This is a genomic window from Atribacter laminatus (assembly GCF_015775515.1).
Taxonomy (GTDB): domain Bacteria; phylum Atribacterota; class Atribacteria; order Atribacterales; family Atribacteraceae; genus Atribacter; species Atribacter laminatus.
Window position 1 is genome coordinate 1787816 of sequence record NZ_CP065383.1, and the last position, 57671, is coordinate 1845486.

50 protein-coding genes, 1 tRNA gene and 1 pseudogene (2 of these 52 running past the window's edge) are annotated in these 57671 nt (G+C 39.3%); 35 read left to right on the top strand and 17 right to left on the bottom strand.

All coding sequences use genetic code 11. From position 1 onward, the window contains the following. From tsaA to RT761_RS08205, 7 genes are all read left to right on the top strand, one after another. On the top strand, positions 1-258 hold the 3' portion of the coding sequence (gene tsaA / locus RT761_RS08175) for a tRNA (N6-threonylcarbamoyladenosine(37)-N6)-methyltransferase TrmO (protein WP_218110933.1). 240 nt of this gene lie to the left of the window's left edge; 258 of the gene's 498 nt are visible here — the last part of the coding sequence; its start codon lies beyond the left edge, outside the window; its stop codon occupies positions 256-258. 195 nt (positions 259-453) lie between these two features. Then, positions 454-972 (top strand): MGDG synthase family glycosyltransferase, encoded by a 519-nt coding sequence (locus RT761_RS08180; RefSeq protein WP_218110934.1) that lies wholly within the window; start codon positions 454-456, stop codon positions 970-972. Further along, positions 969-1577 carry a glycosyltransferase gene (locus RT761_RS08185; RefSeq protein ID WP_218110935.1) on the top strand — a complete coding sequence of 203 codons (609 nt, stop codon included), beginning with the start codon at positions 969-971 and terminating at the stop codon, positions 1575-1577. The genes RT761_RS08180 and RT761_RS08185 overlap by 4 nt, the downstream gene beginning before the upstream one ends. A gap of 80 nt (positions 1578-1657) precedes the next feature. Further along, entirely contained in the window at positions 1658-2554 is an 897-nt protein-coding gene (locus RT761_RS08190; RefSeq protein ID WP_218110936.1) for a 2-oxo acid dehydrogenase subunit E2, read from the top strand. Beyond that, positions 2547-4196 (top strand): class I adenylate-forming enzyme family protein, encoded by a 1650-nt coding sequence (locus RT761_RS08195; RefSeq protein ID WP_246465339.1) that lies wholly within the window; start codon positions 2547-2549, stop codon positions 4194-4196. Before RT761_RS08190 ends, RT761_RS08195 begins: the two co-directional genes overlap by 8 nt. Before the next feature lie 114 nt (positions 4197-4310). Next, positions 4311-5270, top strand: a complete 960-nt coding sequence (locus RT761_RS08200) for an FAD:protein FMN transferase (protein ID WP_218110938.1) — start codon at positions 4311-4313, stop codon at positions 5268-5270. A 32-nt stretch (positions 5271-5302) separates the two neighbouring features. Beyond that, complete coding sequence (locus RT761_RS08205) at positions 5303-5683, top strand: FMN-binding protein (RefSeq protein WP_218110939.1); 381 nt, start codon at positions 5303-5305, stop codon at positions 5681-5683. 311 nt (positions 5684-5994) lie between these two features. Here RT761_RS08205 and RT761_RS08210 read toward each other — a convergent pair whose 3' ends face one another. After that, positions 5995-6999 carry an IS110 family RNA-guided transposase gene (locus RT761_RS08210; RefSeq protein WP_218110940.1) on the bottom strand — a complete coding sequence of 335 codons (1005 nt, stop codon included), beginning with the start codon at positions 6997-6999 and terminating at the stop codon, positions 5995-5997. 1073 nt (positions 7000-8072) lie between these two features. On the opposite strand from RT761_RS08210, the gene RT761_RS08215 reads away from it, so the two are divergent. Further along, complete coding sequence (locus RT761_RS08215; protein ID WP_218110941.1) at positions 8073-9326, top strand: extracellular solute-binding protein; 1254 nt, start codon at positions 8073-8075, stop codon at positions 9324-9326. A gap of 68 nt (positions 9327-9394) precedes the next feature. Further along, positions 9395-9865, top strand: coding sequence for a carbohydrate ABC transporter permease (locus RT761_RS08220; protein WP_218110942.1), 471 nt, complete (start codon positions 9395-9397; stop codon positions 9863-9865). Positions 9866-10189: 324 nt separating this feature from the next. On the opposite strand, the gene istB is transcribed toward RT761_RS08220, so the two are convergent. Continuing rightward, positions 10190-10933 carry an IS21-like element helper ATPase IstB gene (gene istB, locus RT761_RS08225; RefSeq protein WP_218110943.1) on the bottom strand — a complete coding sequence of 248 codons (744 nt, stop codon included), beginning with the start codon at positions 10931-10933 and terminating at the stop codon, positions 10190-10192. After that, the gene (gene istA, locus RT761_RS08230) at positions 10926-12479 is read right to left on the bottom strand and encodes an IS21 family transposase (protein WP_218110944.1); all 1554 of its coding nucleotides are present in this window, start codon (positions 12477-12479) and stop codon (positions 10926-10928) included. The genes istB and istA overlap by 8 nt, the downstream gene beginning before the upstream one ends. Positions 12480-12595: 116 nt before the next feature. On the opposite strand from istA, the gene RT761_RS08235 reads away from it, so the two are divergent. Together RT761_RS08235 and RT761_RS08240 are read left to right on the top strand one after the other, a co-directional pair. After that, positions 12596-13105 (top strand): carbohydrate ABC transporter permease, encoded by a 510-nt coding sequence (locus tag RT761_RS08235; RefSeq protein WP_218110945.1) that lies wholly within the window; start codon positions 12596-12598, stop codon positions 13103-13105. Between the two features lie 54 nt (positions 13106-13159). Then, the gene (locus tag RT761_RS08240) at positions 13160-14011 is read left to right on the top strand and encodes a carbohydrate ABC transporter permease (protein ID WP_218110946.1); all 852 of its coding nucleotides are present in this window, start codon (positions 13160-13162) and stop codon (positions 14009-14011) included. 74 nt (positions 14012-14085) lie between these two features. Here the strand turns inward: RT761_RS08240 and RT761_RS08245 are convergent, their stop codons facing one another. From RT761_RS08245 to RT761_RS08255, 3 genes are all read right to left on the bottom strand, one after another. After that, the gene (locus RT761_RS08245) at positions 14086-14565 is read right to left on the bottom strand and encodes a hypothetical protein (protein ID WP_218110947.1); all 480 of its coding nucleotides are present in this window, start codon (positions 14563-14565) and stop codon (positions 14086-14088) included. A 97-nt stretch (positions 14566-14662) separates the two neighbouring features. Further along, positions 14663-15199: a hypothetical protein gene (locus tag RT761_RS08250; protein ID WP_218110948.1), complete on the bottom strand. Its 537-nt coding sequence runs from the start codon at positions 15197-15199 to the stop codon at positions 14663-14665. A gap of 726 nt (positions 15200-15925) precedes the next feature. Next, positions 15926-16579 carry a LexA family protein gene (locus RT761_RS08255; protein ID WP_218110949.1) on the bottom strand — a complete coding sequence of 218 codons (654 nt, stop codon included), beginning with the start codon at positions 16577-16579 and terminating at the stop codon, positions 15926-15928. 144 nt (positions 16580-16723) lie between these two features. Here RT761_RS08255 and RT761_RS08260 point away from each other — a divergent pair, with 144 nt between their 5' ends. Both RT761_RS08260 and RT761_RS08265 read left to right on the top strand, forming a co-directional pair. Beyond that, positions 16724-17050, top strand: coding sequence for a LexA family protein (locus RT761_RS08260; RefSeq protein WP_218110950.1), 327 nt, complete (start codon positions 16724-16726; stop codon positions 17048-17050). Between the two features lie 4 nt (positions 17051-17054). Further along, positions 17055-18314 carry a Y-family DNA polymerase gene (locus RT761_RS08265; RefSeq protein WP_218110951.1) on the top strand — a complete coding sequence of 420 codons (1260 nt, stop codon included), beginning with the start codon at positions 17055-17057 and terminating at the stop codon, positions 18312-18314. An 11-nt stretch (positions 18315-18325) separates the two neighbouring features. Here the strand turns inward: RT761_RS08265 and RT761_RS08270 are convergent, their stop codons facing one another. Genes RT761_RS08270 through RT761_RS08280 form a run of 3 tightly spaced genes read right to left on the bottom strand, consistent with a single transcriptional unit; the run spans position 18326 to position 21017 of the window. After that, entirely contained in the window at positions 18326-19426 is a 1101-nt protein-coding gene (locus RT761_RS08270; RefSeq protein WP_218110952.1) for an ABC transporter ATP-binding protein, read from the bottom strand. Positions 19427-19450: 24 nt separating this feature from the next. Then, positions 19451-20359: a glycine betaine ABC transporter substrate-binding protein gene (locus RT761_RS08275; RefSeq protein ID WP_218110953.1), complete on the bottom strand. Its 909-nt coding sequence runs from the start codon at positions 20357-20359 to the stop codon at positions 19451-19453. Between the two features lie 13 nt (positions 20360-20372). Then, the gene (locus RT761_RS08280) at positions 20373-21017 is read right to left on the bottom strand and encodes an ABC transporter permease (protein WP_246465121.1); all 645 of its coding nucleotides are present in this window, start codon (positions 21015-21017) and stop codon (positions 20373-20375) included. Positions 21018-21329: 312 nt separating this feature from the next. Between RT761_RS08280 and RT761_RS08285 the strand changes: the two genes are divergently transcribed. Further along, the gene (locus RT761_RS08285) at positions 21330-22022 is read left to right on the top strand and encodes a vitamin B12 dependent-methionine synthase activation domain-containing protein (protein ID WP_218110954.1); all 693 of its coding nucleotides are present in this window, start codon (positions 21330-21332) and stop codon (positions 22020-22022) included. Here RT761_RS08285 and RT761_RS08290 read toward each other — a convergent pair. Beyond that, positions 22009-23394, bottom strand: a complete 1386-nt coding sequence (locus RT761_RS08290; RefSeq protein WP_218110955.1) for a dipeptidase — start codon at positions 23392-23394, stop codon at positions 22009-22011. The two genes, RT761_RS08285 and RT761_RS08290, sit on opposite strands and share 14 nt — an antisense overlap. A gap of 550 nt (positions 23395-23944) precedes the next feature. Here RT761_RS08290 and RT761_RS08295 point away from each other — a divergent pair. Together RT761_RS08295 and RT761_RS08300 are read left to right on the top strand one after the other, a co-directional pair. Further along, a complete protein-coding gene (locus RT761_RS08295; RefSeq protein ID WP_218110956.1) occupies positions 23945-25795 on the top strand; it encodes a S9 family peptidase in 1851 nt (616 codons plus the stop codon). 45 nt (positions 25796-25840) lie between these two features. Then, on the top strand, positions 25841-26353 hold the full coding sequence (locus RT761_RS08300) for a peroxiredoxin family protein (protein ID WP_218110957.1): 513 nt from the start codon (positions 25841-25843) through the stop codon (positions 26351-26353). 304 nt (positions 26354-26657) lie between these two features. Here the strand turns inward: RT761_RS08300 and RT761_RS08305 are convergent, their stop codons facing one another. Together RT761_RS08305 and RT761_RS08310 are read right to left on the bottom strand one after the other, a co-directional pair. Next, entirely contained in the window at positions 26658-27461 is an 804-nt protein-coding gene (locus tag RT761_RS08305) for an ATP-binding protein (RefSeq protein WP_218110958.1), read from the bottom strand. A 153-nt stretch (positions 27462-27614) separates the two neighbouring features. Continuing rightward, complete coding sequence (locus tag RT761_RS08310) at positions 27615-28220, bottom strand: fasciclin domain-containing protein (RefSeq protein WP_218110959.1); 606 nt, start codon at positions 28218-28220, stop codon at positions 27615-27617. Between the two features lie 135 nt (positions 28221-28355). Between RT761_RS08310 and RT761_RS08315 the strand changes: the two genes are divergently transcribed. The 3 genes from RT761_RS08315 (at position 28356) to RT761_RS08325 (ending at position 32198) form a co-directional block, all read left to right on the top strand. Continuing rightward, positions 28356-30485, top strand: coding sequence for a Tex family protein (locus RT761_RS08315; protein ID WP_218110960.1), 2130 nt, complete (start codon positions 28356-28358; stop codon positions 30483-30485). A 58-nt stretch (positions 30486-30543) separates the two neighbouring features. Further along, complete coding sequence (locus RT761_RS08320) at positions 30544-31755, top strand: MFS transporter (protein ID WP_218110961.1); 1212 nt, start codon at positions 30544-30546, stop codon at positions 31753-31755. 242 nt (positions 31756-31997) lie between these two features. Continuing rightward, on the top strand, positions 31998-32198 hold the full coding sequence (locus RT761_RS08325) for a cold-shock protein (RefSeq protein WP_038961595.1): 201 nt from the start codon (positions 31998-32000) through the stop codon (positions 32196-32198). 236 nt (positions 32199-32434) lie between these two features. On the opposite strand, the gene xth is transcribed toward RT761_RS08325, so the two are convergent. After that, a complete protein-coding gene (xth, locus tag RT761_RS08330) occupies positions 32435-33223 on the bottom strand; it encodes an exodeoxyribonuclease III (protein WP_218110962.1) in 789 nt (262 codons plus the stop codon). 24 nt (positions 33224-33247) lie between these two features. Next, positions 33248-35200 carry an ABC-F family ATP-binding cassette domain-containing protein gene (locus RT761_RS08335; RefSeq protein ID WP_218110963.1) on the bottom strand — a complete coding sequence of 651 codons (1953 nt, stop codon included), beginning with the start codon at positions 35198-35200 and terminating at the stop codon, positions 33248-33250. 165 nt (positions 35201-35365) lie between these two features. Between RT761_RS08335 and RT761_RS08340 the strand changes: the two genes are divergently transcribed. After that, positions 35366-37168 (top strand): YgiQ family radical SAM protein, encoded by a 1803-nt coding sequence (locus RT761_RS08340; RefSeq protein ID WP_218110964.1) that lies wholly within the window; start codon positions 35366-35368, stop codon positions 37166-37168. A 985-nt stretch (positions 37169-38153) separates the two neighbouring features. Beyond that, positions 38154-39803, top strand: a pseudogene (locus tag RT761_RS08345) (AMP-binding protein); the annotation flags it as partial. 433 nt (positions 39804-40236) lie between these two features. On the opposite strand, the gene RT761_RS08350 reads toward RT761_RS08345, so the two are convergent. Continuing rightward, positions 40237-41220 carry an L-lactate dehydrogenase gene (locus RT761_RS08350; RefSeq protein ID WP_218110966.1) on the bottom strand — a complete coding sequence of 328 codons (984 nt, stop codon included), beginning with the start codon at positions 41218-41220 and terminating at the stop codon, positions 40237-40239. A 364-nt stretch (positions 41221-41584) separates the two neighbouring features. Between RT761_RS08350 and RT761_RS08355 the strand changes: the two genes are divergently transcribed. The 11 genes from RT761_RS08355 to RT761_RS08405 all read left to right on the top strand — a co-directional run bounded on the left by RT761_RS08355 (position 41585) and on the right by RT761_RS08405 (position 50770). Next, positions 41585-42124, top strand: coding sequence for a TspO/MBR family protein (locus RT761_RS08355; protein WP_218110967.1), 540 nt, complete (start codon positions 41585-41587; stop codon positions 42122-42124). Positions 42125-42282: 158 nt separating this feature from the next. Further along, on the top strand, positions 42283-43416 hold the full coding sequence (locus RT761_RS08360; RefSeq protein WP_218110968.1) for a uroporphyrinogen decarboxylase family protein: 1134 nt from the start codon (positions 42283-42285) through the stop codon (positions 43414-43416). 265 nt (positions 43417-43681) lie between these two features. Beyond that, positions 43682-44476 (top strand): SDR family NAD(P)-dependent oxidoreductase, encoded by a 795-nt coding sequence (locus tag RT761_RS08365; RefSeq protein WP_218110969.1) that lies wholly within the window; start codon positions 43682-43684, stop codon positions 44474-44476. A gap of 430 nt (positions 44477-44906) precedes the next feature. Continuing rightward, positions 44907-46274: a deoxyribodipyrimidine photo-lyase gene (locus RT761_RS08370; protein ID WP_218110970.1), complete on the top strand. Its 1368-nt coding sequence runs from the start codon at positions 44907-44909 to the stop codon at positions 46272-46274. Position 46275: 1 nt separating this feature from the next. Continuing rightward, positions 46276-47241, top strand: a complete 966-nt coding sequence (locus tag RT761_RS08375) for a YbgA family protein (RefSeq protein ID WP_218110971.1) — start codon at positions 46276-46278, stop codon at positions 47239-47241. A 14-nt stretch (positions 47242-47255) separates the two neighbouring features. Beyond that, on the top strand, positions 47256-47645 hold the full coding sequence (locus RT761_RS08380; protein ID WP_218110972.1) for a metallopeptidase family protein: 390 nt from the start codon (positions 47256-47258) through the stop codon (positions 47643-47645). 3 nt (positions 47646-47648) lie between these two features. Next, positions 47649-48143 carry an HD domain-containing protein gene (locus tag RT761_RS08385; RefSeq protein WP_218110973.1) on the top strand — a complete coding sequence of 165 codons (495 nt, stop codon included), beginning with the start codon at positions 47649-47651 and terminating at the stop codon, positions 48141-48143. A 114-nt stretch (positions 48144-48257) separates the two neighbouring features. Beyond that, complete coding sequence (locus tag RT761_RS08390; protein WP_218110974.1) at positions 48258-48440, top strand: ferredoxin; 183 nt, start codon at positions 48258-48260, stop codon at positions 48438-48440. A 130-nt stretch (positions 48441-48570) separates the two neighbouring features. After that, a tRNA-Glu gene (locus RT761_RS08395) sits at positions 48571-48647 on the top strand. A gap of 446 nt (positions 48648-49093) precedes the next feature. Further along, a complete protein-coding gene (locus RT761_RS08400; protein WP_218110975.1) occupies positions 49094-50173 on the top strand; it encodes a DUF933 domain-containing protein in 1080 nt (359 codons plus the stop codon). 63 nt (positions 50174-50236) lie between these two features. Further along, positions 50237-50770 (top strand): hypothetical protein, encoded by a 534-nt coding sequence (locus tag RT761_RS08405; RefSeq protein WP_218110976.1) that lies wholly within the window; start codon positions 50237-50239, stop codon positions 50768-50770. Between the two features lie 64 nt (positions 50771-50834). Here the strand turns inward: RT761_RS08405 and RT761_RS08410 are convergent, their stop codons facing one another. Both RT761_RS08410 and RT761_RS08415 read right to left on the bottom strand, forming a co-directional pair. Then, positions 50835-51350, bottom strand: a complete 516-nt coding sequence (locus tag RT761_RS08410; protein WP_218110977.1) for a fasciclin domain-containing protein — start codon at positions 51348-51350, stop codon at positions 50835-50837. 198 nt (positions 51351-51548) lie between these two features. Further along, positions 51549-52142 (bottom strand): fasciclin domain-containing protein, encoded by a 594-nt coding sequence (locus RT761_RS08415; protein WP_218110978.1) that lies wholly within the window; start codon positions 52140-52142, stop codon positions 51549-51551. Positions 52143-52491: 349 nt separating this feature from the next. Here RT761_RS08415 and RT761_RS08420 point away from each other — a divergent pair, with 349 nt between their 5' ends. The 3 genes in view from RT761_RS08420 to RT761_RS08430 are tightly spaced (at most 30 nt apart) and all read left to right on the top strand, a layout consistent with a single transcriptional unit that may run on beyond the window. Next, positions 52492-56079, top strand: coding sequence for a tetratricopeptide repeat protein (locus RT761_RS08420; RefSeq protein ID WP_218110979.1), 3588 nt, complete (start codon positions 52492-52494; stop codon positions 56077-56079). A gap of 30 nt (positions 56080-56109) precedes the next feature. Continuing rightward, entirely contained in the window at positions 56110-56946 is an 837-nt protein-coding gene (locus RT761_RS08425; RefSeq protein WP_218110980.1) for a hypothetical protein, read from the top strand. Between the two features lie 24 nt (positions 56947-56970). Then, positions 56971-57671 carry the 5' portion of a DUF4919 domain-containing protein gene (locus RT761_RS08430; RefSeq protein WP_218110981.1) on the top strand. The gene runs 1027 nt beyond the window's last position, so the window shows 701 of its 1728 coding nt (coding positions 1-701); it begins with the start codon at positions 56971-56973; its stop codon lies beyond the right edge, outside the window.

Consider the following 57671-nt stretch of genomic DNA (forward strand, 5'->3'; position numbering starts at 1 on the left):
GTAGGATTGTTTGCCAGCAGATCCCCAGTTCGACCGAATCCAATTGGAATAAGTATTGTTCGGATTAAAAAAATAAAAGAGAATGTGATTTTCACCAGCGGGTTGGATGTGATTGACAACACCCCATTGTTAGATATCAAACCGTATATAAAGGATTTAGATTCCAAGGATGATGCAAATTCAGGGTGGATCGACTCCCTTAAAAATAGCAAAAAGCACCTTCTCCTTCATATCCGAGGAATTCCACATGACTTTTAATTCATTCCTGCTTGTTCAATTCCTCTAAATTTACATTTTACTGCTTCGTAAATTCATCTCTTTATTTTACTCGAATCTACTTATTGACGGTAATTTTATGAATAAGTATGGTCGCTTGATTGAGGCTCGGAATGCATTATAATGGATTTAATTTTTAAGTATATGAAGAAAATAATGGGTATGCGGTGGGGGACGATGAAGAAAATATTAATTCTGATGATTGAAGTGGGGAGTGGTCACAAAATACCAGCCCTAGCTGTCAAAGATGCCATTGAGGAAATCGCTACTCATCGATTCCGGATTAAAGTGGTGGATTTCGCCAAAGAGTCAGGAGCAAATAAGGTAGATCACTTTCTTAAAAGCTCTTGGGACTTAGCCCTCGCCCATCCGGTTATGACCTTAGCCATTAACCGGGCCATTGATGTCTTTTATCCCATTACCACTAGTCGGAATCTCCTTTCTTCCCTTTTTCGGGATTTTGTACTCAAAGGGATGAACTACATCCGACAATTCAACCCCGATATTGTCTATTCCACTCACTTCTTTTGCAGTACGATTGCAGCGACGGCAAGAAAACGGCATCATCTTTCGTTTAAGGTGGTAACCACAATGACTGACCCATTATTGGTCATCACATGTGGATTGATAATCACCTCGATTGTATCCTGGCAGCCAACCCAATTGCTGCTGAATACCTCTTCAGAGGTGGAATGAAAAAGGATAGGGTGAGAATAGTCCCTTTCCCTATCCATACTCGTTTTTTTAAAGAAACTAAAAATAAAGAGGAAATCAAAGAACAATTTCGATTGAACGAAAATAAATTAACCCTTTTATTCAGTGCTGGTGGACAAGGAATAGGAAAAACTGAAGAGTATATCAAAGCCATTTACCGCCGTGATCTGCCGGTTAACATTATTGCCGTATGTGGAAAAAACCAGAACCTTTTCCAATCCTTGTCTTTTTTGAAGAATCAAGCGGATACTCACACCAATTTGACGGTGCTGGGGTATGTGGACTATATGAATGTTCTTTTATCCATCGCCGATTTATTTGTTTCTAAGGCAGGACCAGCTGCTGTTTTTGAATCTTTGGCTTGTGGTTGCCCAATAATTTTTACCCATTGGGTGGGGTATAACGAGAAGGGAAATTTGGATTTTTGCATAAAATGTGAGGTAGGGTGGTTCGCCCCCAACAGTGAAAAATTTCTCCAGCTTTTGGCAAAAATCATGGATCAAGAAGACTTACTCATTCGTTACCAAATGAATATCGAGAATTTAAAAGCAACACCGTTTATTGGTCAGCTTTCTGAAGGTGCATAACAAACAGCAGAGTTTGTCCTTTCTCGATTAGAAGATTCTGTGAATGGTGAAAAAAACTGGGAAAGAGAGGAGCAGAATTGGTGACTGAGAAAAAGAAAGAGAAGCGCTTTGTTACGAGAGGATACCGTCGTGATGGAAGATGGTTAAGAGATATCCACCCTCTACATCGTTTGGAACCATTCGTCATGCGGACCAGAAACGAATCCTGCATCTACTTTAGAGAGAAACTCGATATAACCCATACCCTGGATTACCTCCAAAAAAGAAACCAGGATGTATCTCCAAAAGAGAAAATCACCCTCTTTCATGTTCTCTTGGCAGCCATGGTGCGAACAGCCGTTTTAAAGCCTGGCTTGAACCGTTTTATTGCTGGTAAGCGTATTTACCAACGGAATGAGCTGCAAATATCCTATATGGTGAAACAGGAAAAAACTGAAGCCGCACCAATGTTAGCGATCAAAGAAACCTTTGAACCGACAGATACTTTGGATCGGGTTGTGGAAAAAGTCCAAGCATCCGTCGAGCGAGCCCGATTGGAGAAGAGTGCCGATAGTGAGAGTTTGGTTAAAACATTTTCCAAAATGCCCAGCTGGCTTATTTCATCCATTATCGCTGTTCTTCGTTGGTTGGATACCTTTGACCTTGTCCCAGAATCAATGACCCGCTCAGATCCCTTTTATGCCAGTGCTTTTGTAGCAAATATTGGGAGCATAGGGGTTAATGCTCCCTATCATCATTTATATGAGTGGGGGAACGTATCCCTCTTTGTTGTTTTAGGAAAGTATGCTGAAGAGTTGAAAATAAATTTAGAAGGTAAATTGAATAAAAAAACTTGTGTCGAAATCACCTTCACAGTTGATGAACGAATCAACGATGGGTTTTATTTAGCACGAGCTTTACAAACTTTCAAGCGACTTATGGAAAATCCGGAAAAATTGACAGAACCATTGGAAGGAGGAACCGAAAGTGATGCATGAAATTCATCAAAGCATGGTCGAGCGATTGTCGGTCACGGTTGAAAACTATCCTGATTTACCTGCTCTTGATTATTATGGGAGTAAGATATCTTACCGTCGATTATTTGAAACCATCAAGAGAATGGCAACGATCTGGAAAAATCTGGGAATCGAACCAGGTCATCGGGTCATCCTTTGTCTTCCCAATATTCCTGAAGTAGTTATCGCTCTCTATTCCTTAAACATGATTGGGGCAGTGGCTTGTATTGTACATCCTTTATCGACTTCAAAAGAAATGGCTTTTTACATAAAAGATACTCAGAGCAAATGGGTCATAACCCTAGACATGCTTTATGGTAACTTTAAAAAAGCAGTTGAGGAGAGTCGGGTTGAAAAAACCATTCTTACCACGGTTTCTGGGAAACTCCCTCCCTTACTTCGGCTCCTCTTTTTTTTCAGACAGGGACGTAAAAACCCTGTTTACCGGGGGAATCATTTGATTTATTGGAAAACCTTTGGGAAAAAACTCCCACCACCTGTTGAAGAATTTTACCACTTTTCTTCCGACCAACCCGCCGTCATCCTTTTTAGTGGTGGAACGACGGGAACACCAAAAGGAGTTCTCCTCTCGAACGGAAATATGAATGCCCTGGCAGACCAAGTAATCGCTCAGGTTGATCCTCATCCGGGGAGAGAATCAATTTTGTGCATCTTGCCCCTTTTTCACGGGTTTGGACTTGGTATTTGCTTACATTCTGTTCTAATCGGTGGAGGCCGGTGTGTTCTTATTCCTCGTTTTAGCAAAAAGGAATTTATCGATGGTGTCATTAAATATAAGCCTACTTATATTGCTGGAGTACCTACCCACTACGAAGCTTTAGTCAGCAGCGAAAAAACAAAAAGAATTCATTTTTCTTTTCTTAAAGGAGCATTTTGTGGGGGAGATAACGTTCCCCATCCTCTCATTCAACGGTTTAATAAATTTGTGCAAAGCCATGGAGGAACGGTCTGTTTGAGAGAGGGGTACGGCTTAACAGAGTGCGTAACCGCGTGCTCGATCATGCCAGAAAATCTCTATAAGAAGGGGAGTGTGGGTTTGCCTCTCCCTGGTAATCGCTTCAAGATTGTTCGGCCTCATAGCACGGAGGAGGTACCGGTGGGAGAAGAAGGAGAGATTTGCGTCAATGGACCAACGGTCATGCTCGGATACAATAACCGTCCCGAGGAGACTGCCCGAGTGTTATTAAAACATGATGATGGTCTTATCTGGCTTTCTACCGGAGATTTGGGAAAGCTCGATCAAGATGGGTTTTTATACTTCACAGGGAGAATGAAAAGAATTATCAAATGCTCAGGTTATGCTGTTTACCCGTCCCAAGTTGAGAATGTCATTAACAGCCATCCACAAGTTGCTGCATCATGCGTCATTGGTATTCCTGACGAGTACACAATGAGTCGAGTCAAGGCGTTTGTCGTTTTACGGGAGACAGTTCAATCCCGGGAGGCGTTGGCTGAAGAGATAAAACAGTATGTAGCTGAGCACCTTATTAAATGGTCAGTTCCTACTGAGATTGCCTTCCTAGATAAACTGCCAGTTACCCGAATGGGAAAACTAGACTATCGGACTTTAGAAGCCTTGGAACAAGGCGAAGCGATTATTTGATTTTTTTATCAAAGGATTTATTTTCCACCCATTGAAAAATTTATTAGAAGATGGGAATAGGTCAGGATGGAGATATTATATAACTTTTTCCTATAAGACGAGGATTTTTAAAAAATGAAATGTGTTGAGAAATTTGATTTCTGCATGGATACAGTTATTTATCAGAAAATATATGGAAAAAACTCAGAAGTGGCTATTGATGAAGCAACGAGGAAAATCCAATACTTAGAGTGTTTGCTTAGTTTTTTCCAAGAAGAAAGCGATATTTATCAAATAAATTCAAAGGCAGGGAAAGATTGGGTAAAAGTAAACCAAGATACCATAGAAATCTTGAAAATGGCAGTTAAAATATCGGAATTAAGTGCTGGTGTTTTTGATGTGACAACCGGAGTTTTGAATGATTATTGGCGCCATTTAAAAAAAAATCAAAGAAAACCAGATAAAAACCAAATTGATGATTTAATGAGGTTGATTAACTACCGTGATATTTTAATTAATCCAGAAGAAAAGTTAGTGAAGCTCTCACGGTTCAATCAAAAAATTGACCTAGGGGGAATAGGGAAAGGATATGCTGGGGAGAAGGTTATCGATGTTTATAAAGATTATTCAATCCAATCGGGATTTATTAATTTAGGAGGAAATGTAGTAACTATTGGGAAACCCCATTGGAATAGAAATTGGATTATTGGTATTCGTGATCCCTTTTCAGAGGATGGGGGGATATTTGGGAATCTAAAGGTAGAAGATCAAGCAGTCGTAACTTCAGGGGGATATGAGAGATATTATGAAATTAATGGTTTCAAGTATCACCATATTCTTGATCCTCGAAACGGTTTTCCCGCTCGGTTAGAATGGCAAAGCGTTACCGTGGTTGCAGAAAGTTCTTCCTTGGCAGATGCCCTTTCCACTGCTATTTTTATTATGAGTCAAAAAGAGCTCGTTGGTTTTTTAGAGAATTTTCCATCTTTAGGTGTGATTTTGGTTGCTCATCCTGGAGAAATAGTAGTCAGTAAAAATTTGAAAGAAATTTTTCAAAAAATCAATCAAAAAATGTCTATAATATATATTAATTGAGTATTTTATAAAATTAAGGAGGGAAAATCATCATGAGTATTTTAGCAATTGTTCTTATCATTGTGGCTGTCATTGTGGTAATTTTATTCATTTTTGCCTCAGCTGGTTTAAAAAAAGTCGGAAAGCTTAATATCGGAAAGATAGATCTTGCTAAATTGGATGATGGAGTCTATCCAGGTGGATTTAAGGGATATCGGTGGTCGAATCAGGTAGAGGTAACAGTGAAAAATCACCAAATTACCGGAATAAAAATTATCAAAGATGTTGTCTTTGGATCGGGAGATATTTCCAAAAAAATCTTCGATCAGATTATTCAAAAGCAATCATTGCAGATAGATACAGTATCAAGCGCAACAGTGACCAACAAAGCCTACCTTAAAGCAATAGAAAACGCATTAATGAAAGGGAAATAGTGGAGTTGGGAAATTGTAATTCTTAAATTCCTATTTGTAAAGGCTTAATTTATTTAATCCATTGCCATGTTGCTACACTAAATAAAGATCGGGTTCAATTAATTGCCACCCTTCAATTTTTAAAATCTTTTTGAGGGGCGTGATTTATCATGCCCATTCCAAATCCGTCATTGCGAGGAGGCTAACCGTTTTTTGGTTAGACGACGTGGCAATCTCATTTAGAAAAATGTTTTTAAAGAAAAAGATAAAGATTGATAGTGAGAGATTCTCACGTCGCATAATTCGCTCCTCAGAATGTTCTGTGTTAATTGTCAAGTCAAAACTACTTCAAGATTACTTTTTAGTTTTAGGTAATGAGGATCATAAGGACAACCACTTTTTAATACTGCAAAGGCCTGTCTTAAGAGCTTATTGGCGACTGCTATGAGAGCGACTTTCTTCGGTTTTCCTTTCGCAAGGAGTCGCTGATAGAGTTCCCGACATTGAGCATTAGACCGTGAAGCCGAAAGAGCCGCAAGATAGAGAAGCCTACGGAGATAGCCGTTCCCCTTTTTACTCAGCCAGGCTTTGCCTTTGTCTTTTCCAGATTGAGAGATCTGGGGAGCAAGGCCTAAGAAACTGGCCACTTCTTTCCCTCGAGAGAAGCGATCCATCTTTTGGAGGAGTCCTAAAAGAGCAGTCGCCGAGCATTTCCCGATTCCTTTGATACTCAGGAGCAGTTGGTATTCTTTCGGAGCATACTGGGAAACCAGTCGTTTTGCTTCGGCTTCGAGGGTTTTGATCGCTTTTTCGATCTCTTCCAGCTGTTTTTGATAGATATCCCTCACCACTGGGTTGATCTCGTTATGGCAGGTGAATGCTTCTCGGTAATTCTTCAAGTTGGTTCTTTCTTTTTTGAGTTGGTCTAGACCTTTTAAGACTTGAGTTATTTCTTCAGCCATGCTCTCTTTGGGAGCAAAGAGAGTGACCTCCTGATAAAAACCAAATTGGGCAATCAACCGAGCATCTTTCCTATCAGTCTTGGCTCTTTTTAAGAGCATCTCGGCATATTTTTTGATGATGAAGGGATTGACGACGGCAACGGAGTAACCTTTCTTATAGAGGGTAGTGGCGAGTTTGAGATGATACGCTCCAGTTGCTTCCATGACAAAAAGAGTGTGAGAGGGATCACTTTTTGGGATGCTTTTCTGAACCTCTTTCAGGAACGACTTTTCTTGGTTGGGAAAGGAAAAATCAAAAAAAGTTGTTCCATCAAAGCGACTGGCTTGCACTGAGTCTTTCGCAATATCCATGCCCACTACTTGTTGGTACTTCATGTTTTTTATCTCCCTTTTCTTTTGGTTGGTATTTTGATCTATTCTTCCTTGGACTTTCATCGTTTTTTTATTCAGGCTTTAGTTGCCTCATGTTCTGTAAAGTCTTGGGGAAGAGAAGAAGGTGGTGGACAACATTCTGAACGGTTTTTTAACCAATGACGAAAATGTCCTTTTTCCACCTTCTTTTTTCTTTTATAAAACATTTTAGTAATTATTTGGTATTTTTGGTATAGGAATCAATATACGATGACGAAGTGGAATTGCCCTCCTTGGAGGGGTGCCCGCTTTCGCGGCGGGGAGGGTGCCTTTCAATTTGTCATTATGAGGAGGTTGGTTGAATTTTACCAACCAACCTAAGAATCTCATTTTTTAATATATTTCATAAAAGACAAAAAGATGAAAAGATGAGATACTCACGCGGGAAGGCACCGCTCAGGATGACAGAATTTTTTAAATCCTTTGTAGGGGCTTGATTTATCATGCTCTTTGCTTTTCAGGATAGACACCCATGCTGCATAGCAGCACCAGATGAGGATGAAAATACCTATCTAAATCCGTCATTGCGAGGAGCGTCTTATGCGACGTGGCAATCTCTACCATCCACTTAGTCATTCTGAGGAGTCCGGTGTTTTTGCCGGACGACGTAAGAATCTCATCATTTAAAGTATTTATGAAGAAAAAACTTAAAAGATGAGATCCTCACGCCCTCAAAAAGCGAGGGCTCAGGATGACCGATTAAAGGCACACCCCCCTTTATCCCCCCTCAATGGGGGAATTTATAAGATGGTATTTTCAGGATAGACCTTCATGCTGTTTATTAGCACTAGATGAGGATAGAATTATACACGTTCCCTGATATACATCACTTGTCACAGTATTCAAAGAACGAAATGATTAAGCCTTCATGAGAAAGAAACTGCTTAAAATAATGATATTTTAACTCCAACACTAAAAATAACAGAATAATTCCTGTATTGATGGGTATAATTTATCAGTTAGAATAGGATGCCAATTATTTTCAACCAATTATGTTAAAATAATTTAAATAAGTATATAGGAGGGCTAAGTAAGTTATGAAACACAAAGGAATTTTTTTCATCACATTAATTTTATTGGTATTTTTGTGTTCGATTATGGTTGGTGCCAAGGTGACTCTAAGTGCTCTTTTTATGAAACAAGCTGGTTATCAAGAAAGTGAAATGATTGAAATGACGGAAGAATTTATGAAACGAAATCCAGACATAGAAATCAATTTAAATTTTGTATCCTACGAAGAACTCCACGATAAAATTGCGGTGGCTGCTGCGAGTGAATCAGGAGCATATGATGTTATTATTACCGACTGTGTTTGGCCGGCGGAATTTGCTGAGGCAGGTTGGATACTCGATGTAACTGATCGATTATCAGATGAAGATAGAGCTGATATTTTCCCAACTGTTTTGAGTTCGGTAACCTATAAAGGGAAATTATATGGAATGCCATGGCTCAATGATTGGGAATATTTCTTTTATAACAAGAAAATGTTGAATGAAGTAGGTGCTGCAGTCCCAACCATGTGGCCAGAAGTGGTTGAAACTTCCCAAAAAATGAAAAACAATGGAATAGTAGAATATCCAGTTATTGAGTTTTGGGGGCAGGGTGAGTCAGTCGCCATCAAATATCTAACTTATCTTCATGCCATGGGGGGGAATGTTTTTGACGAGAGCAGTATGCCGATTATGAACCAGGGGAAAGGCTTAGAGGCCTTGGAGTATATGGTTGATAATTTAAATGCCGGAATATATAATCCTGCTTCAATCGAAAGCTTTGCTGAAGAAGTACGTCGAGTATATTCAGCAGGCCAGGCGGCATTTGCTACTAATTGGATTTATATGTACAGTTTGTCCAACGATCCCCAAGAATCACAAATTGCCGGTGATTCGGAAATAGGATTAATTCCTGGTTTCCCCGATGGGAACAAAAGTGCTTCCTGTAACGGTGGGATGGGGTTAAGTATTGTGAATACGTGCCCGAATCCAGACGAAGCTTGGAACTACATAACTTTCATGTGCAGTCGAGAAATTCAAAAGAAATACAGTGCGAGTGCACTTCCTATCTGGATATCCTTGTATGATGATCCTGAATTGATTGCTCTTCAACCCAAAACTGTCCCCGTTGCAAAAGAACAAATACAATACGTGTATGATCGTCCACAAATTCCATGGTATTCCCAATTTTCCCAGTTGTTAGCTGAAGAATTACAGGCGGCTATAACTGGGGTCAAAACTCCTCAACAGGCTCTCGATGATGCCGTAGCTCGGACACAAGAAATTCAGGAAAGATATTAATCTATATAAAGCAATGTACGCAGTAGGGATTTTAACTCCTACTGCGTACATTGCAAACTGAGATAATCATGAAATCAAACCAATATAATCGAAGAGAAGTTCGATTTGCTTGGCTATTAATCATTCCCGCTTTTATTTTTATTGGAATTATCATTTTTTATCCAATGGTTATGGCTTTCTATACCAGCCTCCATCAGGTTGACTTAACTCGAAAAGCCCAGGGCACCCCTTTTATTGGTTTTAAAAATTATATTGATATATTGAAAAGCAGTGGTTTTTGGGCTTCAATCAACCGTACTGTATATTTCACCGTGGTATCTATTGCCATTGAAATGGTTATTGGTTTTTTAATCGCTCTTCTTCTAAACCAAAAATTTTGGGCAAGAGGTATTCTCCGCAGTTTATTGTTGATACCGTGGGCGCTTCCGATTACCGTTGATGCCATTATGTGGAAATGGATATTCAACGCCAACTACGGTGCATTTAATGCTTTCCTCTGTTTATTGTCTTATGATAAACCCAGTAGTATGATGTTTTAGACCCATCGAGTGCACCAAATAAATCCACTAGGTGCATACGTTAACTCCATAGCTATATATGACGGTTTAAATGAACCACAATAGCTATAAGCCCACTTTTCCGAATCATGAGTTTTACTGTTCTGAGAATAGTACTCTTTGATGGGTAGTTTGAAGGAACAAGATTAAGATTTCTATAGAACACCAGATGCCGAGGCTGTGGAGAGCGTGAACAACGTGTTTTGGTCGTCCACGAAGCGGAGGGTTGTCCACAAGAGGTCGGTACTATCCATCAGCCTCTTTAACCGGCAGACATAAATACACTCTTAATTACTTAGTTCTGGCTCAATTTTTAATCCCATGTCGTTCCCTCATTGACACTTTGCCGTCAATAAGGATGGTATAGGAATCATGGACAATACGATCAAGAATGGCATCTGCTAGTGTATCTTCGCCGATCTTTTCATGCCACCCACGTGGAGCAAATTGGGTGCAAAAAATAGTAGAAGCATTCTGATGTCTTGCTTCAACGATCTCAAGGAGATCCATTGCCTGGGTGTCTTTAAGTGGAGTTAAGAGCCATTCATCCAAAATGAGTAAGCCAACCTTTTTGTACTTCTTCATCACCATCTGATAGACACCTTCACCTCGAGCCACTGCCAGTTCATCCAGAAGATCCGGTAGTCGGATATACTTAACGGTATAATAGTTGCGACAAGCCGCCATACCAAAAGCACAGGCAACATAAGATTTCCCGTTTCCAGAGGCACCCATGATGATGAGGTTGCGTTTCTCCTGGATGTAAGCGCACCCAGATAGCCGTAGGATTTGTGCCTTATCTAGTTTCCTGTCGGCATGGTATTCAATATCTTCAATGCTAGCCTGAGGATAGCGGAAATCTGCTTTTTTAATGAGATGGAGCAGTTTATTGCTTCTGCGTTTAGCCCATTCCACATCAACAAGAATACCAACCCGTTCTTCAAACGATAGCTCCTGATATTTCTCATCAGACAGTTGGCGTTTGAAAGCATCCGCCATAGCGGAGAGTCGCATGTCATGCAGCTTGTTCATGGTCGTAGAATTAATCATTGTCTTTTCCTCCATAGTAGCCGGCACCCCGGACAAATCCGTAGATGTTGGGATTGTCTTTTGTCGCTTTTTGTCGATCTGATTGGACTGATATTCTATCCTGACCGGTTTTGAGGATGGTCTGGATGATTTTGAAACTCGGACTGGGCGTGTAACAAAGTGCCCGCTGGCACGCTTCTTCAAAGCGGGATAAAGAATACTTGTCAGCGAGTTTCATAAGCGATGTACAAGAACGGTAACCTTGTTTCTCAACTCTTGATGCTGACAAAAGAGCATTCACCACAATGACGGCATGAGGTCCAATGGAAGCAGCCCAATTCCTAAAATGATCAGCATTTACAGCCAGGTACTGTTTATGTTTCTCTGGCATGTGATCCGGTACCGTGACAATCTGGCCTTCCTGACCGCGAATCCGAATATGGGAAGCAATGCGATGATTGTGGTAAAAAACTTCAACAGTTTTGCTGGTTATACGTACCTCCACTTGATGCCGGATGTACTCATAGGGCACTGAGTAGTGATTTTTATCCACAATTATGTGATAATCGTACTGTACGGACGCCGTTGACCAGGTGGCAAGCTCGTATGGGGAAGTAGGCAAAGGCAAAAGCAGTGCTTTTTCCTCTTCTAGGAAGGCGCTTTTCCTGCTTCCCGGCTTCTTTTGAAAAGGTTTCTGGTTGAATTCTTCCAGCTTAAGACGGATGGCGCTATTCAGTTCGTGTAATGAAAAGAACTGTTGGTTTCGCAAAGAGGCAATGATCCAGGTGGAAATAATACCCACCGTACTTTCGGCATGGGGCTTGTCTTTGGGGCGCCTGACTCGGGCTGGAATGACTGCTGTCCCGTAATGCTCGGCCATTTCTTGATAGGTTCTATTAATCTTGGGATCTGGTCGAGAGGCTTTATCTACACTGGTTTTTAAATTGTCTGGCACGAGGATTCTGGCCACTCCACCAAAGTATTTGAACGCATGAACATGAGCATTGACCCAGCTTTCCATATCCATTGACAGGAAGGCTTCTACATAGGCATACTGGCTGCAAGATAGGCTCGCTACGAAGATATAGGCTGGAATAAGTTCACCGGTTAGATTATCAACAATAAAACCAGTCTTTCCAGCCCAGTCCACTTCCAGCATTTCACCGGGTTTGCGCTTAATGCGCATAGTGGCTTTGGTGGTATTGGCATACTTATGATAATACCGACAGAATTGGCTGTACATGAGTGGGATTTCACCATTGAAGCGGCATTGTTCATGGTACTCATGCCACAACAAACTTAAGGTGACACCACTTTTGGCCATTTCTTTATGAACATATTCGCAATCCGGTATTTTTCGATTGGACTGACTCCTTTTTTCCGGAAAAAGGAGTTCCTGAAGATCTGCATCCGACATGTTTTTATCGAAAGGCCATGAAATCTCATGCCTTTCTGCCCGTTCAACCACATTACGGATTGTGGTCCGTGAGCACTGGCAACTGGCAGCAATGCCACGTTGACTCACACCTTGGCTGTGAAGCCGAAGAATTTCTCGATACTTGATCATTTATTTGATCAGCCTCCTAATGAAGATTTACACTTTACAGTGTATTTCCTCATTATATGTCAGGTGGATCTCTCCATGACCAAGGTGGGCCTATTTGATACTCATGGTGGACCTTTTTGAGTATACGAGTGGGTCTATCCCAAAATATTACTCACCTCAAACAAATTGGTTTGATTGATTCTTACCGAGGTTGGTTAACTCGTCCCTGGAGTGCTATGCATTGTGTTATTGTTGCCGATGTATGGAAGATTACTCCACTTGTTGCACTATTGCTTTTGGCAGGATTGCAAACCATACCTCGAGAAATGTATGAAGCTGCAACCGTTGATGGAGCAAGTCGGTGGAGAAGTCTTTTTTCGATCACCTTGCCTCTATTGAAATCGACGATTATTGTCGTCTTAGTCATGCGTAGCTTGGATGCCTTTCGGGTTTTCGATATCGTTTACATTATGACTTCAGGCGGACCAGCCAATGCCACCAAGGTTATTTCCTTTATGACATATCAAGAAGCCTTTAAATTTTTAAATTTTGGTCGTGGTTCTGCACTGGCTTATCTCATTACTTTAATAATCGCTCTTTTGGCTTATGTTTATACCATTAACATTGGAAAACAGATTGAATATTAGTGGTGAATATTCGTTGTATTCTTTCAGCTCGAATTCTATTTCAGGAGTAGACGGATGGGTGTAAAAAAACAAAAAATTTTTCGGATAATCGGTGTCACCCTTGGATCAATCATACTCGTGATTGGTTTGTTAACCCCCTTAGTATGGCTGTTAATTTCGAGTGTTGCTGATTTAAAAGATTTGCTAAAAATTCCATTGCAATGGATACCTGAAAATATTTCCTTTGAAAGATATGCAAAGATACTTTTTTCCCAAGGTTCGGAAAGTGAATTCCGGATAACAATGATGAATAGCTTTGTGATAGCTTCTGCAGTTACCATTATTTGTGTTTCAATTGGCTCGCTCTCGGCTTATGCTTTTTCACGACTCAAATTTCCTGGGAAAGATAAAATTTTATTTGTACTTCTCTTTTCCTACATGCTTCCGCCAGTGGCTATTATTATCCCTATCTATCAAATATTTAGCCGATATAGTTTGCTCGATACGAAAACCGCTTTAATTCTCGTTTATTCTGCAATCATCACCCCTTTCGTGATTTGGATAATGCGGACTTATTTCGATAGCATCCCACGGGATTTGGAAGATGCAGCAAAAATTGATGGATGCACCTATTTAGGCATGTTATTCCGGATTATGATTCCTCTTTCGGCACCGGGGATTGTGGCTACTCTTCTTTTAGCGTTTTTAATGTCTTGGGAAGAGTTTTTTATGGCTTTAATCATGACCTCATCAGCTGCATCAAAAACCATTCCCATATCAATCGCCGAATTTTCCGGCCGTCATTCAATTGACTTTGGGATGATGGCTACCGGTGGTATATTAGCAGCTATTCCACCGGTTATTATTGCTTTGATTTTCCAAAAATACATCGTCGGCGGTTTACTATCCGGAGCAGTTAAGGGGTAAAGAAATATTTATTGAAATAACCATAAAAAAAGCCTGGCTGCAATAGCAACCAGGCTTAGAATAATATGAACTTTTTATTCTTCAGCAGCTTCTTTTTTGATTTCGATAGATTCTAAAATTGCTTGAATCTTTTCATCGGTTTCGTGTTCTGGGCCCATTATACCGATTGAGATTTTCTCGCCACCCAATAAAGCCGTATAGAGAGATTGATGAGTTCCCGAATAATCAAAGGTGCTTTTGAGGAATTGGAATCCTAACATTTCAACCACAACTGGCTCTGACCCTTTGAATTGTTCAACAAAAATTTTCATGGAGCTTTTCCAGTCAGCATCGGTCAAATTATATCCTTCTTTTTTTAGCTCCACCATGTAGGTTGCCATGCGGTTGAAGATTTGGACTGCACCATTTTCATAAACGATAAATTGCCAAGTATCCGGTACTAAAAATTTGAAATTATCAGTTTCTTGAATCTGGTCTTCGGCATAAACAAATCCCACTAAAAGCACGCCAATCACTACGGTTAATAATGCAATGTTGATTCCTTTTCTCCTCATGGTTTATCCTCCTTTTTTTAAAAGCCGTTTAATAAAATAATATCTGATAAATGCGATTATTTATACACTAAATGAGAAATTTAATAGAATTGAGAAATTATTTTTCAGGGATTTCTTTAAGAGTACTGGATACCATGGAAATTATTTTTTCCACTTCTTCTCTTTGAACCGAGAGATTCCACCGGAAAGCTATAGCTAAAGAATCACCATTGGAAAGAGGAACTAAATAGAACTCCATCATTCCATCATGGGGAATTACCATGTCCAAAACTTGACCAGTAATAGTGTTTTCCAGAAATGAACGATCCATAGTTTCGAGAGGTGGTTCGGTAGTTCCCAAAAAGACAACTTTTACATACTCAATAACATCTTCATTGGTATTCCCCAGATCTTCTTTCATGTTTTTTGGCACAGCTACCAAAGTTATTTCAATCTGTACAGTTTTGAAGTCGGCGTTAGGAGGATTCAACAATGAAACCGCATCCAAGCCAACTTCAACCGGCTGGGAGAACTCGACCGGACTTTTGAAAGCCACTTTCCACCAGTTGTATGAGAAATTCTCTAAACCATAAGCCGATGTTCCTAAAATGAGTACTGTTATGATACCGATCAAAAATATCAGTTTTGTATTCATGCTATTAAGCCTCCTTGAGTGGTACTGTTTTTGAATATTGTTTTCACTGAATCTGGATATTGTTTTGCCTATTCCATTGGTTTGATGAAGGATCGAGTTCTATTCTAAAAATCCCGGAAAGATTTTATAGGTAACTTATATAAAGCAACTCACCAGGATCTCATTCTAGGCTTCCACCCTCATCCTCACCTTCTCCCATCAAGGGAGAAGGAACTTTAAGTCGTCATTGCGAAACCTGGTTTTTTGAGGTCGTGGCAATCTCTTCAGTCATCTTTTATTATGTGTGGAATTGTGGAATTGGTATAAATGAGATGCTTATCATGTCCGGTAAAACGCTACCTTCCTCAGAATGAAAGAATGGCTCAATGAGATTGCCACGACGCATAGGACGCTCCTTGCAATGACGGATTTAGATAGGTTTTTTCATCCTCATCTGATGCCACGAAAGTGGCATGACGGTCTATCCTGAAAACCCACGGGCATGTCGAATCAGGCCCCTACAAAAGAATATGATATGTGGGTGCGACAATTTATTGCGCCCGATTGATGTAGCGACATGCCATAGCATTTCGAATCTTGGGCTTTTACCCTCATCTGGTGCCACAACACAACTGACATGGGGGGTTCATAGAGCCAGAGAAAACCCTTCAATTATTATATGGTTTTTTTATCTTTTTGCTATTTTTTCAGAGATTATTTGAGGATTTTTTAGGATAAAAACGTTATTCAATGAAACCCAATATGCATAATTACTTTCCCAATAATCCGGATTTCTTGAATTCCCGGTTGAACAACGATAGGGGGGAAAGCTGGATTAGAGGCTTGCAGAATAACGGTACTATTTTGAAAAAAAATCCTCTTGATAGTAAAACCTTCATCTTCAATATAAGCGATGACTATATCACCACTACGGGCTTCCAGATCGGGAGAAAAAAGGACCCGATCACCATTGCGGATACCATCGCCCTGCATACTATCTCCTTTAGCATGGATGAGGTAAGCACGGATACCATCCAGAGAGGACTCCGATACTGGAAAGGGGAGAAGGCTTTTTTTGAAAACCTCGTATCCTTCGACGCATTCTTCCAACTCACCACCGGGCTTCCCGCAGGGAATCGAGTTCCCCAGCACCGGTACCATAACTTCGCCTTCATCAAGAGTAAAGAAATCTTTCCCAACCAAACCTAACTGCAAGAAGAGCTCACGCTCTGGAACTCCCAAGACCTGGTTAATCTTCCGGAGGTTGGTTAGATCCGGCTCAAACTCTCCACTCAACCAGCGAGAAACCGTTGCTGGGGAAACACCAGCTTGTTCGGCCAGTTTCCTCTGGGTCAATCCCAGTTTTTTTAGTTTTTCCGATAACCATAAATTGAATTTCATAGCACCATTATTTTACAAAAATAATTGCGTAAACGCAACTCATACCTCTTGACAAAACGCCAACGCACCAGTTAAATTGTTGAGTACAGTAAATACAAAATTATAAAATTGATATAACGCAACAAAAAGGAGATGCGATCTGCCTTGAAATTTACCGGTTTTGCCAACCCATCAGAACAGTTTGCCGAGAAGCGATTGGATTTGAACACTCTGCTTGTCCGGCACCCAGCCGCCACTTTTCTTTTGCGGGCGAAAGGAGAAGACAGCAAGAATCTCGGTATTTGCTCGGGTGACATCCTGGTGGTTGACCGGTCAATCCAACCCGGAGATAACGCCCTGGTGGTAGCAGCGGTAGAAGGAACGTTGCGATTGTCACGGATAAGAGCAAAGAATGGAAAATTGCTCCTTCCCATTGCTGGAGAAGCTCGGGTGGTCGGCGTGGTGACCGCTGTTATTCACTTTCCAGGGTAAAATTATGAAAAGCATTGTAGCCTTGGCCGATTGTAATTCTTTTTATGCCTCCTGTGAGCGGGCCATGCGACCGGACCTCGACGGGTGTCCAATCGTGGTTCTTTCCAACAACGATACCATGGTGGTGGCAGCTTCGGCGGAGGCGAAAGCAATGGGAATCGATCTGGGAGTGCCGCTTTTTAAAATTCAACCTTTGATCAAAAAGCATGGCATTGCGGTTTTTTCTTCCAATTATACTCTTTACGCTGATCTTTCCGAACGGGTGATGGAAACCATGGCCCGCTTTGTCATGCGCTATGAGGTTTATTCTATTGACGAAGCCTTTCTAAGTTTATCGGAATTTGCCGATCTTGACCTTACCCATTACGGGAAAACCATCCGGGAAGCAGTAAAAAGAGAAGTGGGCATTCCGGTGTCGGTGGGAATCGCCGGTACTAAGACCCTTTCCAAAGTAGCAACCAAGGTGGCCAAGAAACTCCCCAATGGGGTATATGATATTCGGGGCAACGAAAAGGCTATTTTGGAAAAGTTTCCAGTTGAAGATGTCTGGGGTATCGGATGGCAGTACACCAAACTTCTTCATCGCTGGGGAGTTTCTACCGCTCTTGACTTCACTCGTCTTCCGGAAAGATGGGTACAGAAACACATGACGGTGGATGGCCTTCGAACCCAAATGGAACTTAAAGGTATTCCCTGCCTGCCGTTGCAGGAAATACGACCGACCCGGAAGCAGATGGTCGTATCCCGAGGTTTTGGAAAAGTAGTCGGAGTCCGGGAGGAATTGGAAGAAGCTTTGTGTGACTATGCAACTTTGGCTGCCTGGAAGTTGCGCCGAGAAGGATTGGCTGCTAAGACCATAAGCATATTCATCATGACCAGCCCTTTTCGCTCCGGTCCTCAATATGCCAATATTACTACCGCCAGATTCCCAGAGGCTACCAACTCCACAGTGGCTTTTATTCGAATAATACGGGCAATCCTCCCTCGAATTTATCGTTCGGGATACGCCTACCGAAAGGCCGGGGTTATCCTTCCTGAACTTTGTAATGAAAAATTGATCCAAGGAAACCTTTTTGTTTCTTTCTTAGAACGAAAAGAGCAGCGGTTGCTACAGGCGATCGACAAAATCAACGACCGATGGGGGCGGGAGGTGGTCCATTTTGGAGCAGTAGGACTAGTACAACCCTGGGCAATGCGCCGGGAAAGGCTTTCTCCCTGCTTTACCACCAACTGGGGAGAGCTTCCGGTGGCTTATGTGTCGTGAGAAACTCCGACTCACTGCCAGCTTTGACAGGCGTTTTTCATTTTTGTACAGGTGTGGGTGAAATCAAAGAATCCGACGAAGTGATTTTGAGAGTCGACTACCGGAAGAAATTGTTTTCCCGATAGAAACATCTTTTTCAAAGCTTGTTCAAAACTCATCGAAATCAGAAGGACTTCTCCAGCTGGTTGAAGTTGATGAAGATCAACCGAAGTTACCGAAGTATATCCTAAAATATTTTTTTCTCCCTCAAGCACCGGAATCAAGTTCCATCCTAGGTCTTGGGCGTTTTGGATAGCAGTTTTGATCTCTTGTGACGTCGATTCTTTGGTTAGAAAAGGAACCTCTTTGATCAAAGCTTCTTCTATTGAAAGCAACCGCAGACTGTTGAAAAATCCATTTGAACCCATAAATTCTTCTACAAAGGGATTAGCCGGAAAAAAGAGAAGTTGATTGGGGGTGCCCACCTGGACGATATTTCCAGATTGCATGATGGCAATTTGATCGGAGAGCTTTACGGCTTCCCTTAGGTCATGAGTGACGAAAACAATGGTTTTTTTCACTCTTTTTTGCAACTGTAAAAGTTCATTTTGCAATTGTTCACGAGTGATTTCATCTATGGCACCGAAGGGTTCATCCATCAGAATTAGAGGAGGGTTGGCTGCCAATGCTCGGGCAACTCCGATCCGTTGTTGCTGACCACCACTTAATTCCCGAGGATATCTTTTTAGATAACTTTCATCCAGACCAACCAAGAAGATGAGCTCTTCAGCTCGATGAGCCCAAGTTTCTTTGTGAGCCCCACAAATTTTTAAAACAAAACCAATATTTTCTTCAATGGTGAGGTGAGGAAAGAGCCCGATTTGCTGGATAACATAACCAATGTTCCGCCGGAGCTCGATGGGGTTTAAAATAGCGATATTTTGACCTTGAAGAAAAATTTCCCCGGCAGTTGGCTCAATGAGACGATTGATCATTTTAAGTATACTAGTTTTTCCGCAGCCGGAAGGTCCAATCAAGGAAAAGATTTTTCCTGCTGGAATTTCTAAATTGATCCCTGCGACTGCGGTTTTATTATTTGGATATTGTTTGGTGATGTTTTTGAGTTGTATCATGATTTATTTTTTTGTCAACATATTTTATTCCAACAATCCCTGGTTGGCTAAAAACTCCCTGGCTACTAATTGGGGATCTTTCTTTTCTTCATCAACCTGGTAGTTCATATCAATCATCAGGTTTTCATCGATCAAACCTGCTAATTTCCTTAGAGATTCTCCGACTTCTGGATGAAGTTCAAGAACAGCTTTTCTCACTACCGGTGCTGCTAAGTAAGAGGGGAAAAAGTTTTTGTCGTCCTGAAGAATAACCATATCGTACCGTTTCAGTAACCCATCAGTAGAAAAAGCGTTGATAACATCAACTTCACCGGAAAGGATTGCCGGGTATTTGAGGGCAATAGCCATTTGTCTGGTGTTTTTAAAGTTGAACCCATAGGTTTCGACTAAATTATCAAATCCGTCTTTTCTTTCAAAAAAGTCTGGCTCAGCTCCAAAATTTAATTGGTTGGAAACTTTTGCCAGGTCGGAATAGGTTTTGATATTGAGCTTATCGGCTAAATCAGCTTTTATTGCCAAGGTGAAGGTATCGTTGAACCCAAAAGGTGGAAGCCAGATTAACGGAAACTGTTCTTCGTACTCAGCTTTTACCAGATTAAAAAGTTCCTGAGGATCGGGAACTATATTTTCCTTTTTAAGAACATCTTGCCAGGAAGTTCCGGTATATTCGGGATAAATATCAATATCTCCTTGAAGAATTGCCGGATGGAGGATTGAGGTTGTTCCTCCCTCGATATTTTTATATTCTATGTCTAAATCGGTGTCGTGCTGTAAAAGAAGAACCATGATTTCGGTAAGAATATATGATTCGGTAAAGGGTTTACTGGCTAAAACTACGATATCAGAGGCATTTCCCTCAGCATTTAAAACCAGACCTCCCAGTATTAACAAAAGCAGAGTGAAAGTGATCATTTTTAAAAATTTTATTTTCATCGAACCAACCTCCTTATACTTTGATTTTTTGTAACAGTTTCTTTTCAATAAAACCTAAGATTCCATCGGCACCTACTGCCAAAACTGCGACCAAAATACTCCCAGCAACGGTTAATTGAGTATTATAGGTTGTGATTCCTCGAAAAATGAGGACTCCCAATCCCCCGGCACCGATAAATGCGGCGATGGTGGCAACCGATATAGTCATTACCACGACGGTTCGAAGGCCGGCGATGATGACCGGAAGCGCCAATGGAAGCTCAATATTCAATAAAAGTTGTCTGGGCGTACTTCCCATGCCACGAGCTGCTTCGATAACTGACCGATCAACACCGGTTATACCAACATAGGTATTCCTTACTAAAGGAAGTAAACCATAGATGAAAAGGGCAAAAAGAGTTGGTCGGCTTCCGATTCCCAATATGGGAATCATAAACCCAAATAAGGCCAAAACCGGAATAGTATAGAGAATACCGGTGATATATATAATTGGTGTTGCCATTTTGGGATGTCGGCTGATTAAAATACCAAGCGGTATGCCAACTAAGGCAATAAATAGCACCGCTGTCAAAGAAATACCGATGTGTTGGAGGAGCGTTTCATAGATAAGTGTTTTTCTTTCTGCCATTAATCGAAAAACGCTTAAAATAAAGTCCATGTCGGATTTCTCCCCAAAATAAATAAAAAAGATGGTTGTAAAAAAGTAAAATTATCTTTTTATAGAATAAACAACTTCATTTTGAATTTATTTCTTTCTATCGGTAATAATATTCTTTTTTCTTGCAAACCCATTTGCGGGTTTGTTGAATTAAGCCTTTACAAAAAATATTTAAAAGAATTGAGAAGCGCAATTTTTTTGTATCCAAAAGAGTATTTGGAGAAGGATACGTTATAATATGAACCAATCATTCAAACCGAAATTTGAGAATTAACGATAAAGATTACTTTAGCTAATAAAGGAGAGCTGTATATGGAGCAACGAATAATAGAGAATATCCCTTTTAAAGTGGATCGAGGTAACCTATTCGAAACCTATCATGTTGAAGAGGGAAGTGACGATTCAAAACGAATTGACCAGTTAATCACCGAAGCCGAAAAGATTGCTAAGCCGAAAGCAATATATAAACTTTCAACCATTGATGAAAAAACTGAAAACACCGTAATTATAGACCAAACGAAGTTTACCAGCCGAGTGCTTCGGGTAAATTTGGATGAAGTTCATCGAACGTTTCCTTTTATTGTAACCTGTGGCATTGAGCTTGAAGAATGGTCATTGAAAATAATCGACATGATGGAGCAGTTTTGGGTGGACTCCATTAAAGAGCAAGCTGCCTTGCAAGCGTATCAAACAGTTCAGATCGAACTCGAAGATCGCTATCGATTGGGGATGACCTCGACTATGAATCCAGGATCTTTAGAGGATTGGCCGATGAAGGAGCAAGTACCACTATTTTCGCTATTTGGAGATCCTAAAAAACTTATCGGAGTTACATTAACCGATAGTTTTTTAATGGTTCCAATAAAATCGGTTTCCGGGATTATTTTCCCAACCAATAGCAAATTTGAAAGTTGTCAACTTTGTCCCAGAAAAAATTGTCCGGGAAGGAGAGCTCCTTATGATCCCGAGCTTGGTGAATCAAAATACCATTTTAACCACGGTTAAATGAAGCTTGAAATTCAAAAATAAAATCGACGGTGGAGTGAATTCCACGGAAAAAGTCATTTATAGAAAAATGCTCATTGGGTGAATGAACTCCATCGTCAGGGCTTCCCCAACCATTCATACAGATCGAATCGGGAACGAGATATCTTTTAAATAGATTGGCTACTCCTACCGAACCACCGCCTCGGATGAGAACCGGAGAACGACCAAAATGGTTCTTGATAGCTTGGTTAAAAGCAGTAAAGATCGGCTTGTGAGGATCAGTTATAATCGGTTCGATTCCAGGAAGAACCTCAACATGATAATCGATATCGGGAGGAACTATAGATTTGAGATGTTCTAAAAGAAGAGTAGCTGTCTTCGAAGGGGTTTGATTAGGAACCAGACGGAAACTAAATTTTGCGCTACAACGAGCAGGAATAATGGTTTTTGAGCCAGATCCGGTATACCCTCCCCAAATTCCACAGATGTCAAAAGTAGGTCGAACGGTCATACTTTCCAAAGGAGTATAGTTCATTTCCTGTTGAAAAGCACGAATACCCAGCTCTTTTTTTATGCTTTCTTCCTGAAAAGGAAGTTGGGCCATTTGGTCTCGTTCCCAAGGTTCTGGTTCTTGGACATCTTGGTAAAAGCCTGGAATGGTGATTTGCCCCTGATCATTTTTGAGCTGGCTGAGAATTTTAATCAGGGAGAAGGCAGGGTTAGGAACCCCACCGCCAAACTGCCCAGAATGCACGTCAAAGACAGGTCCAGTGCAAGTGATTTCAAAGTAAGCTAAACCCCTTAAACCATAGACCAAAGCTGGAACTCCTCGAGCAAATTGACCGGCATCCATAATAAGAATCGAGTCAGCTTGAAAGAGTTCTCTCTGAGAAGATAGCAACTCCTCAAAATGAGCGCTCCCAATTTCTTCTTCTCCCTCAATAACAATTTTATAATTACCAGGAAGTGAGCCGGTTTTTGAGTAAATGATTTCCATGGCTTTTAAGAAGGAAAAAAACTGTCCCTTGTCATCATCAGCACCCCGAGCATAGATCATATCTCCTTTAGTAGTGGGATCGAATGGAGGGGTATGCCATTGTTCTAAGGGATCGACTGGCTGAACATCATAATGGCCATAAATAAGCAGCACAGGTTGATTTGGATAGGGGCAATGTTCAGCAAAAACTACCGGTGCTCCCGAGGTGTGAAGGATTCGAGACTGTAACCCGATATTCTGACAATATTGAACCAACCATTGTGCGGCATGATGGAGATCATCTTTATGGTCGGGATTGGCGCTGATAGTTGGCATGCGGAGAAGCTCAAAAAAATGATCGAGAACAGACTGACGATTTTCTTCAATAGTTTGATGGATTGCTGATAAGTTCATTTTTTATCCCCTTTCGGTTGGTGTATATGCTATTAATGCTTTTATTGTAGCAGATATTAAATGTGAAAAGACACGGACTTGTATCTTAAGAAGACTGAGGGGGCAAGGAGCATCCTATACGACGTGGCAATCTCATTGAGCCATTCTTTCATCCTGAGGAGGGTGGCGTTTTTTACCGAACATGGTGAGCATCTCATTTATTCCATTTCCACAATTCCACACATAATAAAAGATGATTCAAGAGATTGCCACGACCTCAAAAAATGAGGCCTCGCAATGACGACTCAAAGTTCCTTCTCCCTTGATGGGAGAAGGTGAGGATGAGGGTAAAAACCAAGATTCGACATGCCATGGCATGTCGCTACGTTAATCGAACGCAATTTATTGCGCTCCTCCAATTTTTAATTCTTTGGTAGGAGCTTGATTGATCATACCCGTGTATTTTCAGGATAGAAACTTAAAGGTTGAAAGGGCAATAGCTATTGAATTATAATAACCATCTATGTCTTTTTTAAAAGCTTTTCTTTTTTCTGAGGAGGACTACAAAACAATGAATAAAAAAAATAAAAATAATGTCAAGATACCTCGTCTACCAATGGAAAGTTTCTTTCGAAACCCGGAGAAAACGGCTTTTAAGCTCTCTCCAAATGGGAAATATCTATCTTACCTTCAACCTTGGGAAAATAGATTAAATATTTATGTAGAACGAATCGACGATGGCTCGGTTGTCCAAATAACTCAGGTTACCGAACGTGACATTGCCGGGTATTTTTGGGCGAATAATTCACGGATTACTTATTTAAAAGATACCGGTGGCGATGAAGATTTTAAATTATTTGCAGTGAATATTGATGGAACCGATTTGAAAGAATTAACGCCATTTCCTGGGGTTCGTACTGAATTAATTGATGATTTAAAAGATAACGAGAAAGAAATTCTTGTTGGTCTTAACAAAAGGAATCCTCAATTTTTTGATGCCTATCGAGTCAATGTTTATACTGGAGAAATGAATCTCATTGCCGAGAATCCAGGAAATATATCCGGTTGGATGACCGATCATGAAGGTCAACTTCGAGTCGCAGTGACAACCGATGGGGTGAATACCAGCCTTCTCTATCGGGATCAGGAAAATCAACCATTTCGGGCCTTAATTACCACTAATTTCCGCGATACCATTGCCCCGCTTCAATTCACCTATGATAATCAACGATTGTATGTTTCATCTAATTTGAGTCGAGATAAGCAAGCCATTTATGAGTATGACCCTCAGCTGAGGAAAGAAGTAAGACTGATATATGAAAATTCAGAAGTGGATGTTTCGGTTCTTTTAACATCGGATAAAAATAAAAGAATAACCGGTGTAGCTTATGTAACCAATAAACTGCATTATCACTTTTTCGATCGAGAACGGGAAGAAATCCAGCAATTTCTTGAGAAAAAACTGCCTGGATATGAAGTCTCAATAGCCAGCATGAATCGGGAAGAAGATAAGATCCTGGTTAGAACTTATAGCGATAAATCACGAGGTGCTTACTATTACTATGATCTCCATAATGGAGAATTCAAAAAAATAGTTGAAGTGAGTCCCTGGCTAAAGGAAGAATATTTAGCTGATATGAAGCCAATAACCTTCACCGCCAGAGATGGTATGGTTATTCATGGATATCTGACTCTCCCTCGAACTGATGATTCCAAAGACTTACCAGTTGTCGTAAATCCCCATGGAGGTCCTTGGGCAAGAGATGTCTGGGGTTTTAATCCGGAAGTCCAGTTTTTAGCCAATCGCGGCTATGCGGTTTTCCAAGTTAATTTTCGTGGATCAACTGGATATGGGAGGAAATTTTGGGAAGCCGGTTTTAAACAATGGGGTAGAAAAATGCAGGATGACATTACTGATGGAGTGAATTGGTTGATTCAAAAAGGAATTGCTAATGCTAAGCGGGTTGCCATTTATGGAGGTTCTTATGGTGGATATGCCGTATTGGCTGGTTTAACCTTTACTCCCGATTTGTATGCAGCTGGAATTGATTATGTCGGAGTTTCTAATATTTTTACTCTTTTGGAGACCATTCCTCCCTATTGGGAACAGGGACGTCAAATGCTTTACGAAATGATTGGCGATCCGAAAAAAGATCGTGATTTACTCCAATCAGTATCACCAGTGTTCCATGCTGATAAAATTCGGGTTCCTTTGCTAGTTGCTCAGGGAGCGAACGATCCTCGAGTTAAAAAAGCTGAATCGGATCAAATTGTTGAAGCCCTTCGGCAAAGAGAAGTTGACGTAAAATATATTGTTAAAGAAAATGAAGGTCATGGTTTTCGCAATGAAGAAAACCGGTTTGATTTTTACCGAGAGATGGAACAATTTTTAGCCAAACACTTGGATGGAATGATATGTTAGTAAAATGGTTATATTACTTAAAATGTAAAAAGGAGTGTGTTGAAGATGAAAACAATAATCAAGCTCCTTTGGTTGGCTTTAGTTTTTATCGTTCCGTTAGGAAGTTTTTCATCAGCTTGGTCTCAAAATCAAACCCAATTAGAAGATTTTCAGCTCAATGACTTTACACTAAGGACATTGGATGGTCAAGAAATTACTTTAAGTAAATTAACTGGAAAACCAGTCATGGTTACCTTTTTCTTGACAACCTGTTCTCACTGCCAAGCTGAAAGTGCAGCTCTGAATGTGGTTTATAATAAATATCATGAATCAAAGGAATTCCAGCTCATTGCAATTGCACCGCGAATGGATAGCAGAGAGAATTTGGTGAAGTTCATTGATGAATACCAAATCACTTACCCAATTCTTCATGATCAAGAGAATCAGGTGATAAAACTTTATGGGGTGATTGCAGTTCCCCATAATATTTTTATAGATCGAGAGGGAAGGGTGAAAAGAGTCATAACCGGAGGAGTTGATCTGGTGACTTTAGAAGAATCTCTTGAGGAATTATGGTAAAAAAAATGCGGATACCAACAAACCTATTTGCATATTAGCTATAAAACGGGAACTCCTCATCTCCACCCCTCCCATAACAACTTTAGAGATTATCCCGCAAGAAGCAAATGCAAAAAATCAGTTTCTCGGTATCCGCACAATTTATATTATACCATATTTTTATTTTTTCAATAATACAAAAAAATATTTTTTAAATGCTAATAATAGGTTTAAAAGTAGCTTGATTTATTTCGATCTACCAATAAAGCACCATGCCCTCTCATACCGAAACTCACGTTTTGATCCTTAAATACACTTTAATCTTTTATTTAAAAAATGCTGATGATGGGCAGCACATTTGATTGTCAATAAGCGGGGTGACCTTAAGCACTTCTTGCTTTAATATTTCTCCTTTAATGCTGATTTGATTGATTTTAACTGGAACTTTAGCACCAGATTGCAGGAGAGCATTTTGAACCATTGGAATTAATCCGCGACAACAAGGAACTTCCATATAGACAATATTTAACTCTTTTATTCTGTTCTGTCGAAAGATCTGAGCTAATTTGTCTTCATAAAGATCTACATTATCAAGTTTTGGGCATCCGATTAATAATACTTTTCCGGTTAAAAATTTTTCATGAAAAGCCGGATAAGTAAAAGGAACACAATCTGCGGCTATGACTAAACTGGCATTTTTTAAATAGGGTGCTTCGGTTGGAACCAACGTTAGTTGTACCGGCCAGTTTTCCAAAAGAGATTGGCGTTCTTTAACAGGTAAGGAGTTTACAGGGTTTTTTTGTTGAAATGAATTCCCCTTTAATGATTGAGCCATAGTTCCAGGACATCCACAAGCGGGGAGAGGTTCAGGCTGGGAAGGAGGTTGAGGTTGGAAACTTTCGTCAAAGGGTTCGGCAATTCTTTCTTCTATTTGTAAAGCGCCGGTTGGGCATTCACCAATACAAGCCCCTAAGCCGTCGCAATAGCTGTCTTTAACTAAGCGAGCTTTTCCATCAGTAATTTGAATAGCCCCTTCAGCACAGGCTAAGACACATTGACCGCATCCGTTGCATTTTTCTTTATCTATTTTAATAATATTCCTTCGAATGGTATTTCTTCCATCTACCATGGTTATCACCTCTTGCTACCATTTAAATTGGATATTTATTCAATTTTTCTATTTAGGTATAATAGTACCAGAATATATATATTTGTCAATATTAAATTTTTGACTCTCGTCCTCACCTTTCCCATCGAGGGAGAAGGAGCTCTAACTCATTACTTACTGGAGTTGGGACCAGCGGACTTTCCAGGGTATGAGCACGGAATCAATGGTATAGATGTTTCCATTAATGGTTTCATAAGCATCACGAAGAAATTCTGCGTTTATTTCACTTAATCCTGGAGCATCATTTATTGCTAACAAAACCTTAGGGTCTTCTTTACTTTTCATCAAAAACATAGTTGATCCACTTAAGAGCGTTTTTAAGGTGAGTTTACTTCCTGGGAGATCTCGCCAGGTGATTCGATAAGGAACCAGATGATAGGTGAGAATAGCAGCAAGTATGGAGCGATTTTCCGGATTAAAAAGTGCTTCAAAGGTTTTTTTAGATAAATTTTTAAAAGCATCATTGTTTGGAGCAAAAATAGTTATATCGTTCGCTTCTTTCAGAGAATTGAAAAGGCCAGCCTTATCGATGAGTTGCAGTAAAATGGTAAAATTTTCATCGGTAGCTAAAACATCAACCATATTGGTTTCAATCCTTTGAGTAGATGGGTTAAATCTACGGTTACGGCTAAAGGCTAAAGGAGAAGCGAACGAGAAATGAATCAAGAGGATTAACACGATAAAAATTAACGAAATTGGAGAATATCTTTGTTTGGTCATAAATTCTAATCCTCCACAGCATTTGATATTATATTATTCCTATTCAGCATATTCGAAAAGGTTCGTTTCGAAATGAATGAATAATTAGGTTAAAATGTAACTCGATAATCTACTGAAAACCGGGAGGAAAGACCGTTGAGCGATCATATCAAAAAAATAGCCGTAGAACTGAGTATAGATGAAAAACAAGTGAGCGCGGTTGTTGAACTTCTCAATCAAGATGCCACTATTCCCTTCATTGCCCGTTATCGAAAAGAAGTAACCGGCAGTTTAGATGAAGTAGTCATAACTGAAATACGAAACCGAATGGACCGTCTTCTGTTATTAGAAAAAAGAAGAGAGGCTATATTGAGTGCTATGGAAGAAAGAGGGCAGCTTACCGATGAGATTCGTGAAAATATGGAAGCTGCCGAAACCCTTACCGAATTAGAAGACCTCTATTTGCCCTTTCGACCGAAGCGACGAACTCGAGCAACTATTGCCCGGGAAAAAGGCTTGGAGCCTTTAGCTGAAATTCTCCTTAAACAGGAAGAGGAAAACCCTGCTGGAATTGCAGAAAGATTTCTGGATAAGGAGAAAGGTGTCACCTCGGTCGAAGAAGCCTTGAACGGAGCTAAAGATATAGTTGCAGAGCGGATTAATGAAGAACAAGAAGCGCGAAAAGCGCTCCGAGAATTATTTCTTACTCAAGGGATTATTCGCTCCCATGTGATAAAAGGAAAAGAGAACGAAGGAATAAAATATAAAGATTATTTTAATTGGGAAGAATCCATAAAAAGCATACCCTCGCATCGACTTTTGGCAATCCGGCGCGGTGAGAAAGAGATGTTTTTATCTCTTCGGATCCTTCCTCCGGAAGACATTGCTCTATCGCTCTTGGAGTCCTTTTTTGTTAAAGGAATCAATCCTTCTTCATTAATTGTAAAAGAAGCCTGTCAAGATTGTTATAAAAGACTGATGGCTCCATCATTAGAAAATGATGCCCGGTTAATCAGCAAAGAAAGAGCTGATCGAGTAGCCATTGAAGTCTTTTCTGAAAATCTTCGTCAATTGTTGTTATTTCCGCCACTTGGGCAAAAAAGGATTTTAGCTATTGATCCAGGGTTTCGAACCGGTTGTAAGATGGTGTGTCTCGATAACCAGGGGAATTTATTGCAACATGATACCATCTATCCCCATCCTCCTCAGGAAGACATTGAATCCGCTGGAAAACTGGTTTTAAAGCGGTGCCTGGAATTTAATATCGAATGTATTGCGGTCGGGAATGGAACAGCCGGGAGAGAGACCGAAGCTTTTCTGCACAGTATAGAAGGATTATCACAAATTCCAATTGTTATGGTCAACGAAAGCGGTGCCTCGGTTTATTCTGCATCTGAGGTTGCTCGAAAGGAATTTCCTGACCAGGATGTGACGGTGAGAGGAGCAGTATCAATTGGCAGACGGTTAATGGATCCTTTAGCCGAATTAGTTAAAATTGATCCAAAATCAATTGGTGTGGGACAATACCAACATGATGTTGATCAGGCTGAGCTTAAAAAATCTTTAGATGATGTTGTCATGAGTTGTGTAAATAGTGTTGGGGTGGAAGTGAATACCGCCAGCAAAGAGCTACTGAGTTATGTATCTGGACTTGGTCCCCAATTAGCCCAAGCAATAGTTGATTATCGGAGCCAAAATGGTCCTTTTCGTTCCCGAGAACAGTTAAAAAAGGTTCCTCGCTTGGGTCCTAAGGCATTTGAGCAATCAGCAGGATTCTTGCGAATTCGAAATGGAGAGAATCCTCTTGATGCCAGTGCTGTTCACCCAGAGAGTTACTACATCGTTGAGCAAATGGCTACTGATTTGGGGGTTTCAATAACCGAGTTGATTGGGAAAAGCGATCTTGCTGAAAAAGTTAATCTCAATAATTATGTAAATGATATGGTTGGACTTCCAACCCTGCAGGACATCCTTGCTGAGCTTTCTAAACCAGGACGGGATCCAAGGCAGCATTTTGAGTTTTTTCAGTTTGCCCATGGTATAAATTCTATTGAAGATCTTGAAATAGAAATGAAGCTTCCTGGTGTGGTAACCAACATTACTGCCTTTGGAGTTTTTGTAGATATTGGAGTTCATCAGGATGGTTTGGTTCATATTAGTCAGTTATCCCAGAAATATGTTAAAAATCCAGCCGAGGTGGTGAAAGTTCATCAAAAAGTGATGGTTAGAGTTATTGGGATAGACCAACAGAGGAAAAGAATCAGTTTATCAATGAAAGATTCTTGATGATCCTATTGGTCAATGATAAAATCAAAGAAAGTCATTTAAAGGATAATATGGATTGTTGAAAAAAACTACCTCCAATTCTTTTTTAACTATCGCATCTTTCGTAGGAATGATGACAATAGGAATGACATACGGATCGTTAGGGGCTTTACTGGTTCCGATTGCTCAGTTTTTCCATACTAAGTTGATCTCAGTAGGATATCCTATGGTGTTTTTTTCTCTGGGATTTTTAGTGGGAACCCTGTTGGTCTCAGTAGCCTGGCAGATTCGACGGGCTCGTTTGTTTTTAACTTTTTTTTCTTCAATCAATATTTTTGCCTTATTGTTTATTTATGCGATCCATCCCAATCTTAATGTGGTATTAATTTTCTTGTTGATATCCGGAATGGCATCGGCTGTCATACATTCGGGATTAGATTCCTTTTTTGCAGAAATATATCCAAAGAATCGAGCGAAAATGCTCAACATTTTACATGTATTTTTTGGGTTGGGTGGTTTCTTAGGTCCATTTGTTATCAGCTTGATTTTATCAGCGAACATTTCCTGGTACCTCATTTTTTTGCTCATGGCTTTGTTATCGATTCCTTTGCCGCTTCTTTATTCCCGGAAATCACCATATCAAAATTTGGAATTTGTTCCAATGGAAAAAGAAGCTCCCCGTTCAGCAGCTAAAACAATTTTTTTTAAGCCTTTATTTTGGATTACCATGGGATCAATGTTCTTTTATGTAGCAACCGAAACCGCTATGACCTCCTGGACTTCAGTTTTTCTAACCGAGGTACGGCAATTTTATCCAGCAGTAGGGAGCTTTGGCGTCTCCTTAGTTTGGTTGACAATAATTTTAGGTCGGGTTTTCTTTTCTCGATACCTTAAATTTCACAATCTTTCGTTTTTTTTAATTATCTCATCACTTTTGAATATTTTTTTTATTTTTATGTTTTTTTTCCTGAAACAGATTGAAATGGAGTTTCTATTTCTAATCATCAGCGGACTATTGCTTTCCTTTATGTACCCTGGTTTGTTAGCTCAAGGGGGTGATCTGTTTCCGTATCAGATAGGATATGTAATAGGAGCGATGGGAGCCAGTGGCACGATTGGTTCAATCATTACTCCCTGGATTTTAGGACCTTTATCTGAAAAATTTTCTATGGCTCGAATTGTTTTCTTGCTTCCGGTTTTAAGTTTGATTACTGCCTTATTCTTGATAACAATACATCGTTTTCGCTACTCAACTTATAATTCTGCAATAAATCCTCAGATTGGCCAGTAGCCAAGATACTTGTAAAAGAGAAAATTCTCTTTGAGAAAGGATCAATTGTGCCAAATAAGTAATACATTACATTTGATTTTTTAAGAAAAAGGAGAAAAGATTAGAATGCAATTCATGAATTTATTTAAAATTATTTGAAGAAGCCTTCGTTTTCCATTGACAAACGGGTTTTTAGGTGATACTATCCTTGCACAGCTTGCAAAAGCTAATACATGTTTCAATTTTTGGAGGTTTAAGTTTAAATGGCAACTGGTAAAGTGAAATGGTTTAATGCATCAAAAGGTTATGGTTTTATTGAGTCTGATCAGGGTGGGGACGTTTTTGTTCATTACTCAGCGATCGAAGGTAATGGTTTTCGTACTCTTGAACAGGGACAGACGGTAGAATTTGAGGTTCAACAAGGGGCAAAAGGACCGCAGGCAGCAAAAGTTAAAAGAATATAACTGAGTGTATAATATTAATTTGCCCGAAAAGCCCTGGAGTTTCTCCAGGGCTTTTTTGTTTGGTGAAGCATAGAAAAAATACATTCACAATAAACTGTATATTGGATCCGCATGTCACTTGTTGGCAGTAGATAAGTAGGAAAAAATAGAGCTGCCCCCGCATCTGAATCCTCTCCCACCAAGGGATAGGGAAGAAGGAAAAATGAAAAAAGAAGGAGATGAGAGTGAAAATTTCATCAATTCAACTGGAAACTAGCGACAACTGGCGTGTGGTCAGAAGGTTTTTCCCATCCCCGCGGTTCTTTATCAATATAGCAATCGATGGCAGATTTGGCTAATAAAGGGGTACAGAGGATATGGTCAAGCCGCCAACCGATATTGAGACGAAAAGAATTTCTTTCCCGATAATCCCAAAAGGAATATTCACCTGGTTGTGAGTTAAATTGACGAAAAAGATCGATCAAGCCCCAATTGACGGTATTGTAATAAATTTTACGAACATCTTCATGGAAACAAACATGATTCTTTTTTTCCTCAGGGTTGGCTACATCAGCAGCAGTTGGGGCGACGTTCATGTCACCAACCCAAACCAAAGGATCTTCAAGAGAGAAGTCATTTTTTAACCAATTATGTATTCTTTGGAAAAATCTCATCTTATATTGATAGTCAAGATGATCAATTGATTTTCCTTGAGGGATATAAGAATTCAAAAGGAAAAATTGAGGGGTTTGAATCAGGAGTAAACGGGTATCGGCAAGGGGATCCTCATCATCTTTAAAACCAAAATGAACTTTGATTGGTTCAAAACGAGTTGCTACTGCAACTCCATTGTATGCTTTTTGTCCTCGATAGATAATTTGATATCCAAGGTCATGAAAAAAGCTCACCGGGAAGAGTTCATCGGTTACTTTCGTCTCCTGTAAAGCTAATAGATCTACAGGATTTTTATGAAGCCATTGTTCTAATATTGAAAGACGGGAACGAACTGAATTTACGTTAAAAGTAGCAATTTGGATTGATTTCATAAGCCCTCCTTTTAAATTTTTTATTTATTCTTCTTCTTTGGTATTGAGTCGATCCATTTCTTCAGCTATGGTTTCCCATTTTTGCATGAGGATGGTGAGTTCTTGGTTAATTTCTTTAAGTTCTTTCATTAATGTTTGAACTTTTCCTGAATCAGTTAATATTGATGGATCACATAAGAAAGATTCATTCTCGGATTTTTTCTTTTCAAGTTGCGAGATGGCATTTTCAATCGGTAATAAACGACTTTGGATTTCTCTTTTTTTCCGGGAAAGGAAGTTTCTGGCTTCAGCTTCAATCCGTCGAATTTCCCGTTTTTTAGATTGAGCTGTCTTTTCTTTTCCCGACTGGTCTGAGTCATCAGAGGAGAGAGCTTGTCGTTGCTCTCTTTTTTCGTTGTAATAAGAATAATTCCCGGGATATTCGTAAATTTTACCGTCTCGAATTTCGATAACTCGCTCAACTAAATTGTCAAGAAAATATCGATCATGGGAAACGATGAGGACAGTTCCGCTGTATTCCATTAAGGCTTTCTGAAAAAGCTCGTTGGTACTCATATCCAGATGGTTGGTCGGTTCATCAAGAATTAAAAAATTGGTTTCGTTCATGAGAATTTTTACTAAAGTTAACCGTGCTTTTTCTCCCCCAGATAAAACCGGAATCGGTTTATAAATATCATCTCCGGAAAAAAGAAAAGCTCCCAAGAGGTTTCTTTTTTCGACATCAAGCATTTTAGAAGGGATTGAACTGATTTCTTCCCAAATAGTATGAGAATAATTGAGATTTTGAGCACTTTCTTGAGAAAAGAAAGCAATTTTTACTCTGTCACCGTAAGTAATTTGACCGGAGGTAGGAGATTCGATACCTGATATTATTCTGGTGAGGGTTGATTTTCCAGCTCCATTCACCCCAGCAAGGGCTACTTTTTCTTCCCGATAAAGAGAAAAATTGATATTGTTAAAAACAAAACGACCATCAAATTGTTTGGATAAATTTTCGACTTTAAGAACTTCCAAACTGCTTCTTCCACCGGGAGGAAAGTGGATTGACACTGGTTTGGCTTCTTTCTCAATTTCGACCAGATCGAACCTTTCTAACATTTTAATTCGACTTTGAACTTGGGCTGCTTTAGTCGCTTTATAACGAAATCGTTCAATATAGGCTTCGGTCTTTTCGATTTTTTTTCGCTGAGTTTCAGCTTCTTTTTCAATGAGTAAACGTTTTTGATCTTTTTCTTTTAAATAGAAGGAATAATTCCCATGATAGAGGTTCAATTTTCCATTAAAAATTTCAAAGGTTAATTGGGTAATTTTATCTAAAAAACGCCGATCATGGGAAATGGTAACCAGCGTGCCCGGATAATCCTCGAGATACTTTTCCAGCCACTCCATATTTTCAGTATCAAGATGATTGGTTGGTTCATCAAGTAACATGATATCAGGATTCGAAAGAAGAATTGAAGCTAAGAGTATTTTCATCTTCCAACCGCCGGAAAACTCGGTACACAACTTATCGTAGTCTTTTCCTTCAAAACCTAAACCATGCAGAACTTTTTTGGATTTTGCTTCAAACGAGTATCCATCGAGGATTGAGAAGAGGTGCGAAGCTTCCTCATATTTTTTTAAAAGATTTTTATATTGTTCAGATTGAGGATCGGTTAAAGACATTTTATACTCACAAGACTTGAGGGTAGTTTCAATAACTTTTAAACCAGTAGCATTTTTTAAAAAGTCAATGATGTTGATTGGTTCTAATTCCACTAAATCCTGAGGAAGATACCCAATTGTTTTATTTTTAGGAATTTCTACCAAGCCGCGATCGGGAGTTAGTTTCCCAAGAATAATATGGAAAAGAGTTGTTTTGCCGGTGCCATTATTGCCAACCAAGCCAATACGGTTTTTTTCATTGATCGAAAAAGAAAGACCATTAAATAGTGGCTTTCCGTTAAAGCCGAGATAAATATCTTGGAGTTGTATCATCTCTCGCAATTCCCTATGACCATGATAAAATAACAAATACTCATTATATCAACTATTTGACTTAATGCCCAAAGTGAACTCAGTATAATAAAATAAATTACATTCTCTCTATTTACCGTAGGAGCTTAATTTATCAAGCCCATTTGAATTAATCGAGGAAAATTTATGAAAAATTTCTTACCAACCACTAAAAGCGAAATGAAAACCCGAGGATGGGATGAACTGGATTTTATCCTGGTTTCAGGAGATGCCTATGTTGATCATCCCTCCTTTGGAGCGGCTATAATATCCCGTTATTTGGAGAGCCGCGGCTATCGGGTGGGGCTATTGCCTCAACCTCGCTGGCAGGATACTCGTGATTTCATCAGCTTAGGTAAGCCGCATTTAGCTTTTTTGGTCACTGCCGGAAATCTCGATTCGATGGTGAATCATTATACCGTAGCAAAAAGAAAAAGATCTAAAGACGATTATTCACCGGCGGGAAAAACCGGCTTTCGACCGGATCGGGCAACTATCGTCTATTCTCAGAAAATCCGCGAAGCCTATGGAGATATTCCGATCATATTGGGAGGCATCGAAGCCAGCCTGCGACGTTTAGCCCATTATGATTACTGGGATAATCGGTTACGACCTTCACTACTTCTTGATTCTGGTGCTGATCTAATCGTTTACGGCATGGGAGAAAAGGCGATCGAGGAAATTGCCGAGGCTTTACAGGGTGGATTGGATATCAAGGATATAATCTACGTCAATGGAACAGTTTTTAAAACCAATAACCTTCAATATGCTTATCAACCCATTATTCTCCCATCTTATCAGGAAATCAAAATATCAAAAGAAAAATTTGCTGAAAGTTATATCATTCAATATCATAATCATAATGCGTTTCAAGGGAAAGTTTTAGTTGAACCGACCGATAACCTCTATATCGTTCAAAATCCACCGTCCGTGCCTCTTACTCAGAAAGAAATTGATGAAATTTACTCGTTTCCATATATGCGAACGTATCATCCTCGTTATGAAAAATTGGGAGGAATACCGGCAATCAAGGAGGTACGATTTAGTGTAACTAGCCACCGAGGTTGTTTTGGAGGATGTAGTTTTTGTTCGTTGAGTTCTCACCAGGGGAGAATTATCCAATCTCGAAGCCAGGAATCTATTCTGAAAGAAGTCGAAGAACTCACCCACCTTCCCGATTTCAAAGGATATATCCATGACGTAGGAGGACCAACTGCTAATTTTTTTCATCCCGCCTGTCAAAAACAGCATGATCAAGGAGTCTGCGAAAAGCGTCAATGTTTATTTCCTCGTCCCTGCAGTCAATTAATTGCTGATCATCACGATTTTCTTGAACTGCTAAAAAAGATACGTCAGATTCCTGGGATAAAAAAGGTTTTTATCAGATCTGGTATTCGGTTTGATTATCTTCTGGCTGATCAACATGATACTTTTTTTGAAGAATTGTGTATTCATCACGTAAGTGGACAGCTCAAAGTTGCCCCAGAACATGTTTCAAACCAAGTCCTGGAAAAAATGGGGAAACCAGGTAAAGAAGTCTATGATCAATTTGTTAAAAAATATTTTGAGATCAATAAAAAGCATCATCTCAAACACTATTTGGTTCCGTATTTTATGTCCAGCCATCCTGGGTCTGACCTTAAAACCGCCATCGAATTAGCTGAATATGTCCGAAATATGGGGTATAATCCCGAACAGGTTCAAGATTTCTATCCCACCCCCGGAACTCTTTCCACTGCCATGTATTACACTGAGCTCGATCCGCGTACCATGAAAAAGCTTTATGTTCCTAAATCACCCCACGAAAAAGCTCTGCAACGTGCCCTCATTCAGTACCGCCGCCCTGAAAATCACCGCTTGGTCAAAGAGGCTCTTCTCAAAGCCGGCCGATCTGATCTGATCGGTTATGGGAAGAAATGTCTCATTCGACCAAAAGCAAAAATATATTGAAAGTAACTCAATTAAAGGATTATCCAAAGGTACTTCAAATTATCTTTATTTGTGCTCGCTAAAATAGCCTTGGTTAAAGAAAAAGAAAGTAGAAATCATCAAAATAGAGATTGCTCCGTCGTCCAACCAAAAATCGATTGGACTCCTCGTGGTGACGAATTTAGAAAGGGCATGATAAATCAAGCCCCTACAGAAAAATTTAAAATGTTGAGACAAAAGTTATTGCATCCGATTAACGTAGCGACCTGCCATGGCATGTCGAATCTTGGGTTTCATCCTCATCCTGACCTTCTCCCATCAAGGGAGAAGGAACTCTGATTCGTCATTGCGAGGAACGGAGTGACGTGGCAATCTCTTGAGCTTAATCTTTTTTATTCTTCTCCCTTTGGATAATGGGAGAAGGTTTGGGATTCGATTGGTTTCCAAAAACTCAAATCCCCCTTACCCCCTTTTCTAAAGGTGAAGATTGAATCTTATCTTGAAAACCCATTTGCGGGCATGATAAATCAAGCCCCTACAAAAGAATATTTTTATGTAGGGGCGACAATTCATTGCGCCCGTTCTTTATTTAATGTAGCGACATGCCATGGCATGTCGAATCTTGGGTTTTCTTCCTCATATTGTTTAATTAATTGATATAAAGGTTTATCTTGTAAATGCAGGAATAAGTGAAAAGTGATTAAATAAGAATGAAAAAGGCACACCCCCCTTAAATCCCCCCTCAATGGGGGAATAAACTCAACAATTCCTCTCCTTGGAGGGGTGCCGCTTTAAGGCGGGGAGGGTGTTTTTTTCTTTTTACTTGTTATCCTGAGATCAGATAAAGAAAAATGAATAAAAGATGAGATTCTCACGTCGTCCGGTATAAAAAACACCGGACTCCTCAGAATGACAAAAAGAAATCCTCCCTCATTCCCCCTTTCCCTTACTTGTGGCATAATATAATTTTGTGCAAGGTAGCAATTTATATAGTGTGAGGTGTTTCATGAGGGCTCCAGAATATGCAGTTGGAAAAATCACCGTTGGACAGTTGGTCGATTTGATGGCAAAAAATTTAGGAGAAAGAGATGCTTTAGTCTATCACTCTACCGGCATTCGATTAACTTATCAGCAGTTTAAAGAAAGATGCGATCAAGTTGCCAAAGGGTTCATGGCGTTAGGCCTTAAGAAAGGATCCAATATTGCCATCTGGGCAAATAATGCAGTTGAATGGGTATTGACTCAGTTTGGGAGTGCCAAGATGGGAGGAATTTTAGTAACAGTCAATACGCAATATCGATCCTTTGAGCTGGAATATCTCTTGAAACAATCAGATTCATCGACATTGGTTTTGGTTGATGGAGTCCACCAACCGAGAGATTATTTTGATATGGTTTATCAGCTTTGTCCAGAATTGAAAACTTGTCAACCAGGCCAGTTAAAATCGGAAAAATTTCCATTTTTAAAAAATGTTATTGTCATTGGAGAAGAACGAATGCCGGGAATGTTCCGGTTTGATGATTTATATGAGTTATCGCGACAAATATCGGATGAGGAATTTCAGAAGAGACAGGCAGAAATTACCCCAGATGATGTAGTGAATATGCAATATACTTCAGGGACGACTGGATTCCCCAAGGGAGTTATGCTGACCCATACCAACGTCATTGGTAATGCCAAAAGTCAAGCAGATTGTCTCAATTTTACTCCAGAAGACAAGCTTTGCATTACTGTACCCTTTTTTCATTGCTTTGGATGTGTCATGGGAACTATGTTGTGTGTCTCCTCGGGAGCAACTATGGTTCCAGTGGAAAGTTTTCGAGCTCGAAGGGTTTTGGAAGCCATTCAAGATGTTCAATGTACAGCAGTTCATGGCGTTCCTACTATGTTTATTGCTGAATTGGAAGAAATGAAAAAAACCAAATTCGATCTTACTTCATTGAGAACTGGAATCATGGCCGGGTCACCCTGTCCAACCGAGGTTATGAAAGCAGTCGTTGAAGAAATGAATATGAGAGAAATCTGCATTACTTATGGTTTAACTGAATCTTCACCAGGAATTACTATGACTCGTACAACCGACCCCTTGGAATTAAGGGTGAGTACAGTAGGTCGACTGCTTCCCGGAGTCGAAGTGAAGCTCATTGATCCTATTACCGGTGAAAAGGTAGGGCTTAATCAACCTGGGGAACTCTGTACTCGAGGGTATCACGTCATGAAGGGTTATTACAATATGCCTGAGGAGACTCAAAAAGTTATCGAACCTGATGGATGGCTTCATTCCGGCGATATCGCTACAGTCGATGAAAATGGATATTATCGAATAACCGGTCGTTTAAAGGATATGATTATTCGAGGTGGTGAAAATATTTATCCCCGAGAAATTGAGGAGTATCTCTACCTCCACCCAAAAGTTAAAGATGTCCAAGTTGTTGGAGTCCCCAGCCGCTATTATGGCGAAGAAGTGGTGGCTTTTGTCCAATTAAAACCTGGCGAAGAATTGACTGAAATAGAAGCTAAGGATTTTTGTTGGGATCGCATATCAAGGTATAAGATCCCTTCCTATTTCTTTTTTGTTGAAAATTTTCCAACCACAGCCAGTGGAAAAATTCAAAAGTTTAAGCTTCGTCAACAAGCCGTAAAGTTGTTAGGTTTAGAAGAGGAACGAGAAATAAAATTTCTCACCAAAAAGAATATCGAACTCGATATTAACGGAAAAGACTGGCAACGCATTCGAACCTTTATGGAAAAAGAAATATTGCCGGTTGGAGTAGATATTGAGGTATTGGATCGTGCAAACTTAGCGCTCCAAGAATTTTATCAAAAAGTTACTGAGTTACATTTAGCAAAAGCCAATATTGAAGTTATGTTAATAATAGATAAAAATTCCTTGGACGTCGGCATTCGATACGAAGGAGAGCTTCTGGAATTTCCCTTGGAGAAGCCTTCAGAAAATCAACCTTCTTTATTATCGGGTTACTTTATTCGGCAGCTTACTGATAGATTACGAGAAGAAAGACGAGCTGGTTCAGCCCGTATTCATTTTTATTTCATTCGCCGACAACATCAGGAGACATAAAATGTTCCTATCATTCTGTTGGTTTTCTTTGTTCGGACATATTTTTCTCGATTCCCATTTCTTGAGTAGCTTTTTTAAGAACTGCTGCTGATGATCGAAAGGCAGCTTGTTCTTTCTCGTTCATATTTAATTCGATGATTTTTAAAATTCCTTCTCGGCCTAAAACGACCGGCATCGATAAACACACATCAGTTACTCCTAAATAGCCTTCTATCAAAGTGCTCACCGGGAGGATTCGACCCGAATCGTTAAATATGGCTTCGATCAACGTGCTGGTTGCCAGAGCGATAGCGTGGTTGGTATATCCTTTGTGTCGGTAAACCAACATTCCTCCGTCTTTGGCTTCTTCAAAAACTTCGGTAAGATTTTTCAGCGGGCAGGTTTTTCGACAGACGGGTAAAGAATGCTCCATTCCCATTCCACCAAAATCAGCAAGGCTCAGAACCGGGAATTCACTATCACCGTGCTCACCTAAAATGTAAGCATGAATGTCCTCGGAGTGGATGCCACTATAAAGTCCAAGTAAAGAACGGAAACGGCCACTATCGATCAAAGTGCCGGTTCCCATGACTCGGGAAGGAGGAAAATTCGATAAACGTATGGTGTAATAGGTCATAATATCTACCGGATTAGTTATAATAATGAAAATTGCTTCAGGGCTGAGTTGGGAAAGTTGAGGAATGAGATTTCGGAAAAGAGCAGCGTTACCAACCCCCAAATCTAAACGGTTTTTCATGTTAGTCATAGGAACTGATGCTGAAACGACAATGATATCCGAATGACTGGTTGCTTCAATCGGTCCGGCATAGATTTCAATAGGATGGGCAAAGGAGCTGGCATGAATAAGGTCATAAGCTTCTCCTTGGGCTCGATGGTTGTTTTCACCGACTAAAACCAATTCTTGTGCTAAGCCCTTCATGAGAATGGTTAATGCCAGCGTTGATCCGACCCTTCCAACTCCAACCAGAGAAATTTTTTGTTTTTTTTGGTTCATGAGTCACTCTCCTATCTTTAGCAATAGTGATGAATAATCATTTTACCCTCATCCTGACTTTCTTCCATCAAGGGAAAAGGAATTATATTGATACATCATCCCGAGCTCTCAGTACGTTAGAGCGAGAGAGTCTATCTTTCAAACAAAGAGCTGATGACAAAAAGAAATTATTTTTGTATTCTATTCATGTAAAATACTAATATAGGAGTACTCTTTTTGGTAGCGGAAGAGAAAAATGATATTATTTAATAAAATGCATTTTCCATATATTTAGATCTTGATTGTTTGAGATTGCTGATAAAGTATACCATTTCTTAGGTTTATCGTTCTGCCAGGTTAATTGGGAAGGTGAGGTGGCAATAAGATGAGGCTGTATCGGATTGAACAAATCCAAAGTATAAAGAATTTTGAAAATCAAAGAAAAACAACTGAATTCCAAGTTTGGAAACTCCTAATCAGTATTGCCATCTGTCTAGGAGTGGTTTATGTTGCAGGTAGGTATGCAGCTGAATCTATTTCAACCTGGTATGAAACTTTAAGAAAACCCTCCTTTATTACTATTCCTATAGAGTTAGTTGGTCTAATCTTGATCGTTCTCTTTGCGATTATGGGAATTGCCCTTTACCTTATTTGGAGAAAAAGTAAAATTGATTCAAGTGTTACATCTGCTCAAATTATTTTTTTTGTTCAACTTTCTTTGAGTTTTCTCTGGATTTATGTTTTCTTTGGCTTAAAGTACCCCTTGGGTGGAATTTTTATAATAATTCTTCTCTGGATTTTTGTTCTCTTAACCTCCATTAAGTTTTTTCTAGTCGATCGACTTGCTGGATATCTCATGATACCTTATTTAATATGGGTAAGCTTTGCCAGTGTGTTAAATGCGTTTATTATTCGATTAAATTAGTAGGATCTTCAAAATGCTTCTTGATTCTTCAATTAAAAATGGTCAGATTTGGCATCTCACAGGTTACTTTTAATGGCGTTTTGATATACCTTATTGGTAAAAATAGCATGAATATTAAATTTGCATTAGCATGAAAAGGTTTTAGAAAGGGGGGAATTATGAAACTTAGCCCAAGAGAAAGGATTATTAGAGTTTTAAAGCACCAGGGGAATTTAGATCGTATTCCTTGGAGTCTCCATTTCGGAGCCAGTTCGGCTTTTACTCCTGGTTCCTATAAAAAGTTTAGTGAATATACCAAGATATCCGATGTCAACGACTACTATCAATTAGAGGTCAGAGTAGCTCACTCTGATGAAGAAGAACCACATTTCCATACTTCATCTTCAAATTTAGGTTTGAGAATGCTCTCTAATGGAGTTAAAGAAGACTATTTTGATCCTTCTCTCCCTCAAGGAACATCATTGACCCCATGGGGGGTTGGATTGATAGAATGGCCGGATAACCCCGGTTCAGAACAAATGGTTCACCCCTTAGCCAATAAGAATAATTTGAAATCAATCGAAGAATATCCGATACCGGGAATAGATCAGAATAGCTTTTCCATTGTTCAGAGAAGAGTCCAAGAGATAATGTCGAAGGGGTATATTTCATCAGCTTATTGTGGGAGTCTTTATGAATGGTCTCATTGGCTTCGGGGGATGGAGACTTTTATGATTGATCTGATGACTCGACCAGATTTTGCCCAGACGCTTTTGCGAAAAGTTGCTGAATTCACCGACAAATTCGCCCGTGCTCATGCAGAAGCTGGGGTTGAGATCCTTTGTTTTTATGATGATTATGGAATGCAAAGTTGCCTACAGATTAATCCCTCATTGTGGAGAAAGTTTATAAAGCCGGAATGGGAAAGAATTATTAGAGGCTTGCATTCAGATTATCCTGATCGGTACTTTTTCCTTCATTCCTGTGGGAATATCGAACAAATCATTCCTGACCTAATTCAGGTTGGGTTTGATATTCTTCATCCAATTCAACCAGAGTGCCAGAATTCAGAAAGAATTATCCGTCAATACGGAGATCGTATTAGTTTTTGGGGAACGATTAGCGTTCAGAATACTCTTCCTTTTGGGACCATAGATGATGTTGAAAAAGAAGTAAAATCTCGTATGGACTTGGCTCGATTAATTCCTTCTTTAATTGTTGCACCCTCCAATACTTTAGGTCAAGAAATTCCCGTACAAAATATTATTGCTTATATTAAAGCCTGTCAGAAGTATTGCCATATTAAGTGTTAAAATTGAGGAAAATAGCCTTACCGGTTGGTGGAACCAATTAAGGATGAAAATCCAATATTCGACATGCCATTGCATGTCGCTACATTAATTAAAGAATGGGTACAATACATTATGCCCCTCCAATTTTATATTCTTTTGTAGGGGCTTGATTTATCAAGCCCGTGAGTTTTCAGGAAAGATGTAAATAAATTATTTTCAATTAAAATCCTAAAAAAAGCATAATTTCTGTAAATGAATCATTAGAAATAAAAAAGGAGAGAAGAACATGGATATGCAACTTAAAAACAAAATTGCTTGCATTACCGGAGGAAGTGTTGGTATTGGTCTGGCAATTGCAAAAGAACTGGCAAGAGAAGGAACCCACTTGGCAATTTGTGCTCGTGATGAGGAACGACTCCAAGAAGTAGCCCATGAAATACGAAATGAATTTAGGGTTAAGGTGTTGGGAGTAAAAGCCGATGTATCCAAGATGAAAGATATTCAAAAATTTGCCACCGAGATCGAGAAATACTTTGGCGGTGTGGATATTTTAGTAAACAATGCTGGGACCGGCAGTGCGGAAAAAATTATGACTGCAACCGACGAAAAATGGTATTCTTATTGGGATTTACATGTCATGGCAGCAATACGTACTGCCCGTTTGTTGGTTCCCTTTATGAAAAAACGTGGAGGAGGAGCCATTGTTAATATTGCATCAGTTTGTGCGAAACAACCATTGGATTATGAACCAATTTATAATACGACAAAAGCAGCCTTGGTAATGCTTACAAAATGCCTGGCGAATGAGTTGGTTCATGATAACATCCATGTCAATGCAATTTGTCCGGGTCTCATTATCACTCCAGATTGGAAAAAAACGGCTACCATTTTAGGAAAGGATTTAGGAATCACCCCTGATGAATATCTTGATCGAATTGCGAAGGACTTAGCACCGATTTCCAGATTTGCTACTCCTGAAGAGTTAGCAAAGTTTATCGTTTTTATTTGCTCACCTCTCGCTGCTTATTGTATTGGTTCGTCTTATTATTTTGATGGAGGTTTTATCAAATCAATCCTGTAACCTCTATCAAATTAATTGTGCCTTTCATCAGTCATTCTAAACGGTACTTTCCTGCGTGAGGATCTCATCTGACACCGAAGATGTCATCCTGAGGCTTCGTATTGAGAAGCTGTGAGGATCTCATCTTTTATTTTTCTGTTAATAAAAATTTTAAATGATGAGATTGCCACGTCACTTCGTTCCTCGCAATGACGGGGAGGGCGGATGAGATTGCCACGTCACTTCGTTCCTCGCAATGACGGGGAGGGCGGATGAGATTGCCACGTCACAGGCTTGGATGGTTTTTCCAAGCGCACATTATAAATGCAAATTTTTATATCTCACGCCGTAGGCTGTTTTTCCTCGTAATGACGGTTTTAGATAGGTGTTTTCATTATCGTCTGATGCCGTTGTGTGGTATGAGGGTGTATTATGATACTGGAGAAAAATAATGAATCCAAAGCGAGTTCGCGTACTTCAAAATGGTCCAGATCAAAAAGGTCCAATCATTTATTGGATGTCCCGTGATCAGAGAGCTGAAGACAATTGGGCTCTTATCTATGGTTTTAATCAATCAGTCCGGAAAAAGGTTCCATTTGGAGTAGTCTTCTGCTTGGTTAATGATTTTCTCGGTGCAACTCGACGTCAATATGATTTTATGTTGAAAGGTTTACGGCGGGTGAGTGAAAAGCTCTTGGAATATGAAATCCCTTTTTTTCTTCTCAGAGGGGATCCAAGTTTGGAACTGCCAGATTTTATCAAAAATAATCAAGCTTCTTTATTGATTACCGACTTTGACCCGCTTCGAGAAAAAAGAAAATGGAAAGCTCAATTTATGGAGAAATCTCCTATTGAAATTCACGAAGTTGATACTCATAATATAGTACCAGCGTGGATTGCTTCTTCCAAACAAGAATACGGAGCCTATACGATTCGACCGAAAATAGCTCGATTATTACCTGAATTTCTTGATGAATATCCACTGATGCAAATGAATTCTTTACACCAATCGTGGCAAAAAAATTCAATCAATTGGGACGATTTGTATGGTAACTGTTCAGGAGACTCATCCATTCCTCCAGTAACCCAATTTATTTCCGGATCAAAAAGCGCTTTGCAACAGCTCCAGCAATTTATTGGAGAAAAACTGGAATCGTACGACACTCAGCGCAATGATCCTAACGCTGATGCTCAGTCGCATCTTTCATCCTTTCTCCATTTTGGTCAAATTTCTGCACAAAGAATTGCTTTGGAAGTTCAAAAAGCATCGGTTGCAAAGAATAAAAAGGCTGCCTTCTTAGAAGAAGTTATTATTAGACGAGAACTTTCAGATAATTATTGCTGGTATAATCTCAACTATGATAAATTTAATGGTTTTCCATCCTGGGCGCAGAAAACTCTCAACCAACATCGTAAAGATCAGAGAGAGTATCGATATTCATTAGAAGAATTTGAAAAGGGTCAAACTCACGATCAACTCTGGAATGCTGCTCAAAAAGAAATGGTTTATACAGGAAAGATGCATGGATATATGAGGATGTACTGGGCGAAGAAAATCTTAGAATGGTCGGAAACTCCAGAAATAGCTCTGCAGAATGCTATTTATTTAAATGACCGATTTGAGTTGGATGGTAGAGATCCAAATGGATACACTGGAATTGCTTGGAGCATTGGAGGCGTGCATGATCGTGCCTGGGGCGAAAGGCCGGTGTTTGGAAAAATCCGATACATGAGCTATCGGGGGAGTCGCTCTAAGTTTGATGTTGATCAATACATCTCTCAATATAAAAATTGGGAAGAGTCAGAGAGGAAAGATTGAGATGAAACAATTTACCAAGCCAATCGTGGTAGTGAGCAAATGTTTGGGCTTTGATTCTTGTCGATACAATGGGCAAATGATACCAGTTGATTTTATAGAGAAAATGAAACCCTATGTTCATTTTGTTCCGGTTTGCCCCGAGGTGGAAATTGGCTTAGGAATTCCACGCGATCCAATACGTATATTATCCGTAAATGGAGATTTAAGGCTGATGCAACCGATAACCGGCCATGATTATTCCGATAAAATGAAACATTTTGCCTTGGAATTTTTGCAGAGTTTACCCGATGTAGACGGATTCATTCTCAAAGGTCGATCTCCCTCTTGTGGCGTTAAAGATGTCAAGATCTATCAAAGTATTGATAAAGGTCCATCCATAGGAACAACTCGAGGCTTCTTTGGCGAGGCAGTTTTTAACGCTTTTCCTTTCTTACCAATTGAGGATGAGGGACGGTTATCCAATTTAAAAATTCGCGATCATTTTTATACATCCCTATTTGTTTTAGCAGATTTTCGCCAACTGCGTGGTCAACCGTCACGGCAACAACTGGTTCGGTTTCATACTGAGCTTAAGATGGTCCTTATGGCATATAATCAAAGTGAAATGAGAGTGATGGGGAGAATAGTTGCTCAAGTGAATAAAGAACCTATAAACGAAGTGTACAACGACTATCAATCCCACCTTTTAAAAGCACTTTTTCGTTCACCCAAGGCTCCCTCAATAATTAATGTTTTTATGCATGCTCTCGGATACTTTTCTACCCGGCTTCATTCGAATGAAAAGGCTTTTTTTCTCAACTCTTTGGAAAAATATCGGTCAGGTCGGAGTACCTTTGCAACTAATCTTCAGCTTCTTCGTTCCTGGGTTATTCGTTTTGATGAACCTTATTTAAAAGGTCAGCGTTTTTTTAATCCTTATCCCGAAGAGCTCATGGAATTAGTGGATTCTGGTAAGGGACGTGAATAGAGAGGGGAGATATCGTGGAAAGAGATGAAATCATGGGTATGGTTCGGGATATTCTCGATCAACTTCCTGACCATATTCGAGAAAATATTAAGAATTTGGAGTTTGTTATTGAGGATCGACCGAATTTTGAAATTAAACGCCGATTTCGTGGAGCAATGTTATTGGGACTTTATCAGGGGGTTCCTCTCCCCAAAAGAGGCCCAGGGTATACTTTTGTTCTTCCTGATCGGATATCGTTATTCTATGAGAACTTATTGAAAGTGGTCCGAGATGATGGAGAGTGGCCAAGAGTTTTAAAAGATGTCATTTTGCACGAAATTGGTCATTATTTTGGGTTTAATGAAATGGAAATACGGAAATTAATGGATGAGATGATACCAGAAACTGATAAGGGGATGGATTAAAAAATGGCTCAAGATGTAAATTGGTATTGGCAGCAGGTCAAGAAAATATTTTATGATGATGCTCATATGATTGATCATACCCAAAAAGTCTTGGAATATGCGGAACAAATTCTCTCTAACCAGCCAGGTATGAGCGAAGAAGAAAAAAGACGAACAAAGATTGCAGTTCTCCTTCACGATATAGGTATATTAGAAGCAGAGAAAAAACACGGTTCTCGATCAGGAAAATTTCAGCACATTGAAGGGCCACCTCTTGTTCGGGAAATAACCAAACAGGCCGAGGAGGAGCCAGAATTTTTAGAACGAGTGTCATATATAGTTGGGAATCACCACAATTTTTCCAAGGCGGATGGGATTGATTTTCAAATTCTGATAGAAGCTGATATGTTGGTTAATTTACAAAACGAAAAGATAAAGAAAAATAAACTCGAGGAATTTATAAATAAATTTTTTAAAACGAATAAGGGAAGAGAATTAGCTCAAAAAACTTATTTATAAAGATAACAAGTCTCAATTTTTTAAATTTTTTTCATATAATATAACTCTGGTTTGAAAACAGATATGTTATAATGATGCGTGATTTTTCAACACCATAAACAGGAGGAATGGCTCATGGCTTTAAAAATTGATGAAGAAGCTTGTATTGGTTGTGAATTATGTGTTCAAGTATGTCCCGATGTTTTTGAAATGAATGATGATGGAAAAAGCATCATTAAACCTGGAAGTGATGAAAATTTGGAATGTGTTGATGAAGCGATTGATTCCTGTCCTACAAGTGCCATAATCAAGGAATAAAATATTTAGCCCGGTAAATCTCCGGGCTTTTCTAAATTTTTTTAGAATTTTTGCTGTAGGGTCTTGATATTGAAGGATAATTTCTATAGAATAAACACTGCTTGTTCGATAAAGTAAAATAATTATGTGCGCCCTCATCGTCTAGCCTGGTAAGGACACCGCCCTTTCAAGGCGGCGACAGCGGTTCAAATCCGCTTGAGGGCGCCATTTTTTTATCGAAGAATGTTTTCATAACTTTTTTTTGCTTACCCTTCAGAGTGAAGCCCGCAATTCATACTTTTTTTGAACTCTCGATGCTATAATTCAGTAAGTCAGATCATGCTTTGTTTCAACACCAAATTTTAGATAAGGCTTATCGTTTTTTTTGGAAAGAAATAGGCAGAAAAATTTCTTCATTCTGATAAATCTTCCATGGTGGGATGAAGGAGTAAAATTTTTAATTGAAATGAATTAAAAAAAACCTTCTCCCTTGAAGAGGAAGGTGAGATGAGTGTGAAAACAAAGATTCGACATGCCATGGCATGTCGCTACATTATATGAAGATCGGGCGTAATTTATTGTGACCCTTCATTTTTTAATTCTTTTGTAGGGGCTTGATTTATCATGCCCATGGGTTTTCAGAATGGAAAAATTTATGATTTTGGAGGATTGAAATGAAAATTGGAATGTTTGGTCTTCCTTTAACTGGGAAAACAACCATATTTTCCCTATTAGCTGGAATTCCCTATGATAGTTCTTTTAAAACGGAAGCCGATGAAAAAATATCTCGGATTAAGGATGAGAGATTAGATATCTTGGCAAAAATGTATAATCCACAACGGATTGTTTATGCTTCTTTGGATTTTGTTGATATTCCAAGCTTTGATATGGCTGCTGATAAAAAGGAAAAAAACAAAATATTCCAGATGATTCAAAATGTTGATGCGCTCCTATTGGTAATCAGAGCTTTTCGGAACGACCAGGTTCCTTTCCCTTTGGGTGCCGAAACACCCCGACAACAATTAGAAGCCCTTCGAACCGAACTTATAATAAGGGATATGGAAGTTGTCGAAAATCGAATTCTTCGTTTGCAGGAGCAAAAAAGAAAGAAAAAGCCAACGCCTGAAGAAGAAAGGGAAGAAGTATTATTGGGTATGATTCAAAAAGAATTGGAAGATGGAAATTTTGCATCCCGTCTTCAATTGACCAATGAAGATAAAAAAGTATTAGGATCGCTGGCCTGTTTTACCTTAAAACCGATAATTACTGTCGTGAATGTCGATGATGAACACTTATCGAAAGATGTATTTCCGGGTAAACAATTAATTTTGGATGAATGTATCAAACAAAACTTTGCTTTTCTGATTATATCGGGAAAAATTGAATCGGAATTAATTGAGCTTGATGAAGAAGCAAGAAAAGAATTTATGACTGAACTCAATATTCAGAAAACTGGGATCGAACGTTTAGCAAAAGTCGTTTTTGATCATATAGGTTTTATTTCATTTTTTACTGTGGGGAAAGATGAAGTGCGCTCCTGGACCATTGAACGTGGAACGACTATGAAAATGGCGGCGGCAAAAATTCACACCGATTTAGCTCGAGGATTTATTAAAGCAGAAGTTATGAAATTTTCTGATCTGATTCGCTTGGAGACTGAAGAAAAGGTTAAACAAGCGGGATTGTGGAAGTTGGCCGGAAAAGAAGAAATTGTTGAAGATGCTGATATTATAACCATTCGATCTAGTCTCTAGTCAATCGAAAATGAATGGTTTTTTCTTTAAAATTTTTTTATTTTAAGGAGGCGGATTATTTCGATGGCGAAAAAGGTTGTATTCTTTTTTCTTCTTTTTTTCTTGAATCAAGCAAATTTTCCAAACAATTTATATGCCATTGAAAATCAAAATAAGTTAGAAGGTTGGACCACTTTTCGTGATGATTTTTTTGAAATATCATTTGCCTATCCTGAAAATTGGACGAATTATACATCACAGGAAAGAGGAGTGGTTTTAGTCCTCCCTGATGGCGTTGGGATGTTTACCTATCGTTATTCACCACTCTTTAACGAAAAAATGAGTTTAAATGAATTTATCTCACAAAACCGAGATAGTTTGGAAAAAGCCGGAGCTGAATTTGTAGAGGATGAATTAATAACTTTTTCCAACACTCCAGCATATAAGCTGATATATATTATGTCGGTTGGAAAAGATACTTTCAAATATCTCACCGTATGGTGTTTGCGTGAAGATAATATTTACATAACTACGTTCAGCCACCAATCTCAATTTTTTGACCAATACCGATTAGAAATTGATAAAGTTATTGACCATATGGTAATAATCAAAAATTAAATAAAAAAAGCCCTCTACCAATTAATTAGTAAGGGGCTTTTAGGAAAAATTATTTAAAATTCAATTAATTGGCTGGTTTTCCCTCTGGGGGGAGAATGACCATATCGACAAAATAGATAATCGCATTGGAAGCAGCTAAAGAGGTAATAACGCTGATCTTTTTATTCACTAAAATTGGTGGATTGGTAAAAAGAACATTCAGCAGATGTCCATTCAATGTTTTATAAGATTTTCCTTCACGGAAATCGTCAACAGAAAGACGGATTGGAATGACATGATAGGTTAAAATTTCGATTAATTTCTGCTTGTTCTCAGGTAACAATAGTCGATCAAGCTTCCCTTCGGGAAGATTAGCAAAAGCTTCGTTAGTTGGAGCAAAAATTGTGTATTGGCCATTATTCAGCTTATCGCCAAGACCAGCAGCCTCAACGGCGGCTACAAAGGTACTGAGTTCATCTGCCATTTTAGCTGTATCCATAGCATTTACATAGGTGGTAGTTTGGGCGAGAGCTATGCTTGAGAGGAGCATGAGAGATAAAGAAAATACTAGGCTGGCAAGGATAAATCTTTTTGTCGTCATTTTAATAACCCCTTTTATAGTATTAGCACTTTTTGATGTGTGCTTTGACTGAGTAACTATATCATCTTTTCAATAAATTTGTTACAAGTATTTATAAAATTTTTGAATTTAAAAAGCCGAGCGAAAATTTAAACGCTCGGCTTTTTATCTACCTTATAGGTTATTATTCTTTATTATTATTTACCCTTTTTACTTCTCTCAATTCAACAAATCAACCGAACACGCCTTCCAGGGAGTGAGAACAGTATCAATCACATAGATGTTTCCATTGGTGGCTTCAATCATGTTCTTGTCGGCGACGATTCCCTTGACTTCACACGACCCCGGAGCACCGTTCATGATGTTCACGGTTCCTTCTCCTCCCACTCGGAGATACAGAGGATAGTTATCAAACAGAGTCCGCAAGGTTAAGGTGTTCACTAAGTCTCGGGCATTGACTCGGAAAGGAACCACATGGTAGGAAAGAATCTGAACCAAGAGGTCTTGATTTTCCGGTTTCAGGAGTCCATCGACAAAACCAGCCGGTAAGGCAGCAAAGGCAGCATCATTGGGAGCAAACACCGTGATGTTTTGGGTATTGGCTAAGATATCAGCCAGACCTGCTGCTTGGGCAGCTGCTAAGAGAGTGGTAAAGATACCCGCCCCTTGGGCAGTATCAACGATATTCTTATCACTGGTGACGGTGACGATATCAGCACTGGATGCCACTCCACTCATGAAAGCGATCAAAAGAACTACACTTACGAGAAGAAAGGTTTTTCTACTCAGAATCATCGAGGTTAATCCGTTCATAGTCTTTCACTCCTTTAGTTTTCATTCAGTATCATTAGTAAATTACTAAACTTACTCATATTATATTCTCTTCTTTTTCTTTGTCAAGAGGCGAAAGAGTAAATTTTAAAAAATATTTTTAAAATCAGGGTTTGGATTTAAAAAGTAAATGACTTCTATCGTCACCTTTTTAAATTTGAGATATAATAGAAAAGAGGGGAAACCAGCAAAGACTTCTTTTGGTAATAAATTTAAAACATGACTTTTACTCCATAAAACCCTCAGCTTTCTACGAATTATTCTTTTATAAGTTAAACAGTTGCTATCAAGTATTTTGATTTAAACTAACCAACAAAAAAGAGGGATATCTATGAAAATGAAACTCATTGTTATCTGGATTTTCGTTATATTTTTTGTTATTAGTTCTCAATCGACCTTTAGTATGGATCAAAATCCTTCTTCTCCAATAAAAGAAACAGATCTAGCCGAAGAGAAGGCATCTTCAGCTCCCAGTAGTGATGAGAGTCGTCAAGCCGAGGTAAAAGATAGTTTATCGTGTTTTGATTTTCAATTTACTTGTGAATATGGAACTCCTGAAGAAGTTAAAGAAGCAATCAAGAATGGTTCCGATATCAACTGCCAAGATGAAGAATTGGGGTGGACTCCTTTAATGAGTGGGATGCTGAATGAATCTGCTCAGGGAATCGCCACTCTTTTAGTCGAAGCTGGTGCAAATGTAAATGTGACAAGCTGGTCGGGCATTAATGCTCTTATGTTGGCTGCTGAATCCAGTGAGAGCAGTTTGGTGAAATATTTACTGGATAACGGAGCTAAAGAGTATATTAATGATACCGAATCGGAATATGGTTTCACTCCTCTCATTTGGGCGGCCAAGAATAATGATACCAATGGTGGGGTGGTTATCCAAGTTTTGATCGATCATGGAGCAGATGTTAATATAAAAGATAAGAATGGATTTACAGCTATTCTATATGCAGCAATGCTAAACAGAAATGAGGATGTGATTCGCACCCTAATTCAGAATGGAGTTGATATCAATCAAATAGGACCCAAGAATGTGACGCCCTTGATGGGGGCTATAAGTATGAATTCCAATATAAATATTACTAAATTATTACTTGATTCGGGGGCCGATGTCTCCGTCATCAGCGAGGAGGGGAAAAAGGCAATTGATTATGCCCTGGAGTTAGAAAGATTTAAAGGAACTGAGATATTACGACAATTGGCTGAAATGAGTGGAGTAGAGATTGCACAGCCAATGGTTCCCCCCGATATAGAAACTGCACCTTCACCAAACGTAGATGTAACTGCCACTCCTTTACCTACAGGATTAATAACGCCGGAGATCACCCCTACTCCTGTTCCAACCCTAGTTCTTCCTTCTATGGTTTATGCCGATCCCTCGGGAAAATTCACCCTTAATTTCCCAACCGGCTTTACTTTTTCGACTTATGTCGCAGATAGAGATATGATTGGTGCAAACTACCGCACCCCCAATGAACAAGCTTATTTAGAGGTACGTAGTTTCCCATCTTCCCAAGACATGCAGTTTTACATCTCTCAACATATAACAGAAATGGCTTTACGGGGGGAAAGTTCGATTACCTCCAACGGTAAAACCGGAAATATCAAAATTTACTCGAGAAAAACTGAACAGGATGAGCTCCTCACCATTGTTACAACCTATCAGGGAATTGATATTGCATTAGTGGTTATTGATCTTCCAATTGCAGTTTATCAACCTTCCAGCCCCTGGTTATTAGAGCTTTTTAAAGGAATCAATTGGGAAGAGAAAACACCAATAATTGATGGTTCTTATTCTGATCCGGATCAAAAATTTTCTTTCAAACTTCCCGATGGAGTTCGGTTTCTCTATGCTTTTAAAGAAGATTTTTGCTTCAACCAGCCTTATCGATTCCTTCCAGAAGCTGATGGGATGGTAGGCAGCACACCTGATGGTGGTCAGGTTATGATTGCCAGTTTTTCAACTCCAGAAAAATACCAAGATTATCTCAAAGAATATGATCAGCGGGTTGAGACGGGGGAATACCAAGTTCACGGAACCAGCCAATTGGATGTCCAAGGGAGCCTGGCAAAGCTTACTCTTTATTCGTATTTAGCTCAGAATCAAAAACGTGCCGAACTTTTGGCGGTTTATGAAGGCACCTTAGTAGTTATATCGGTATGGTTGCCTGCTGACAATTATCAATCTGCTCAAACTTGGCTTTTATCTCTCTTTAAAAACCTAACCTGGAAAAAAGAAGAGACTTTGCCTTCATTTTCTCCATTAGCTCAACCAACACCAACCCCTCAAATTACGATAACTCCTCAACCAACTGAATCATTACAACCCACCACTTCTCCCCAAATGAGCTCGGATGACCTTTCTATTGAAGCTGCGGTTCATATTGAAAAAGGTGAATTCCAAAAAGCCATAGATCTTTTAAAACAGTCAATTGTTCTTCAACCGGATTTTGGTTTTGCCTATGGTCAACTGGCGTATTGTTATGTTCAGTTAAAGCTTTATCAAGAGGCAGTTGATGAATTATCCGATAAGCTCCTTCCTAAAAAAGAATATTCGACAGCTTATAATCTGGTGGGCTTTGCCTACGAAAACCTCGCTCGTTCGGATGAAGCGCTGGTTTTTTACCAAAAAGCTGTTGAATTGGATCCAAATTATGTTGATGCCTATAGCAACATGGGGTTTGTGCACTTTGACCAAGAACAATACCAAAAAGCCGTGGATTCCTTTAAAAAAGCTGCTGAATTAAAACCTAATGATCCGGTCATATTCAATAATCTGGGTTTTTCCTATGAAAAACTGGGACAATATGATGGAGCACTGCAAGCTTATCAGGAAGCCGTCCGCATCAAGCCAGATTACATAAAAGCTCATGCCAACATTGGATATCTATACTTTGACCAAGAACAATACCAAAAAGCCGTGGATGCTTTAAAAAAATCCCTTGAATTAGAACCCAGTGATCCTGCTATTCTCAATACCCTGGGTTTATCCTATGAAAATCTAAAACAATATGATAATGCTATTCAAGCCTATCAGGAAGCCATATCTATCAAGCCCGATTTTGTCAATGCTTACAATAATCTTGGAAATCTTTTTTTTGACCTGAGCCAATATCAAAATGCCCTTGATAGCTATAAAAAGTCTCTAATCATCGACTCAACCAATCCTTACAATTATTATAATCTCGGTCTCTGTTATGAAAATTTAAAACAATATGATAATGCTATTCAAGCCTATCAGGAAGCCATATCTATCAAGCCCGATTATGTCAATGCCCACACCAATCTCGGAGTTCTTTACTATAACCAGGATCAATCGGAAAAAGCCATAGAAGAGTATAAAAAATCTCTGGAATTAAAACCTGATAATCCTAATATTCATTATAATCTAGGCCTTGCCTATGAAGATCTTGAACTATATGAAAACGCTATACAAGCATTTCAAGAGTCCAACCGCATTAAGCCTAATGATTATGACACTTACAATAGTCTTGGTCGTATCTACAATCTAATGGAAAAATATCAGGAAGCTCTTGAATCCCTTCAGAAATCAATAGAGCTCAATCCTGAAAATCATTATGCCCATTATAATCTTGGCCTTGCCTATGAAGGCCTTGAACAGTATGAAAACGCAATCAAAGCTTACCAAGAAACTATTCACATCAAACCCGATTATATCTATGCCTATAATGACCTTGGTTATGTTTATTATTATCTTGATCGAAACCAAGAAGCAGTGGAGATATTGCAAAAAGCCATTAATATTAATCCAGAGGCTGCAACCCCTAATTATTATTTAGGCATTACTTATCTTCAGATGGGTGATAAAGACTCAGCCACAAAACAGTACGAAATTTTAAAGAAAATCGATCAGTCACTGGCTGAAAAGCTACTTAATAAGATTAATCAATAAATTCCTATTCTGATATGAGGAGGGGAGATTTTGATGAAAGTCAAAGAGTTTTTTCTTTTCATTCTTTGCTTATTTTTAATTGGGAATCCGTGGTTTGTTGCTTTTTCTTCAGCAGAAAATATTATTCAATTTCCATCGTTAGATTTACCAAGCCCAAGCCCGACTCCTATTTTACCTTTTCAAAACCAAACGCCCCAACCCACCATAACCGGTATTTTTCCGACTATGTCTCCTCCAATACCGACCCAAACTGGACCTCTTATTCCCACACCTCAGGTGGTGCAAACCCCTCAACCAGTTGAAATAAAACCGCAAATCGCCTGGGGCAAATTTAATGCTTATAAAGAATTTGGGACCGGTGATAAACTGCTTTTGGGGTTAGATGTTGATTATCCATTGAATTGGAAAGCTCAAGCTGATGTGTATAACCGGATCATTACTTTCAATGAAGATCCATCTGGTTTGGTTTCTTTTCTGGTTTTACCCGCTTGGCAAGGGAGCTGGATGGATGGATATGATTTCTTTAATTATATCTCTCAAGGACTTTACCAGAAGTTTACCAATCTTTCCTTATTGAACCAAGAATCAGGGTCGGTTCCCAACCAAGCCATTGGAGTCTATCCTACTTATTATAAGGCTGATTTACAAGGATTTATCCAAGAGAGAGAGATGTTTATTCATGTTGAAGTCGCAGTCCTTAGAATTGAAGTAACCGCCACCAGTAATTTGAGTTATGCTGGTTCAGTTATTTGTTATTCACCCCGTGAAGTTTACCAGGAAAAATTCCAAAACTATTTTGGCCGGATGATTCGATCGGTGGCGAAATCAATGGAAACTATTCCGACCCAAAATAAGCAAGGTGGATAGAATTTTTAAAAGAGGTGAAAACACTTGAAGGTACTCTTTTGGATCCAAAAAATTTTATGGGTGCTTCTCTTGATATTGGTTTTGAATCCAACTGAGATTATATTGGGACAAAATCTTTCATCTGATGAAGAGTATCTATCAATTATAGAAAAAATAAAAAAGGGAGAAGATACTGAGACAGATTATACCAAGCTTCGGATGCTTTACACTCAGACATCATTTTATCAACCGGAGTCAGCAGAACGAGATGAGAATATACTCAAAATGACTCAGGCTTGGATCGATAAACACGATAATGAGGCCATTGAGATAGGAAACCAACTTTTAGAAGGAGAATATCTTAACCCTTTTGTTCATGATTTATTCGCGAAAATTTATAAAGAAAGCGGGGAAGGAGATCCCTTATTTCATTTGTTGATGTTTATTAACATCATTACCTCTATTCAAGGAGATGGAAAAAGTTATGAGACTGCCTATCAGGTCATTTCAACTTGGGAAGAAAAAGCAATGATGACCTTTGTGCGGGTATCTCCGGTAGATCAAGTTTTTGAACCGACTCTTCATGATGGTCATTGCTATCATGTGATTCAGGTCAAAGCCGATGAAACCGGCGAAATAAGCGATCTTTATTTTAATATTGATATCCCATACCAAAAAGCCCAACAAACTGGTCCGGTTGTGACTGCGCCAGTTATCACCCCACCTACCCCCACCCCAGCTCTCCA

Coding starts and splice junctions, on each gene's coding strand:
- RT761_RS08265 (WP_218110951.1), top strand. CDS start 17,055: ATGAAAAGCATTGTAGCCTTGGCCGATTGTAATTCTTTTTATGCCTCC.
- RT761_RS08335 (WP_218110963.1), bottom strand. CDS start 35,200: ATGATACAACTCCAAGATATTTATCTCGGCTTTAACGGAAAGCCACTA.
- RT761_RS08360 (WP_218110968.1), top strand. CDS start 42,283: ATGAAACTTAGCCCAAGAGAAAGGATTATTAGAGTTTTAAAGCACCAG.
- RT761_RS08255 (WP_218110949.1), bottom strand. CDS start 16,579: ATGAAATTCAATTTATGGTTATCGGAAAAACTAAAAAAACTGGGATTG.
- RT761_RS08205 (WP_218110939.1), top strand. CDS start 5,303: ATGAGTATTTTAGCAATTGTTCTTATCATTGTGGCTGTCATTGTGGTA.
- RT761_RS08390 (WP_218110974.1), top strand. CDS start 48,258: ATGGCTTTAAAAATTGATGAAGAAGCTTGTATTGGTTGTGAATTATGT.
- RT761_RS08270 (WP_218110952.1), bottom strand. CDS start 19,426: ATGATACAACTCAAAAACATCACCAAACAATATCCAAATAATAAAACC.
- RT761_RS08300 (WP_218110957.1), top strand. CDS start 25,841: ATGAAAACAATAATCAAGCTCCTTTGGTTGGCTTTAGTTTTTATCGTT.
- RT761_RS08340 (WP_218110964.1), top strand. CDS start 35,366: ATGAAAAATTTCTTACCAACCACTAAAAGCGAAATGAAAACCCGAGGA.
- xth (WP_218110962.1), bottom strand. CDS start 33,223: ATGAAATCAATCCAAATTGCTACTTTTAACGTAAATTCAGTTCGTTCC.
- RT761_RS08415 (WP_218110978.1), bottom strand. CDS start 52,142: ATGAACGGATTAACCTCGATGATTCTGAGTAGAAAAACCTTTCTTCTC.
- RT761_RS08220 (WP_218110942.1), top strand. CDS start 9,395: ATGAAATCAAACCAATATAATCGAAGAGAAGTTCGATTTGCTTGGCTA.
- RT761_RS08275 (WP_218110953.1), bottom strand. CDS start 20,359: ATGAAAATAAAATTTTTAAAAATGATCACTTTCACTCTGCTTTTGTTA.
- RT761_RS08375 (WP_218110971.1), top strand. CDS start 46,276: ATGAAACAATTTACCAAGCCAATCGTGGTAGTGAGCAAATGTTTGGGC.
- istA (WP_218110944.1), bottom strand. CDS start 12,479: ATGATCAAGTATCGAGAAATTCTTCGGCTTCACAGCCAAGGTGTGAGT.
- RT761_RS08285 (WP_218110954.1), top strand. CDS start 21,330: ATGGAGCAACGAATAATAGAGAATATCCCTTTTAAAGTGGATCGAGGT.
- RT761_RS08325 (WP_038961595.1), top strand. CDS start 31,998: ATGGCAACTGGTAAAGTGAAATGGTTTAATGCATCAAAAGGTTATGGT.
- istB (WP_218110943.1), bottom strand. CDS start 10,933: ATGATTAATTCTACGACCATGAACAAGCTGCATGACATGCGACTCTCC.
- RT761_RS08245 (WP_218110947.1), bottom strand. CDS start 14,565: ATGAGGAGAAAAGGAATCAACATTGCATTATTAACCGTAGTGATTGGC.
- RT761_RS08185 (WP_218110935.1), top strand. CDS start 969: ATGAAAAAGGATAGGGTGAGAATAGTCCCTTTCCCTATCCATACTCGT.
- RT761_RS08350 (WP_218110966.1), bottom strand. CDS start 41,220: ATGAACCAAAAAAAACAAAAAATTTCTCTGGTTGGAGTTGGAAGGGTC.
- RT761_RS08240 (WP_218110946.1), top strand. CDS start 13,160: ATGGGTGTAAAAAAACAAAAAATTTTTCGGATAATCGGTGTCACCCTT.
- RT761_RS08200 (WP_218110938.1), top strand. CDS start 4,311: ATGAAATGTGTTGAGAAATTTGATTTCTGCATGGATACAGTTATTTAT.
- RT761_RS08405 (WP_218110976.1), top strand. CDS start 50,237: ATGGCGAAAAAGGTTGTATTCTTTTTTCTTCTTTTTTTCTTGAATCAA.
- RT761_RS08410 (WP_218110977.1), bottom strand. CDS start 51,350: ATGACGACAAAAAGATTTATCCTTGCCAGCCTAGTATTTTCTTTATCT.
- RT761_RS08310 (WP_218110959.1), bottom strand. CDS start 28,220: ATGACCAAACAAAGATATTCTCCAATTTCGTTAATTTTTATCGTGTTA.
- RT761_RS08355 (WP_218110967.1), top strand. CDS start 41,585: ATGAGGCTGTATCGGATTGAACAAATCCAAAGTATAAAGAATTTTGAA.
- RT761_RS08420 (WP_218110979.1), top strand. CDS start 52,492: ATGAAAATGAAACTCATTGTTATCTGGATTTTCGTTATATTTTTTGTT.
- RT761_RS08370 (WP_218110970.1), top strand. CDS start 44,907: ATGAATCCAAAGCGAGTTCGCGTACTTCAAAATGGTCCAGATCAAAAA.
- RT761_RS08295 (WP_218110956.1), top strand. CDS start 23,945: ATGAATAAAAAAAATAAAAATAATGTCAAGATACCTCGTCTACCAATG.
- RT761_RS08365 (WP_218110969.1), top strand. CDS start 43,682: ATGGATATGCAACTTAAAAACAAAATTGCTTGCATTACCGGAGGAAGT.
- RT761_RS08215 (WP_218110941.1), top strand. CDS start 8,073: ATGAAACACAAAGGAATTTTTTTCATCACATTAATTTTATTGGTATTT.
- RT761_RS08280 (WP_246465121.1), bottom strand. CDS start 21,017: ATGGACTTTATTTTAAGCGTTTTTCGATTAATGGCAGAAAGAAAAACA.
- RT761_RS08290 (WP_218110955.1), bottom strand. CDS start 23,394: ATGAACTTATCAGCAATCCATCAAACTATTGAAGAAAATCGTCAGTCT.
- RT761_RS08400 (WP_218110975.1), top strand. CDS start 49,094: ATGAAAATTGGAATGTTTGGTCTTCCTTTAACTGGGAAAACAACCATA.
- RT761_RS08180 (WP_218110934.1), top strand. CDS start 454: ATGAAGAAAATATTAATTCTGATGATTGAAGTGGGGAGTGGTCACAAA.
- RT761_RS08305 (WP_218110958.1), bottom strand. CDS start 27,461: ATGGTAGATGGAAGAAATACCATTCGAAGGAATATTATTAAAATAGAT.
- RT761_RS08195 (WP_246465339.1), top strand. CDS start 2,547: ATGCATGAAATTCATCAAAGCATGGTCGAGCGATTGTCGGTCACGGTT.
- RT761_RS08385 (WP_218110973.1), top strand. CDS start 47,649: ATGGCTCAAGATGTAAATTGGTATTGGCAGCAGGTCAAGAAAATATTT.
- RT761_RS08210 (WP_218110940.1), bottom strand. CDS start 6,999: ATGAAGTACCAACAAGTAGTGGGCATGGATATTGCGAAAGACTCAGTG.
- RT761_RS08250 (WP_218110948.1), bottom strand. CDS start 15,199: ATGAATACAAAACTGATATTTTTGATCGGTATCATAACAGTACTCATT.